This window comes from Jiangella muralis, assembly GCF_001270745.1.
Classification (GTDB): Bacteria; Actinomycetota; Actinomycetes; order Jiangellales; family Jiangellaceae; genus Jiangella; species Jiangella muralis.
The window spans coordinates 281,052-338,722 of the sequence record NZ_LFXL01000010.1 but is presented as its reverse complement, the minus strand read 5'-3'; the positions used below and the strand labels follow the sequence as shown (position 1 = coordinate 338,722).

The following is a 57,671-nucleotide window of genomic DNA, read 5'->3' as shown; positions in this document are numbered from 1 at the left end:
GGCTGTACGAGATCGTCGGGCGGCGCAGCCGGTTCGTGAAGATCGCCGGGCTGCGGGTCGACCTCGACCACGTCGAGGCGGCGCTGACCCGGCCCGGCGTCGCCGTCCGGTGCACCGGTGCGGACGGCGACCTGCTGGTAGCGGCCGACGGCGTGGCGCCGGCGGCCGTCCGGGACGAGATCGCCGGACGGTTCGGGCTGCCCGCACGCGCCGTCACGGCCGCCGCCGTCACCGTCGCCGAGACCCCGCGGCTGGCCAGCGGGAAGGTCGACTACCCGGCGCTGGGGGCGCTGGTCAGGGCCACCGTGGCGGCGCCGCCCGGGCCACGGGACGCTGCCGGGCCGCTGCCGGAGCGGCTGCGCTCGCTCTACGCCGACCTGCTCGGCCGCCCCGACGCGACCCTCGACAGCACGTTCACCGGCCTCGGCGGCGACTCCCTCTCCTACGTGGAGGTGTCGATCCGGCTGGAGGACGAGCTGGGCGCCGTCCCCGCGAACTGGCACGTGACGCCGATCCGCGAGCTGGCCGCCGCGCCCGCCGTCGCCGTTCGCGGGCGGCGGCGGGTCCGCCGGATCGAGACCGGCGTGGCGCTGCGGGCGCTGGCGATCGTCTGTGTCGTCGGTACGCACGCCGGGCTGTTCACGCTGCTCGGCGGGGCGCACGTGCTGGTGGCGGCGGCCGGGTTCGGCTTCGCGCGGTTCCGGCTGACCGCCGTCGACCGGGTGACGCGGCTACGTCAGCAGGCGGTCAGCGTCGCGCGGATCGTCGTTCCCAGCGTGGCCTGGATCGGCGGCGTCGTCCTGCTCACCGATCAGTACGGGCCGCTGAACGTGCTGCTGCTCAACGGGCTGTTCGGACCGCCGTCGTGGACGTCGGACTGGCACTTCTGGTTCGTCGAGGTGCTCGTCTACATCCTCGTCGTGCTGGCCGCGCTGCTCGCCGTCCCGTTCGTCGACCGGCTGGAGCGGCGGTTCCCGTTCGCGTTCGCCGTCGTGCTGCTGGGGTTCGGGCTGCTCGGGCGGTACGAGGTGGTCGACCTCGGGGTTCCGCACACCATGCCGGTGTTCTGGCTGTTCGCGTTCGGGTGGGCAGCCGCGCGGGCGTCGCGGTGGTGGCAGCGGGCCGGGCTGACGGTCGTGCTGGCGGCGACGGTGCCCGGGTTCTTCGGCAACTCCGCGCGTGACCTGGTGATCCTCGGCGGGGTGGCGCTGCTGCTGTGGGCGGCGACGGTGCCGTGCCCGGCGCCGCTGCACCGGGTGGTGGGCGCGCTGGCGGGCGGCTCGCTCTACATCTACCTCACCCACTGGCAGGTCTACCCCCGCCTCGTCGACGTCCGCCCCGCCGTCGCCGTCGTCGCCTCCCTCTCCGCCGGCATCGCCCTCTGGTGGCTCGCCGGGGCGGTCAGCGGGCTGGGTGCCAGGCGGCGAGCTGGTCGAGCGGCCGCGGGAACAACTGCTGATCGCGTCTGACCAGGTCGACCGGCCACGATGCATGATGGTCCGGCACGCGCCTTGGCAAGGCTGGCCGTCGCCCAAGCGCCGGATATGTCCGATTCCGGGCGGCGATCAGCCGTGCCAAGGTCCTCGAGCATCGCGGTGTGACCGGCGCTCACATCGTCAGTCTGCCGGGTAGAGCACCCCGCCGCCGGTGACGGTGACCGAGACGGTCATGCCGGCGTGGTAGCCGGAGCCCTCGTGCGCCGGCACCCGCAGCGGGATCAGCGCCGGCGCCGCCCCCGCGGTCCGCAGCAGCAGCTCCGCGTGCGACCCCCGCGGGCGGACGTCCTCGATGACGGCGTTGTGGGTGCCGTTGGCGGGGCTGAGCCCGAGTTGCGCCGGCCGCAGCAGCACCCGGGCGCCGGCCTCCGAGCCGCCGGTGCGGTCGTGCCGGACGGCGACCCGGCCGAGGGCGCAGTCGACGCCGTCGGAGGTGGGGGAGGCGGGCAGCACGATCGCCGCGCCGAGGAAGGCGGCGATCTCGGTGCTGACGGGGTTGTCGAACACCGCGGCCGGTGCGCCGGACTGCACCAGCCGCCCCGCGGAGATGACCGCGATCTGCCGCCCGAACGAGAGCGCCTCGTCGTGGTCGTGGGTGACGAGGACGGTGGTGACGCCGCTGGCCTCGAGCGCGTCGATGACGGCCTGCCGGGTCTGATCGCGCAGGCCGGTGTCGAGGGCGCTGAACGGCTCGTCGAGGAGGACGACGGCGGGGCGTGGAGCGAGGGCGCGGGCCAGCGCGACCCGCTGCTGCTGCCCGCCGGACAGCTGGTGCGGATACCGCCCGGCCAGCTCGGGGTCCAGCGACGCCAGCTCCATGACCTCCCGGACGCGGACGGGGTCGCGGCGGCGCCGGGGCAGCCCGAACCGGACGTTCTGCTCGACGGTGAGGTGCGGGAACAGCGCGCCGTCCTGGGCGACGTAGCCGATGCCGCGGCGGTGGGCGGCGACGAAGCGGCCGGGCGCCGCCAGCACCGTCCCGCCGAGACCGATCGACCCGGAGTCGGCGCGTTCGAAGCCGGCGATCAGCCGCAGCAGCGTGCTCTTCCCGCTCCCGGACGCGCCGACGACGGCGGTGCGGGTGCCGGCGGGCACCGTCAGCGACACGTCCCGCAGCACCTCGACCCGGCCGAACGACTTGGCGACGCCGGTCAGCGACAGTGTGGTCATCGGGCACCCCACCTCCGGGACTGGACGAACATCAGCGCCACCGCGGGCACCGACAGCAGGATCAGCAGGACGGCGTACGGGGCGGCCGCCGGGTAGTCGATCGCCGACGCCTGCGACCAGAACTGGGTCGCCAGCGTCCGGGTGCCGGTCGGCGCGAGCAGCAGCGTCGCCGTCAGCTCGTTGGCGGCGCCGAGCCCGACCAGCGCCGCACCGGCGGCCAGCGACGGCACCAGCAGCGGCAGCGTGACCCGCAGCCGCGCGACCAGCGGCGGGTTCCCGAGCGAGCGGGCCATCTCCTCCAGCGCGACCGGCGCCTGCGCGATCCCGGACCGCAGCGGCACCAGCGCCCGCGGCAGGAAGATCATGACGTACGCGAGCACGACGGTGAATGCGGTCTGGTAGAGCCCTGGCAGCACCCGAAGCGTCACCGTCACCAGGGCCAGCGCGACGATGATCGCGGGCAGGCTCGCGGCGACGTACGACGTGCCTTCGAACAGCCGGGCCAGCGGACCGGGGTGCCGCGCCGTCAGCCAGGCCAGCGGCAGCGCCACCAGCACGGCCGCCAGCGCGCCGCCGCCGGCCAGCAGCACGGTCTGCGTCAGCGCCGACGGCAGCTCCGGCTGCGCCCAGCCGTCGCCGCGGGCTAGCCACCGCACCACGCTCGCGAGCGGGACGGCGACGGCGGCGACGCCCAGGGCGGCGAGCCCGAGCAGCGCCAGCGGCGTGAAGGCGCCCAGCCGCTGCGGCACCGCCGCCCGTGCCGCGCCCGACCCGACCCGCGCGTACCGGGCCCGGCCGCGCGCGCCCGCCTCCGCGACCAGCAGCGTCAGGCACAGTACCGACAGCACGACGCCCAGGGCGCCGGCCGCCGGACCGGCGAACGTCGACTGGTACTGCACGACGATCGCCGTGGTGAACGTGTCGAACCGGATGAACGCGAACGCCCCGTACTCCGCCAGCAGGTGCAGCGCGACGATCAGCCCGCCGCCCAGGATCGCCAGCCGCAGCTGCGGCAGCACGACCCGCCCGAACACCGCCCACGAGCCCAGCCCGAGCGAGCGCGCCGACTCCTCCAGCGCCGGGTCCAGCCCGCGGATCGCCGCCATCGCCGGCAGGTACACCAGCGGGTAGTACGCCAGCACCGACACCAGCAGCCCGCCGCTGAGCCCGTGGATCGACGGCACCGCGCTGGCCCACCCGTAGCTGCTCACGAACGCCGGGATCGCCAGCGGCGCCACCAGCACGACCGCCCAGAAGCGCCGCGCCGGCAGCGTCGTCCGCTCCACCAGCCACGCCCCGCCGACGCCCAGCAGCACCGTCAGCGGCACCCCGAGCAGCACCAGCGCGACGGTGTTGACCAGCAGCTCGCCCACCCGCGGCCGGAAGATCAGCGGCTCCAGCGCGTCCCAGCCGACGTCGAGGACGACGGACACGACGTAGCCGAGCGGCACCAGCAGGACGGCCGCCAGCGCCGCGGCGACGACGACCAGCGCGGCCGGCGGGCGGGACCCGCGGCCCGCGCGACGCGGTGTCTGGACGGAGGTGACGGTCACGGCGCTCTCCCTAGAGCAGCCCCGCGTCCGTCATCAGATCGGTGACCTCGACGCTGTTGAGCGTCGACGGGTCGACCTGCGGCGCCTGCAGGGTGTCCAGCGGCGGCAGCGCCGGGTTCGCAGGGGCGCCCGTGGCCACCGGGTACTCCATGCTGTAGCCGGTGCCGAGGATGTCCTGGCCGGTACTGCCGGTGAGGAACGCCAGGAAGGTCTGCGCGTCGTCCTGGTTCTCGCTGGAGGCGAGCACGCCGCCGCCGGAGACGCTGACGAACGCGCCCGGGTCCTGGTTACGGAAGTAGTGCAGCTGGGTGTTGCCGCTGTTCTCCTTGGTGCCGTCCTGGTCGCGGTACCAGTAGTAGTGGTAGATGACGCCGCCCGGGATCTCGCCGGCGTTGACGGCCTTCATCGTCGCGATGTTGTTCTGGTAGACGGTGGCGTTGTCCTTCATCCCGTCCAGCCAGGCGGTGGTCGCGTCGGCGCCTTCCAGTTCGAGGATCGCCGAGACGATCGCCTGGAAGTCCGCCCCGCCCGGCGCCGCGCCCCAGCGGCCCTTCCACGCGGGGTCGGCGAGGTCCATGATCGACGCGGGCAGCTCGGCCTCGGTCAGCTCGTCCGGGTCGTAGACGAAGACGGTCGAGCGGGCCGCGATGCCGGTCCACTGCCCCGACGACGGCCGGTACTGCGCGGGCACCTGGTCCAGCGTGGTCTGGTCGACGGGTGCCAGCAGGCCGGCGTTCTCGACCAGCGAGATCGCGGGGGAGTTCTCGGTGAGGAACACGTCCGCCCGCGACTGGTCGCCCTCCTGGACCAGCTGGTTGCCCAGCTCGGCGTCGGACCCGTTGCGCAGGACGACCTCGATGCCGGTCTCCTCGGTGAACGCGTCGGCCCACTCCTGGGTGAGCTGCTCGTGCTGGGCGTTGTAGACGACCAGGGCGTCGTCGGAGGCGCCGGCGACGGCGTCGGGCTCGGCCCCGTCGTCAGAGCAGGCGGTGAGGCCGAGCATGACGGCGACGAGGCCGGCGGTGAGCGCGGTGCGGGAGCGGCGGCGGGTCATGGCGTCCTCGATGGGTGCGGTCCGGCGAAGCGGAGGCGAGAATAGCCTAACCTAACTTACGCAGACCGATACCAATCGGATGGCGTGAGGAACGACGGGCAGGAACGCAGCGCGCGGGGGCGTCGGTGTCGGCGCGTTGGTCAGGCCAGCCAGCCGCCGGCCCGGGCGATGACCAGGCCGCCGAGCGCCACCACGATGAACCCCCTGCTCAGCCGCTGCCCAACGGAAAGGCGCGGCCACGCCAGCACCAGCAGCCACACCAGGAACAGCACCACGAGCCCGAGCAGCGCCGGCCCGACGGGCGACGGCGCCAGCAGACCGCCGAGCAGGACGGCCGCCGTGACGATGCCGAGCAGCCACTTGGGTGCGGCCGTGAGCTTGACCAGGATGGGAAAGCTGACCGCCTCGATGCGGGCCCGCGCGCTCGACTTGGGCGGCGGGCCGGCCGGGGCGGGGCGGCGGCTGCCGCCGGACCGCGGCGCGCGCGACCCGGCGCCCGGCGCGGCGGGCCGGCGGTTCGGGTTGCGGCGTGGCTGGCGGTTCTGCGGCACTGGAGATCCTTCGGGTGTGTCGACCTACTCGGTCGCAGCATCGTACGGTGGTTGGTCGACATACTGCTGCATGGCTCCGACAGAGTCGAGGCTCCGCCTCAGCTGGCCCTGGCCTCGAAAGGATCACGATGCTCGTCGTCACCCGCTACCGGGTCCCACCCGCGGACGCGGTGCCGTTCCGCGACCGCGCCCGGCGCGCGCTCGAGGTGCTCGCGACCCGGCCCGGCTGGCGCGGCGGCCACGTCGGCCGCGCCGCCGACGACCCCGAGCTGTGGGTGGTCAGCAGCGAGTGGGAGAACGTCGGCTCGTACCGCCGCGCGCTGTCGTCGTACGAGGTCAAGCTCGAGGCGGTGCCGCTGCTGTCGCTGGCGATCGACGAGCCCACGGCGTTCGAGATCGTCGCGACGGTGGAGAGCTCCGGCGCCAGCGTGCGGGCGTCCGACGCCGACGAGGTGGGGCTCGGCCAGGCCGCGGCACCCGTCGTCCGCACGGACTTCGACCGCGGTCAGCAAGCGTGAGCGCCGTCCACCTGCACGGTTCCGAGCCCGCGCCGCCGGCCGGGCCGCACGTGCGCCGGCTCGTGCTGGCCGTGCTGATCCCGCTGGTCCTGGCCACCATCGCCGGGCTGATCGTGCTCTGGCCCGACGGCGAGCCGCCCAGCATCCAGGCCGGCGTCCGCACCGACGGCACGATCCTGTCGGTCGAGCCGTGCGAGGACGTCGTCGACACCCCGCCGACGCCGGACGGCGAGGACACCGCCGCCGAGTGCCTGCAGGCGCGGGTCCGGGTCGACGCCGGGCCGGACGAGGGCGCCGAGACGGTGGTGCCGCTGCCGTTCGGCGTCGGCGCGCCGGAGTTCCACGACGGCGACGCGGTCGTGCTCAGCGCGTTGCCCGACGCGCCGCTGGAGACCCGCTACGAGGTGCTCGACTTCCAGCGCGACGTGCCGCTGCTCTGGCTGGCCGGACTGTTCGCCGTCGCCGTCGTGGTGCTGTCCGGCTGGAAGGGGCTGGCGGCGCTCGGCGGGCTGGGCGTCTCGATGGTCGTGCTGCTGGTGTTCGTGCTGCCGGCGCTGCTGACGGGGGAGTCGCCGCTGCCGGTGGCCGTCGTCGGAGCGTCGCTGATCATGATCGTGACGCTGTACCTCGCGCACGGGGTGTCCATCCGCACGTCCGTCGCGCTGATCGGCACGCTGGTCAGCCTCGCGCTCACCGGGGTGCTCGGCTCGCTGTTCACGTCGCTGGCGAGCTTCACCGGGCTGGCCGGCGAGGCGTCGTCGTACCTCGGCACCGTCAACGCCGACATCGACCTGCGCGGCCTGCTGCTGGCGGGGCTGGTCATCGGCGCGCTCGGCGTGCTCGACGACGTCACCGTCACGCAGAGCGCGGCGGTGTGGGAGCTGTCCACCGCCGACCCGTCGTCGTCGCGGCGGTCGCTGCTGGCCGCCGGGCTGCGGATCGGCCGCGAGCACGTGGCCGCCACGGTGAACACGCTGGTCCTGGCCTACGTCGGCGCCGCGCTGCCGCTGCTGATGCTGTTCAGCGTCGCGGGCCAGGGTGTGACCGACGTCATCACGACGGAGGCGGTCGCGCAGGAGATCGTCCGCGCGCTGGTCGGCGGCCTGGGCATCATCGCGGCGGTGCCGGTCACGACGGCGTTGGCGGTCCTGGCGGTCCGGGGAAGATCGGCCCGCCCGGCTGGCCGACGCCGCAAGCCGGTGTCGTCTACCCTCGAAGCTTGACCTGGACGCCGAGACCCCGATTGGAGTGACCACCGTGCCCGCGCCCGTCGACGCCATCGTCTCCCTCGCCAAGCGCCGTGGTTTCGTCTTCCCGACGGGTGAGATCTACGGCGGTACGCGCTCGGCCTGGGACTACGGGCCGCTCGGCGTGGAGCTGAAAGAGAACGTACGCCGCCAGTGGTGGCGTTCCATGGTGCAGCAGCGCGACGACGTCGTCGGCCTCGACTCCGCGGTCATCCTGCCGCGCGAGGTGTGGGTCGCGTCCGGGCACGTCGAGGAGTTCGTCGACCCGCTGGTCGAGTGCCAGTCCTGCCACCGCCGCCACCGCGCCGACCAGTTGGAGGAAGAGCACGCCGCCCGCACCGGCCTGCCGGTCAGCGGCGGGCTGGCCGAGGTGCCGTGCCCCACCTGCGGCGCGAAGGACTCCTGGACCGAGCCGCGCATGTTCAACGGCCTGCTCAAGACCTTCCTCGGCCCCGTCGAGTCCGACGAGGGGCTGCACTACCTGCGGCCCGAGACCGCGCAGGGCATCTTCGCCAACGTCGTCAACGTCATGAACTCCTCGCGCAAGAAGCCGCCGTTCGGCATCGCGCAGGTGGGCAAGTCGTTCCGCAACGAGATCACCCCGGGCAACTTCATCTTCCGCACGCGCGAGTTCGAGCAGATGGAGATGGAGTTCTTCGTCGCGCCGGGCACCGACGAGCAGTGGCACGAGTACTGGCTGCAGGAGCGGTGGGACTGGTATGTCGGGCTGGGGCTGTCCGAGGACAACCTGCGCCGGTACGAGCACCCGAAGGAGAAGCTCTCGCACTACTCGAAGCGGACGGTCGACATCGAGTACCGCTTCGGCTTCGGCGCAACGGAGTTCGCCGAGCTCGAGGGCGTCGCCAACCGCACCGACTTCGACCTCACCACGCACGCGAAGCACTCCGGCCAGGACCTCAGCTTCTTCGACCAGGAGAAGGGCGAGCGCTGGACGCCGTACGTCATCGAGCCGGCCGCCGGGCTGACCCGCTCGGTGCTCGCGTTCCTGCTCGATGCCTACGACGTCGACGAGGCGCCCAACGCCAAGGGCGGCGTCGACACCCGGCACGTGCTGCGCCTCGACCCACGGCTGGCCCCGGTGAAGGTGGCCGTGCTGCCGCTGTCGCGCAACGCCGACCTGTCGCCGAAGGCGCGCGACCTCGCCACCGGGCTGCGCGCGCGGTGGAACGTCGAGTTCGACGACGCCGGCGCCATCGGCCGCCGCTACCGCCGTCAGGACGAGATCGGCACCCCGTTCTGCGTCACCGTCGACTTCGCCACCCTCGACGACGACGAGGTCACCGTCCGCGACCGCGACACCATGCACCAGGAGCGCATCGGCATCGACCGCGTCGAGGCGTATCTCGGGGAACGGCTGCCCACGTGCTGACCACCGTGCCGTCCGTCGCCCCGCTGCGGCTGGGATCGCTGCGGGTCGGCCCGCCGGTCGTGCTCGCGCCGATGGCCGGCGTCACGAACGCCGCGTTCCGCCGGCTCTGCGCCGAGCAGGGCGCCGGGCTGTACGTGTGCGAGATGATCACCTCCCGCGGCGTCGTCGAACGCGACGAGAAGACGCTGAACATGCTGGTCTTCGCCGACGTCGAGGACGTCCGCTCGGTGCAGCTCTACGGCGTCGACCCGTACTACGTCGGCGAGGCCGTGAAGGTGCTGGCCGGCGACTTCGGCGTCGCCCACGTCGACCTCAACTTCGGCTGCCCGGTGCCCAAGGTGACGCGCAAGGGCGGCGGGGCGGCGCTGCCGTACAAGCGCGGGCTGCTCGAGGCGATCCTGCGCTCCGCCGTCGCCGCCGCGGCGCCGTACGGCATCCCCGTCACCATGAAGACGCGCAAGGGCATCGACGACGACCACCTCACCTACCTCGACGCCGGCCGCATCGCCGAGGACGCGGGCGCGGCCGCCATCGCGCTGCACGGGCGCACCGCCGTCCAGCACTACTCCGGGACGGCGGACTGGTCGTCCATCGCTTCGCTCAAGGAGCACGTCGGCATTCCGGTGCTCGGCAACGGCGACATCTGGGAGGCCGCCGACGCCGTCCGCATGCTCGACGCCACCGGCGCCGACGGCGTCGTCGTCGGCCGCGGCTGCCTCGGCCGGCCGTGGCTGTTCCGCGACCTCGCCGCGGCATTGTCGGGTGCGCCGGTGCCCGCCCTGCCGACGCTGGGTGAGGTGACCGCGATGATGCGCCGGCACGCCGAACTGCTGGCCGAGCTCATGGGCGAGGACCGCGGCCTGCGCGACATGCGCAAGCACATGGCCTGGTACCTCAAGGGCTTCGTCGCCGGTCAGCAGGTGCGCGCGTCGTTGGGCATGGTGTCGACGCTGGCCGACCTCGACGCGCTGCTGGCCGAGCTGGACCCGTCCCAGCCGTACCCGGAGGCCGAGCTGGGCCAGCCGCGCGGGCGGCAGGGCAGCCCGCGCAAGGTCGCGCTGCCGGCCGGCTGGCTCGACGACCCCGACGGCGTCACCGGCGATCTCGCCGACGCCGAGCTCGACATCTCCGGCGGTTGACCGCTGCCCCGGTCGCCATGATCATCAACCTTTTGTGCTGCTATCACGCCACGAAACGCGGATGATCATGGACCGCGGCGGCGAACGCGCCGTCAGCCGGCCAACCTCTTGACACCGGACATTTGGTACGGAAATCTCTCTCCGTAACCGGTTACTGATACCGGTTACATTCGGCTGGCGGGCACACGAATTCGACGCTGGGCCGGGCATGGCACGGGGGTAGTGGCACAGGGGGACTCTATGGAGAGGAACCGCTCATGGCTCAGCCCGGACCGCGCCGCCGACGCAGATCGGCCGTGCTCGTCGCCGTCGTCGCCCTGATCGCGGGCCTGCTGGCGGCGGCCGGAGTCCAGACGGCCGCCGCCCACCCGGGCCACGGCGGCTACTCGATCCTGGTCTTCTCCAAGACCGCCGCGTTCCGGCACGACTCCATCCCGGCCGGCATCGCCGCGATCCAGCAGCTGGCCGCCGAGCACGAGTTCACCGTCACGGCCACCGAGGACGCCGCCGCGTTCACCGACGAGAACCTGGCGCAGTACGACGCGGTCGTGTGGCTGTCGACGACCGGCGACGTCCTGAACGACGAGCAGCAGGCGGCGTTCGAGCGGTACATCCAGGCCGGCGGCGGGTACGCGGGCGTGCACGCCGCGTCCGACACCGAGTACGACTGGCCGTGGTACGGCGAGCTGGTCGGCGCCTACTTCCAGGGGCACCCGCGCAACCAGGACGCCACCGTGAAGGTCGCCGACCGCACGCACCCGTCGACCCAGCATCTCCCGGCCGACTGGCAGCGCTTCGACGAGTGGTACAGCTTCCGCACCAACCCGCGCGGCAGCGTGCACGTGCTGGCCAGCCTGGACGAGAGCACGTACGACCCCGAGGCGAACCCGATGGGCCTGGACCACCCGATCGCCTGGTGCCAGACCTACGACGGCGGCCGGTCCTGGTATACCGCCGGCGGCCACACCACGGAGAGCTACTCCGAGCCGGAGTTCCTGCAGCACCTGCTCGGCGGCATCGAGACCGCGGCCGGAGCGACGGCGGCCGACTGCGGCGGCACCGTCTGGGACACGTTCGACAAGGTCCCGCTCGACACCGGCACCGCGAACCCGATGGAGCTGGACGTCGCCGCGGACGGGCGGGTGTTCTACGTCGAGCGGGCCGGCGAGGTCCGCATGATCGACCCCGCCAGCAGCCAGACCACCGTCATCGGCACGCTGGACGTGTACACGCAGCGCGAGGACGGCCTGCTCGGCATCGCGCTCGACCCCGGCTTCGTCGAGAACGGCTGGATCTACCTCTACTACTCGCCGGACGGCACGGAGGCCGAGCAGCGGCTGTCGCGGTTCACACTGACCGGCACCATGCTCGATCTCGCCAGCGAGGTGCAACTGCTGGAGGTCCCGGTCGACCGCGCGGTGTCCGGCCACGCCGGTGGCAGCCTGAGCTTCGACGTCGCCGGGAACCTCTACCTCGCCACCGGCGACGACACCAACCCGTTCGAGTCCGACGGGTACGCGCCGATCGACGAGCGGTCCGGCCGCGCCTCGTTCGACGCCCAGCGCAGCTCCGGGAACACCAACGACCTGCGCGGCAAGGTGCTGCGCATCCACCCTGAGCCCGACGGCACGTTCACCGTCCCCGACGGCAACCTGTTCCCGTCCGGCACGGCGCAGACCCGGCCCGAGATCTACGCGATGGGCTTCCGCAACCCGTTCCGCATCGAGGTCGACGGCGAGACCGGGGCGCTGCTGGTCGGCGACTACGGCCCGGACGCCCCGCAGGCGAACCCGGACCGGGGCACCGAGGGCCAGGTCGAGTGGAACCGCATCACCGCCGCCGGCAACTACGGCTGGCCGTACTGCCACGGCGCCGGCCCGTTCCGCGACTGGGACTTCGCGAGCCAGACCGCCGGCCCGGCGTTCGACTGCGCGAACCCGGTCAACGACTCGCCGAACAACACCGGCCTGACCCAGCTCCCGCCGGTCACGGCGCCCGACGTCTACTACGGCCGCTCCGAGACCGGCACCAACACGCCCGAGATGGGGACCGGCGGCGGCGCGATGGCCGGCCCGGTCTACCGCTACGACGAGGCGCTGGAGTCCGACGTCAAGTGGCCGGCCTACTACGACGGCGCCGCGCTGTTCTACGAGTGGACGAACACCGAGGACGGCTACCTGCGGCCGTTCGACAACGACGTCTGGGAGTTCCGCCTCGACGGCGACGCCGTCCACGACGTGAATCCGCTGCTCACCAGCATGGACTTCCTGCGCCCGATGGACATGACGTTCGGGCCGGACGGCGCGCTGTACCTGATCGAGTGGGGGACGGGGTTCGGCGGCAACAACGCCGACTCCGGCATCTACCGCATCGAGTACACCGGCGAGGGCACCCGGCCGGTCGCGCAGGCGGCCGCCGACCCGACGTCCGGCGCGCTGCCGCTGGCCGTCCAGTTCAGCAGCGACGGCTCCGGCCACCCGAGCGGCCTGCCGGTCACGTACCACTGGGCGTTCGGCGACGGGGCGGAGTCGACCGACCCGAACCCGGCGCACACGTACACCGTCGCCGGGCAGTACTCCGCCCGGCTGACGGTGACGGCGGAGGACGGCGCGACCCGCTCGCAGACCGTCCAGATCACCGCCGGCAACACCGCGCCGGAGGTGACGCTCGACCCGCCGGTCGAGGGCGGCTTCTTCGACTTCGGCGACGACATCGCCTACGGCATCGACGTCACCGACGCCGAGGACGGCGCGACCGGCGACGGCAGCATCGCGTGCGACGGCGTCGACCTGCAGGTGCTCTTCGGGCACGCCGGCCACGCGCACCCCGTCGAGGTGCTGCCCGGCTGCGAGGGCACCGTCGCCACCAGCACCGACTCCGGTCACCCGGCCGGTGAGGACCTGTTCTGGGTGCTCGAGGCCCGCTACACCGACCAGGGCGGCGCCGGCGTGGGCGCGCTGACCGGCCGCGACCTGCACGTCCTGCAGCCGAAGCTGAAGGAGGCCGAGCACTTCCAGACGATGAGCGGCATCCAGCTGGAGGCCACCAGCGACCCGCGCGGCGGCCGGCAGAACATCGGCTTCATCGACGACGGCGACTACATCTCGTACGACCCGATGAACCTCGCCGGCATCGACGCGATCACCTACCGGATCGCGTCCGGCGGCAGCGGCGGACGCATCGAGATCCGCTCCGGCGCGCCCGACGGCCCGCTGGTCGGCGACAGCGGCCACATCCCGCCCACCGGCGGCTGGCAGTCGTGGACCGACGTCACCGTCCCGGTCGAGGATCCCGGCGGCACCCACGAACTGTTCTTCGTGTTCCGCCACGAGCCCGGGTCGACCGGCCTGTTCAACCTCAACTACCTGAAGTTCCGCGGCAAGGGCGTGTCCGTCGACGCGCGGCCGGAGATCTGGTCGGTCGAGGCGACGCCGCCGTCCGGTGAGCTGCCGTACGAGGTGACGCTGAGCGTCGAGGCCGGCGACCCGGAGGGCCAGGACCTCACCTACACCTGGGACCTCGGCGACGGCACGACGGCCACGGGTGCGCAGGTCACGCACACGTACGAACTGTCCGGCGTCTACCGGCCGACGGTGACCGTCACCGACGCCGCGGGATCGGCGGCGCACGACTCCGTCCGCGTCGAGGCCGTGCCGCAGGCGTCGCCGCCGATCGAGTGCGCCGACCCGGGCAGCGACCCGGCGCCGGACGACGAGTTCGACGGCGACCGGCTGGACGGCTGCCGCTGGGACCAGGTGGTCCGGCCGGACCTCAACCGGTTCCGCGTCGAGGGCGGCCAGCTGAAGATCGACACCACCCCGACCAACCTGTTCGACCAGCACAACAACGCGCCGAACCTGATGCTGCAGTCCATGCCCGAGGGCGACTGGGTGGTCGAGACCCGGGTGTCCGGCGACGTCTGCGAACGCTGGCAGCAGGGCGGCCTGCTGGTCTACGAGAGCGACCAGACCTTCCTCAAGCTCGACTACGTCGGCACCTCGCCGGTCGGGCAGCCGTGCGAGCGCAAGATCGAGATGCGGCACGAGATCGGCGACATCTTCCAGCCCGCGTTCCCCGAGGTCACCCTGCCCGACGGCGTGACGACGTGGTGGCTGCGGCTGGAGAAGTCCGGCTCGACGTACACCGGGTACTACAGCGCCGACGGCGTCACCTTCGAGCAGGTCGGCGTCATCGAGAACGACCAGCTGGCCACGGCCGACGTCGGGCTGTACGCGTTCGGCCAGGAACAGACGCAGGCCACCACCGTCGGGTTCGACTACTTCCACGTGCTGGAGTCCGAGCCGCCGGACGCATGCCCCGACTCCGACGAGAGCCCGACGGTCGTCCTCCGCGACGTCGACTCCGGCGTGACCAACTACGAGCGCGCCGACGGGTGCACCGTCGAGGACCTCATCGAGGACGAGAAGGAGTGGCCGAACGAGGGCCGGTTCCTCATGCACGTCCGCAGCGTGACCCAGCACCTCGTGCACGACGGCGTGCTGACCCGTCCCGAGCGCGCCGCCATCGTCGACGCCGCCGCCCGCAGCTGACCCCGTCCGACAACCCCGGAAAGGACCATCCATGCAGGTACGACCGAGGATGAAGGCGGTCGCCGCGACCGCCGCGACGGTGCTGGTGGCCGGCCTGGCGCTGCCCACCCAGGCCGCGCCGCCCGCGCCGGCGGCCGGCGTCGCGGACCGGCCGGACGACGGCCTGTCGCGGGCCGACCGCGCCACCCTGCAGCGCTACGCCGAGGGCACCTGGGCGTCGTTCGTCGCGATGACGGACGAGGCCAGCGGGATGCCCGCGGACAAGCTGAAGGCCGACGGCACGACCAGCGTCCAGACGTCGACGACGAACATCGGCGCCTACATGTGGAGCGCCGTCGTCGCCGAGGAACTGGACATCATCGACCGAGACGAGCTGGTCGACCGGCTGTCCGTCACGCTCGAGACGCTCGCCGGGCTGGAACGGGACCAGGGGAGCGGCCAGTTCTTCAACTGGTACGACCACCACACCGGCGAGGTCATCACCGTCTGGCCGGACGACGGCAGCACGGTCGTCCCGCACTACTCGTCGGTCGACAACGGCTGGCTGGCGACCGGCCTGCAGGTCGTCCGCGAGGCCGTCCCGGAGCTGGCGGAACCGGCCGGCGAGCTGTTCGACAGCATGGACTTCGGGTTCTACTACCGGCCCGAGGTCAACCGCATCCTGTTCCACTACGCGCCCAGCACCGGCGCCGCGCCGTGCTGCTACGACACCCTCGTCAGCGAGAGCCGGATCGCCAGCTACATCGGCATCGCGAAGGGCGAGATCCCGCGCAAGGCCTACTTCGGCACCTGGCGCAGCTTCCCGAACACCTGCGACTGGGACTGGACCGAGCAGCAGTCCGTCGGCGAACACCGCAGCTACCTGGGCCAGGACGTCTGGGAGGGCGCCTACCGGTACCGCGGCATGGAGATCGTCCCGGCCTGGGGCGGCAGCATGTTCGAGGCGCTGATGCCGACGCTGTTCGTGCCCGAGGAGAGCTGGGGTCGGCGCAGCTGGGCGGTGAACCACCCGAACTACGTCCAGGCGCACATCGAGCACGGCCTGGACGAGGCGCAGTACGGCTACTGGGGCTTCTCGCCGTCGAACAACACCAAGGGCGGCTACAACGTCTACGGCGTCGAGGCGATCGGGATGGACCCGAACGGCTACCCGTCCAACAACGACGCCACCCTGGTGGACTACGGCTGGGAGGGCTGCGACAAGCCGGCCCAGCCGCTGCCCGGGCCGGAGGACTACACCAACGGCGTCGTCACGCCGCACGCGTCCTTCCTGGCGCTGCGCTACGCCCCCGAGGAGACGATGGAGAACCTCGCCAACCTGGAGCGCGACTTCGACATCTACTCCGACTGGGGCTTCCGCGACGCCGTCAACGTCGGCAGCGGCACCGTCGACGAGTACTTCCTGTCGCTCGACCAGGGCATGATCATGGGCGCGATCGGCAACGCCCTGGCCGACGACCTGCTGCGCGACGCCTTCGTCACACCGCTGTTCCAGTCGCGGGTGAAGCCGGTCATCGCGATGGAGGAGTTCACCAACTTCCGCTGACCTTCCGGCCCGCCGCCCCTCGCCTCCTCGCGCCGTCCCGCGAATTGGGCGAGGGGCGGCGGGGGAGCGGGTTCGTCCGTATCCTCGAAGGCATGCAGGCAGGGATCCTCGACTGGGCCTCGACGACCGCCGTCGACCTGCAGGCGGTGCTGCGCACGGTCGCCGTCACCGTGGCCATCGTCTTCGTCATCTACCGGGCCGTGCACTCGAAGTTCTCGCTCGGCACGATCATCGTGTCCGCACTCGCGGCCGGCATCTTCGTCTGGCTCGTCTTCAACGTCGACCAGCTCAGCGACACCATCGGCGAAGACCTCCCCGGCGGGTCGTCAGCGCCCGGCTGACCCACCGCCCACTGGTAGGGAGAGGTACGTACCAGTACGTGTGCCGTGCGTCACGCGCCATCCACCATGGCTGTGGGGTCGGACGCGGTCACGGAGGTACGGGTCGCGGGCACACTCGCGTTCCGTTCGATTGGTCCGGAAGTGGTCCAAGCGGCCGCTCGACACGCGTCGTTAGGCTCCGCGCAACTTCGCATGTGGATGCCGTACGCGACACGGAGGGCCGGCCTGTGCAGTACGTTTTCGACTTCACCGAGGGCAGCAGAGACCAACGCGACCTGCTCGGCGGCAAGGGTGCCAACCTCGCCGAGATGACCTCGCTGGGACTACCCGTCCCACCGGGCTTCACCATCAGCACCGAGGCATGCCGCACGTACCTGGCGACCGGACGCGAGCCCGACGGCCTCGCCGACGAGGTCGACCGGTACCTGGCCGGCCTGGAGTCGCGGATGGGCAAGCGGCTCGGCGACGCGACCGACCCGCTGCTGGTGTCGGTGCGTTCCGGGGCCAAGTTCTCGATGCCCGGCATGATGGACACCGTCCTCAACGTCGGCCTCACCGACATCTCGGTGTCCGGGCTGGCGGCGGTCGCCGGCGACGAGCGGTTCGCCTGGGACTCCTACCGCCGCCTCGTCCAGATGTTCGGCAAGACCGTGCTCGGCGTCGACGGCGAGCGCTTCGACCATGCGCTGGAGACGCGCAAGAAGGACCGCGGCGTCGAGTCCGACGTCGACCTCTCCGTCGACGACCTGCGCGGTCTCGTCGCCGAGTTCAAGGAGATCGTGCGCGACGCGGCCGGGACGGAGTTCCCGCAGGACCCGCGCGCCCAGCTGGACCTCGCCGTCCGCGCCGTCTTCGAGTCGTGGAACACCGACCGGGCCAGCATCTACCGCCGTCAGGAGCGCATCCCCGACGACCTCGGCACCGCCGTCAACATCGTCGCGATGGTGTTCGGGAACCTCGGGGCCGGCTCCGGCACCGGCGTCGCGTTCACCCGCGACCCCGCCACCGGCGAGCAGGGCGTCTACGGCGACTACCTGCCCAACGCGCAGGGCGAGGACGTCGTCGCCGGCATCCGCAACACGCTGGCGCTGGCCGAGCTGGAGCGGCTGGACAAGACCTCGTACGACCAGCTGCTCGACATCATGGAGACGCTGGAGAAGCACTACCGCGACCTCTGCGACATCGAGTTCACCATCGAGCGCGGCAAGCTGTGGATGCTGCAGACCCGGGTCGGCAAGCGGACGGCGGCCGCGGCGTTCCGGATCGCCGGCCAGCTGGTCGACGAGGGCCTGATCGACGAGGACGAGGCGCTCTCGCGGGTCACCGGCGCGCAGCTGGCGCAGCTGATGTTCCCGCAGTTCGACCCCGCGGCCGAGCGGACGGCCATCGCGCGTGGCATGGCGGCCAGTCCGGGCGCCGCCGTCGGGAAGGCCGCGTTCGACTCCGCGACGGCGGTCGAGTGGGCCCAGCGCGGCGACGACGTCATCCTCGTCCGGCGTGAGACCAACCCCGACGACCTGCGCGGCATGGTCGCCTCGCGCGGCATCGTCACCTCGCGCGGCGGCAAGACGTCGCACGCGGCCGTCGTCGCCCGCGGCATGGGCCGCACCTGCGTCGTCGGCGTCGACGCGCTGCGGGTCGACCCGCGGGCGCGCGAGTTCACCACGCCCGACGGCGCCCGCGTCGTCGAGGGCGACGTCATCTCCATCGACGGCGGCACCGGCGAGGTGTTCCTCGGCACTGTCCCGGTGGTGCCGTCGGCCGTCGTCGACGCGCTCTACGGCGATGCGGCGCCGTCCACCGGCGGGGACTCCGTCCGCCAGGAGGTCGTCGCCGCCGTCCTGCGGCTCATGCGTCACGCCGACGACCGCCGCCGGATGGAGGTGCGCGCCAACGCCGACACCGGCGAGGACGCCCGCCGGGCCCGCGACCTGGGCGCCGCCGGGATCGGGCTGTGCCGGACGGAGCACATGTTCCTCGGCGCGCGCCGCAAGATCGTCGAGCACGTCATCCTCGCCCGCACGGCCGAGCAGCGCGAGGCCGGGCTGGACGAGCTGCGGCCGCTGCAACGCGCCGACTTCACCGAGATCCTGGAGGCGATGGATGGCTTGCCGGTGACGATCCGGCTGCTGGACCCGCCGCTGCACGAGTTCCTGCCCGACCTCACCGACCTCTCCGTGCGGGTCGCCGTGGCCGAGGCGACCGGTGCGCCCGATGCTGAGGCGGCTGCGCTGCTCGCCGAGGTGCAGCGGCTGCACGAGACGAACCCGATGCTCGGCATGCGCGGCGTGCGGCTCGGGCTGGTCGTGCCGGGGCTGTTCGAGCTGCAGGTGCGGGCCATCGCCGAGGCCGCCGCGTCGCTGCGGGCGCGCGGGCTGGACCCGCGGCCGCAGATCATGGTGCCGCTGGTCGCCGCCGTCCAGGAGCTGGAGGCGATCCGCGACATGGCCGAGGCGACGGTGGCCGAGGTCGCCGCCGAGACCGGGACCGGCCTGCGGTTCCCGATCGGGACGATGATCGAACTGCCGCGCGCGGCGATGACGGCGCACGCCATCGCCGAGGCGGCCGAGTTCTTCTCCTTCGGCACCAACGACCTCACCCAGACCACCTGGGGCTTCTCCCGCGACGACGTCGAGGCCACGTTCTTCCCCGCCTACCTCGAGCGCGGCATCTTCGGCGTGAGCCCGTTCGAGTCGATCGACGCCGACGGCGTGGGCCGCCTGGTGTCGATCGCCGCCTGGGAGGGCAAGGAGACCCGGGAGGACCTGGAGCTCGGCGTGTGCGGCGAACACGGCGGCGACCCCGACTCCATCCACTTCTTCGAGTCGATCAAGCTCGACTACGTGTCCTGCTCCCCGTTCCGGGTGCCCGTGGCGAGGCTCGAAGCGGGTCGTGCCGCCCTGGTCACGGAGGGCAGCGACAGCCGCTGAAGCGGACACGCGGGGCACATTGCGACGAAGTGGTCGGATCAGATACCCTCCGACCGATTGTGTCGAATTAGAGGGTTTTAATACTTGAGGGGCACCATGCGCCGTCTTGCGTACCTTGCTGCCGTTTTGCCTGCCGTAACCGTCGGTGCCGCACTGCTCGGCACCCTTCCCGCCGCCGCCGACCACAACGAGCCCGACCAGATCCTCGACGGAAACGTCAAGTCCTGTGAGGGCATCGTCGACGGCGACGTCATCTGGGAGGAGAGTGCCGATGTGCCGGACATCATCGAGCACGGCTGGTTCACCGTGACCCTGTCCGACGACAACCAGTGGCTCGACGTCGTCCTCACCCCCGAGGGTGAGAACAGCGGCATCGACCTCGCCGTCCTGGTCAAGGGTGGTCCGCAGACCGCGGTCTACCTCGGCCCGGACCTCACCCACCTGCACGCGCCGGAGAACGCGTCAGGCAACCCCGCGCAGATCAGCAACTACACGATCTGCAAGGTCCACTTCAACGAACAGCCGACCGAGACGCCCACGCCGACGCCGTCGGAGACGCCGAGCGAGACCCCGTCGGAGACTCCCTCGGAGACGCCGAGCGAGTCGCCGTCGGAGACCCCCAGTGAGTCGCCGTCGGAGACCCCGAGCGAGTCGCCGTCGGAGACCCCGAGCGAGTCGCCGTCGGAGACCCCGAGCGAGTCGCCGTCCGAGACCCCGGGTGAGGACCTGCCCGACACCGGTGGTTCGCCGGCCCTGCTGCTGGCGCTAGCCGGTGCGCTGGTCGTCGCCGGTCTGCTGGCGATGCGGCAGCGCTTCGTCAAGCAGTAACGATCACTGACGCCGCCGGGCGTGCGACCTCACGGTCGCGCGCCCGGCGTGTCTGTGCGCACCCTGTTGCTCGGGTGGCCTGGCGTCAGATATGTTCCGTCTGCCTCCGCAGCGGCCTGTGTCATGCAGTGAACACTTCATTCGAGGGGCATATCGTGCGTCGCATCACTTTCATCGCCGCAGCCTGCGCGGCGATCGCGGTCGGAGTTGCCGTCCCGGCAGCGGCCGAGCAGCCCGCGGATCACGGCTACTACTTCTCCGGCAACGCCCAGAACTGTGAGGACGACGAGTTCCTCGCCGACATTCAGGGCGTCACCACCGAGGACCTGGGTGAGACGCTCATCCACGCCGACCCGGGCGAGGACGCCGCCAACGAGATCGTCAGCGGCGACGTCCACGGTGACGACAACCAGTACCTGGACGTCACCCTGCTGGACGATTCCTACGTCATCACCGCCGTCGTGGTGAAGGGCGGACCGGCCTACACGCTGTATCTCGAGGAGCCGTGGACCGGGCTGCACTCGCCGCCGCTGGAGCAGAGCGGCAACATCCCGGCCATCAGCCACTGGTTCGTCTGTGGCTACCAGGAGACCTCCACCGGGACCCCCACGCCGACTCCGTCGGAGACCCCCAGTGAGACTCCGTCGGAGACCCCGAGTGAGTCGCCGTCGGAGACCCCGAGTGAGTCGCCGTCGGAGTCGCCCTCGGAGTCGCCCAGCGGGACGCCGTCGGAGTCGCCCAGCGCGTCCCCGTCGGAGTCGCCGACGCTGAGCCCGACCTCGACGCCGTCGGAGACCCCGAACGGTGAGCTGCCCGACACCGGTAGCTCGCCCGCCGTGCTGCTCGCGGTCGCCGGCGTTCTGGTGTTCGCCGGTCTGCTCGCGCTGCGGCACCGGTTCGTGAAGCCGTAACACCCGCTCGTCCGGTCAGGCGCTCGGTCCCCCAGGGGCCGGGCGCCTGACCCGTTCCCGGCCGGGCCCCGCGTCGCCCGTCGCGGTCAGCCGGCCAGCAGCTCGCTCGCCACGTCGTCGGCGATGGCCAGACAGGCAGTCGCGGCCGGCGACGGTGCGTTGCGGATGCACAGCACGTTCCCGCGGCGGCTGGACCGGAAGTCGTCGACCAGCGTGCCGTCGGCGTCCATGGCCTGCGCCCGGATGCCGGACGGCGCGGGCACGAGGTCCGCGGCCGTCAGCGTGGGCAGGTACCGCCGGGCGGCCGCCGCGAACCGGCGCCGGCTCATCGACCCGTACAGCTCGTGCACCGCCGTGCGCCGGTTGGCCCACGCGAACCGCCGGAAGCCGTCCCACCGGGCCAGCCGGATCAGCTCGGCCGGGTCGACGTCGCGCTTGCGGTAGCCCTCGCGGGCGAGCGCGAGGACGGCGTTCGGGCCGACCATCACCTCGCCGTCGACCCGCTTCGTCAGGTGCACGCCGAGGAACGGGTAGCGCGGGTCCGGCACCGGGTAGACCAGGCCGTTGACCAGGTGCCGCCGCTCCGGGCGCAGCAGCGCGAACTCGCCGCGGAACGGGACGATGCGCGGATACGGGTCGTCGCCGGCCATGCGGGCCAGCCGGTCGGACTGCAGCCCGGCGCACACGACGACGCGGTCGAAGGCGAGCGTCTCGCCGGACGCGGCCGTCACCCGCACCTCGTCGTCGGACTGGTGGAAGCGCGTCACCTCGAACCCGGTCCGCACCGTCGCGCCCGCATCGGCGGCGTCGGCCAGCAACGCGGCGGCCACCGCGGCGAAGTCGACGATCGCCGTCGTGGGAGAGTGCAGGCCGGCGACACCGCGCACGTGCGGTTCCAGCTCGGCCAGCCCGCCGGCGTCGAGCATCCGCACGCCGGGGACGCCGTTGGCGACGGCCCGGTCGCGCAGGTCGTCGAGGCGGACCCGCTGCGACTCGTCCAGCGCGACGATCACCTTGCCGCACTCGTCGTAGGTCAGGCCCCGCGCCGCGCAGTAGTCGCGCAGCAGCCCCACGCCGCGGCGGGAGAACCGGGCCTTCGCCGAGCCGGGCGCGTAGTAGATGCCGGCGTGCACGACGCCGCTGTTGCGCCGGGTCTGGTGGCGGGCCGGCTCGGCCTCCTTCTCCAGCACGGTGACGGTGGCGGCGTCGGACGACCGGGCCAGCGCACGGGCGACGGCCGAGCCGACGATGCCGCCGCCGACGACGGCGAAACTGGACGGGACGCTCATGCGGCCACTCCCCCCGGTGACGGTGGCGCCAGGGTACCGAACGCGCCAGGGTCGCGGGCCGCGTAACCTCTGGCAGTGATGAGCGGCTACGACGACGCGGATCGCGAGCGGTGGGCGGCCGAGCCACCGAAGCGGGCGGTCCGCACGGCGTTCGAGCGCGACCGCGCCCGCGTCGTGCACTCGGCGTCGCTGCGGCGGCTGGCGGCCAAGACGCAGGTGGTAGCGCCCGGCAGCGATGACTTCGTCCGCAACCGGCTCACCCACTCGCTCGAGGTGGCGCAGGTCGGCCGCGAGCTCGGCAAGGAGCTGGGCTGCGATCCCGACGTCGTCGACGCCGCCTGCCTCGCGCACGACATCGGGCACCCGCCGTTCGGGCACAACGGTGAGCAGGTGCTGGACGAGATCGCGGCCGGCATCGGCGGGTTCGAGGGCAACGCGCAGACGTTGCGGCTGCTCACCCGCCTGGAAGCGAAGGCCGCTCACCCCGACGGCCGGTCCGCCGGGCTCAACCTCACCCGCGCCAGCCTCGACGCGTCGACGAAGTACCCGTGGCGGCGCGGCGAGCGCGACGGCCGCAAGTTCGGCGTCTACGACGACGACGCCGAGGTGTTCGGCTGGCTGCGCGACGGCGCCGCCGGCGACCGCCGCTGCCTCGAAGCGCAGGTCATGGACTTCTCCGACGACGTCGCCTACTGCGTCCACGACGTCGAGGACGCCATTGTCGGTGGCTGGCTGCAGCCCGGGTCGTGGCTGGACGACGGGTCGGAGCGCGCGCGGGTCGCCGCGCTGACCCGGGAGTGGTACCTCCCCGACGCGGCGGCCGACGAGATCGCCGAGGCGCTGGACCGGCTGCGCGCGCTGCCCTACTGGGTCGGTTCCTACGACGGGCGGCTCCGCTCGCAGGCCGCGTTGAAGGACATGACCAGCCAGCTCATCGGCCGTTTCTGCGACGATGCCGAGCGGGCCACGCACGCGGTCTACGGCGGCGGGCGGCTCACTCGGTACGCCGCCGACCTCGTGGTACCGCGGCACACGCGCGCCGAGGTGGCCGTGCTCAAGGGCCTGGCCGCCGTCTACGTGATGACGGCGTCGGACCGCGCGCCGATCTACGCCCGCCAGCGCGAGCTGATCGAGGAGCTGGTGTCGGCGCTGCGGCTGCGGGCGCCGGAGTCGCTGGAGCCGGCCTTCCAGGAGTCCTGGGCCGCCGCCCCCGACGACGCGGCCCGGCTGCGCGTGATCCTCGACCAGGTCGCCTCGCTCACGGACGGCTCCGCTGTCGCCCTGCACGCCCGCCTCACTCGCTGACCGTCCCGCCGGCCTGGGCTGCCCGGCCCGCCCGCCTCACCTGCTGGCCGTCCCGCCTGCCTGGGGGGAAGCGGCGGACCGGCGGCGGTCGTAGACTCAGGCGCGTGGCAGGTCGCATCCGGGACGAGGACATCGCAGCCATTCGCGAGCGCGCCAGGATCGACGTCATCGTCGGCGAGTACGTCGCGCTGCGCAACGCGGGCGGCGGATCGCTCAAGGGACTGTGCCCGTTCCACGACGAGAAGTCGCCGTCGTTCCACGTCACGCCAGCCCGCGGGTTCTTCCACTGCTTCGGCTGCGCCGAGGGCGGCGACGTCATCAGCTTCGTCCAGAAGATCGACCAGCTGTCGTTCACCGAGGCGATCGAGCGGCTGGCCGACAAGGTCGGGCTGCAGTTGCGCTACGACGAGACCGGGTCCGGTGGGTCGGCGCCGCGGCAGAACCGCGAGCAGCGCACCCGGCTGGTCGAGGCGCACCGGGTGGCGGCGGAGTTCTACGCCGAGGCACTGGCCGGGTCGCCGGAGGCCGTCGCCGGACGGCAGTTCCTCGACGAGCGCGGGTTCGACCACGCGGCCGCCGAGCGGTTCGGCGTCGGTTACGCCCCGCAGGGCGGCGAGGTGCTGCGCAAGCACCTGCGGCAGAAGGGCTTCAGCGACCACGAGATCATCACCGCCGGGCTGGTCGCGCAGGGCCGCAACGCGCCATACGACCGGTTCCGCGGCCGGCTGGTATGGCCGATCCACGACCTCATGGGCGACGTCGTCGGCTTCGGCGCCCGCCGCCTCTACGATGACGACCGCATCGAGGCCAAGTACCTCAACACCCCCGAGACGTCCATCTACAAGAAGAGCCACGTCCTCTACGGCGTCGACCTCGCCAAGAAGGACATCGCGCGCACCTCGCAGGCCGTCGTCGTCGAGGGCTACACCGACGTCATGGCCTGTCACCTCGCCGGCGTCACCACCGCCGTCGCCACCTGCGGGACGGCGTTCGGTGAGGACCACGCGCGGATCCTGCGCCGGCTGCTGCGCGACCAGGACGAGTACCGCGGCCAGGTGATCTTCACCTTCGACGGCGACGCCGCGGGCCAGAAGGCGGCGCTGCGGGCGTTCGAGGGCGACCAGCGCTTCGTCGGGCAGACCTACGTCGCCATCGACCCCGACGGCCTCGACCCGTGCGAGCGGCGGCAGAACTCCGGCGACCCGGGCGTGCGCGAGCTGATCGCACGGCACCGGCCGTTGTTCGAGTTCGCGATCCGGTCCATGATCGACGAGTACGACCTCGACAACGCCGAGGGCCGGGCGCACGCCCTGGACAAGGCGATCCCGTTCATCGCCCGCATCCGCGACCGCTCCGTCCGTGACCAGTACGCCGTCCGGCTCTCCGGGTGGGTCGGCCCGCCGCTGGGCCACTCGGAGAACTGGGAACGAGACGTCGTGTCCCGGGTCCGCGCCGCCGCGGGCGTGCCCGACCGTCGTGCCGCCGGCGGGCGGGGCCGGTCCGCCGCGCCGCCACCGGCCGGGCAGCAGGCGCTCGGTGTGCCGGTGCACGGCAACGTCGACCCGCAGACACTCGAGCTGGAGCGGGCCGCCCTGCGCGTCGCCGTTCAGCGGCCCGCCCTGGCCGGACCCACCTTCGACGACCTCGGGCCCGAGGCGTTCCTTTCGCCCGCCTACCGCTCCGTCCGCGAGACCGTCGCCAAGGCCGGCGGCTGCGCCACGCAGGCAGGTGGGCACGACTGGGTCGAGGCACTCCTGGCCGTCGCCCCCGACGACGCCGCCCGGCACGTCGCCACCCAGCTCGCCGTCGAGGCCATGCCCGTCGACGAGAACGCCGTCCAGCGCTACGCCGACTCCGTGGTCCTGCGACTGCACGAGGTCTGGGTGTCGCGGCAGCTGGTCGCGCTGAAGGCCAAGCTGCAACGCACCGACCCGTCAGCGCAGGTGGAGATCTACAACCGGCTGTTCGGCGAGCTCATGGCGCTGGAGAAGCACCGTCGCGACCTGCGCGAGCGAGGCATCGGCGCCGCCGGCTGACGCTGGTCGGCTGCGGGGTTGGCCGGGTTCAGCCGTCCTCGCGACGGACCTCCGGACGCGGTATTTCGTCGTCGGTTCTGGTGTCAGGCGTCTCCCGGTGGTCGGAGCGGCCGAACATGCGCTCGCCGAACTCGTCGAGCCTCTAGTTGATCCGTAGGAACACGACGAAGGCGTAGACCGACAGGGCGATGAAACCGATGAGGAGCGTCCAGATCTGTGCGTCGTTCAGGTCAGCCGTCCTCTCGGTGGAACACGCGCCGCGTCAGCGCGACGACGTCGCCGTCGAGGTGCTCGATGCGCCGGTTGACCTCGTCGAACCGGGTGTTCATCTCGGCGCGCATGGAATCGAACTTCGCGTCCATGGCGCCGAACTTCGCGTCCATGGCGCCGAACCTGGCGTCCATGGACTGGAAGCGCGCGTCGAACTTCTCGTCCATCGCCGCGAATCGGTGATCGATGGTGGTGAATCGGTGGTCGATGGTGTCGAACCGGCTCTCCAGCCCGCCGACCTTGGCGTCGATCAAGCGCAGCAGCATCGTGAACATGATGCTGATGACGGCCGTGAAGCCGCCGATCAGTGTCCAGGTCTGCGCGTCGTTCATCTCCTGCTCCTTCGTGGATCGTCATGGTACGACCCTGCCGGGGAGCGGCGCAGCTCGCTGGGGACGAATCGGACATTGTGGATAACCACGGGAAGCGGGGCGGCCTGTGGATACCGAGTCCGCATCACGCTCCGGGCAGGCGGGCACCGAACCGCACCGTGGCGGTGCCGTCACTGCCGGCGACCGGCACTGGCTTCGGCGCGCCAGTCGTCGTCCCATCGCGCGAACGCGGCCCTGACGGTGTCGGGTGTCGACGCAGCGGGCCACCAGCCGAACCTCCGGGCGCTCTCCTCGTCCTCGCCGCCCATGTGCGCCCGGCATCGTGCCGGTATGCCGATCCAGCACGAGGACGCCATCGGTCAGCTGGACCCATGCTCCGCGGTCCGTCGGATCGTGAGCAACCGGAGTCCCACGGGAATGCCACCGAACCCGTTGACGCTTCAACCATCATGAGCGAACCCCGAGACGACACGACCGCGCCCGCGGACCCCGCCGAGAGCGCCCCGTCCGGGCTGATCGTGCTCGGGAGCACCGGCGGAGCTGCCGACGGCACCGACCCGGCCGACGCCGGAGCGGGGGACTGCGGCGACGGGTTCTGCGCCCTCTGATCGCGCCCCGAACACCACCAACGAACGCAAGGAGAACGTGACAGTGCTGGTCGAGGTGTGGTCGGACTTCGTCTGCCCGTGGTGCTACATCGGCAAGCGGCGGCTCGAGACGGCGTTGGGCCGGTTCGAGCATGCTGATGACGTCGAGATCGTCTGGCGCAGCTTCCAGCTGGACCCGGCGACGCCGCAGGGCGCGGACGGCCCGGTGTCGGAGAGCCTGCGGACGAAGTACGGGGTCAGCGCCGAGCAGGTGGTGGAGATGAACCAGCGCGTCACCACGCTCGCCGCCGCCGAAGGGCTGGAGTACCACCTGGACACCGCGCGCGTCGCCAACACGTTCGACGCGCACCGGGTGGCGCACCTGGCCCGCGAGCACGGGGCCGGGCCGCAGCTGCACGAGCGGCTGATGCGGGCACACCTGATCGAGTCGGTGCACCTGGGGACGCCGGAGAACGTGGTCCGGCTGGCCGCCGAGGTGGGCGTGCCCGCCGACGAGGCGCGCCGGGTGCTCGACGGCGACGACTATGCCGACGACGTGCGGGCGGAGATCGACCTCGCCCGCCAGTTCGGCGCCAGCGGCGTGCCGTTCTTCGTGATGGGCCGCACGCACGGCGTCGCCGGTGCGCAGCCGGTCGAGGTGTTCGACGGCGCACTGGTGGAGGCGTACCAGCGGACGGCGGCGCCGACCGGCTGACGGCGGACGGACCCCGCGCGGCCCACCGTGCGGTCGGCGGCCGCAGCGGCCTGCCCTGGATGAGTGAGTCCGATTGGTCGTGTGGACGTTTCGCCGGTGACGCCGGCTGGCGCGGGTGCGCTGGGCGCGTCGGTGGGGGTAGGGCTGGCCGCGTGGTTCGGTATGGGCTGCCACGGGCGCCTTGGGGTGCGGCGGTTGGCCGGGGTCTGCCGCGTTGGCCGTTTTGCGGCCGTGGGCCGTCCCCCTGCTGCCCATCTTCTTAGAACTCGTTTCAGAATGCTGGTGGGAGTTTGCGGCAGCAGATGATGGCGCAGGCGAGTTGCATGAGGCCGAGGTGGAGGTCGGCGCGGGTCTCGTAGCGGGTGCGGAGTCGTTTGAAGTGGTGGAGCCAGGCGAAGGCGCGTTCCACGACCCATCGTTTCGTGCCGAGTCCGGAGCCGTGCGCGACGCCGCGGCGGGCGATCTTCGGGACGATGCCGCGCTCGCGTAGTTCGCGGCGGTACTTGTCGTAGTCGTAGCCGCGGTCGGCGTAGAGGATCTTGGGCTTGTGCCGGGGCCGGCCGACGACACCCTTGATCCTGGGCAGCGAGTCGACCAGTGGGAGTAGTTGGGTGACGTCGTGCCGGTTCCCACCGGTCAGTGTGATCTGTAGTGGGACGCCGTTGCCGTCGACGATCAGGTGGTGCTTGGAGCCAGCGCGGCCGCGGTCGACCGGGGATGGGCCGGTCTGGTCCCCCCTTTGAGCGCGCGCACGTGCGACCCGTCCACGCTCATGTCGTCCAGGTTCAGCAGCCCGTTCCGGCGCAGTTCGGCCAGCAGGATCTGGTGCAGTTTCGGCCAGACGCCGGCCTCGGTCCACTCCCGCAGCCGGCGCCAGCACGTCACCCCGGACACCCCGAGAGCATGCTTCGGGACCTGTGCCCAGCCGACGCCGTACTTGAGCACGAACACGATCCCCGCCAGCGCCGCGCGGTCGTCGAGCCGCCGCCGCCCGTGGTGCAGCCGAGGCCGAGGCTTCGGGACCGGCAGCAGCGGCACGACCCGCTCCCACAACGCATCCGGAACAAGATCATCAATCATGAGGTCAGCATGCCGAACCCCGCCGGTCAGTCCGCCCCGAGACACGCCGAGATCATTCTGAAACGGGCAGTTATCAGGGGGACGGGGGAAGTGCGGGCACAGGCCCGCCCGGGTGCACCGTTCGCCTGGCTGGCTGCCGTTCGCTGTTCGCGCCGGTGCACCGTTTGGTCGTCATCGACTCCCGGAGCCGTCTTCGATGGCGGGAGTCGTGTTCGAGGGGCCTTCCGGACGGTTCTGGCTATCGAAGACGTCCCAGATCGTCGACGTCACTCGCGTGGGGAGCACGTCACCCGCCGTAGCACCGGATGAGCGTCGTCGCCGGCGGTCATACGGTCCTGGGGCGAGTGAGGTGCACCCGCCGCGCGTGAAGCCGTGCCGCTACCCCACGACCCGAGTTGATCATGGCCAAATCGGGGTTCCGGCGCACGGGGAACCCCGATTTCGCCATGACCAACTCGGCGGTGGCGGCCACAGCTGGCCGGGACCAAGGCAGCGGACGGCGAGGTGTGCCCAGACTGCCCCCGTCCCCCTGATAGGTGCCCGTTCTTGGCCGCGGGGCCGCGGGTCAAGCGGTCACCCAACGCGCGAAGCGCCGATCGGGTCCGCTTGAGGCGCGGTTTCGCGGCTGAGAGAATGGGCGCCAGGGGGACGGCCAACGTGCGGACCACGGCGACGTGGCAGACCCGGGCGCACGGCCGGCCAGTCAACGCGAAGCCCGGCCAACCGAGTGGACCGGCCCGACCGAGTGGACCAGGCCCACCGGCGCGAGGACCGGCCGACCGGCCTGAGGGCTAGTCGTCATCGGCTGCGGCCCCCGGAGACCCACCCATCCTCGGACCCTAACCGGCGCCGGCCCCTCCCGGCCCCTCCCGCGGCAGCACCGGCCGCGGTTGAGCGCGCACCCTTGATGGGTGAGATCGCTTGCCGCCCGGCGACAGTGGCCTCACCCGGTCACCGGCCACCACCTTGGCTAGGCTGACCGCCGCCCGGACGTCCGGTTCATCCCGATATCCAGCATGGCCAGCAGTGCCAAGGCACCCGCGGCGATCAGCCCACCCCAGCTGCGTAGATCACGAGGACCCGTTCAGCTAGCGGTCGGCAGCTGCGGCGGGCCTGTCTTGGTGGTCGACGATCCGGGCGGGCCTTCGGTGTCGGTCGGGGGCTCGGCGGGGCCTGCCCCTGACGACGGCGTGCCAGACCCGGCGCCCGGCCGGTCGATGACCGGCGCCAGGCGTCGCGGACGGGCCGTCGCGGCGGGCATGATGCGGGCATGACCCTCGTCGCCGGCATCGATTCGTCCACTCAGTCCTGCAAGGTCGTGCTCGTAGACGCCGACTCGGGTGCCGTCGTCGAGACCGGCCGGGCCGACCATCCCGACGGTACCGAGGTCGACCCCCGTGCCTGGTGGGAGGCCCTGCACCAGGCCGGCGACGGGCTGCTCGGGCGGGCCGCCGCGGTCGCCGTCGGGGGACAGCAGCACGGCATGGTCGTCCTCGACGCGGCCGGCGAGGTGGTGCGCCCGGCGCTGCTGTGGAACGACACCCGCTCGGCCGGCGCCGCTCGCGACCTGACGGCGGAACTCGGCGGCCCCGCGGCGTGGGCCGAGGCCGTCGGGCTGGTGCCGGTGGCCAGTTTCACCGTCACCAAGCTGCGCTGGCTGGCCCGGCACGAACCGGACCACGCCGCCCGCGTCAAGCAGGTGATGCTCCCGCACGACTACCTCAGCTGGCGCCTGGCCGGCCGGCCCGAGCAGGCGGTCACCGATCGCGGCGACGCCTCCGGCACCGGCTACTGGTCGGCCGCGACCAACGAGTACCGCCCGGACCTGCTGGAGCTCGGCTTCGGCCGCGCCCTCGGCGTCCCGCGGGTCGCCGCCCCGAACGAGATCACCGGCACGACGGCGGCAGCTGCGGCCATCGCCCCCGGCACCGGCGACAACATGGGTGCCGCGCTGGGCCTGGCGCTCGAGCCGGGTGACGTGGTCGTCTCGCTCGGGACCAGCGGGACGGCGTTCGCGGTGGCCGAGCGGCCGGTCGCCGATCCCACCGGCACCGTCGCCGGATTCGCCGACGCGACCGGCAGACACCTGCCGCTGGTCGCGACGCTCAACGCGGCGCGGGTGCTGACGGCCGCCGCGGCCCTGCTGGGGACCGACCTCGCCGGGCTGGACCGGCTCGCGCTGGAGGCGGAGTCCGGCGCCGGCGGCCTGGTGCTGCTGCCGTACCTCGACGGCGAGCGGACGCCGGACCTGCCGGACGCGACCGGCTCGCTGGTCAACCTCACCCGCGCCGCGATGACGCCGCGGAACCTGGCCCGGGCCGCCGTCGAGGGCATGCTCTGCGGTCTGGCCGACGGCGTGGACGCGCTGGCCGCGCAGGGGGTGGCGGTCCGGCGGGTGCTGCTGATCGGGGGCGCGGCGAAGTCGGCCGCGGTCCGGGCCGTCGCGGCGGAGGTGTTCGGGACGCCGGTGGTCGTGCCGGCCCCGGGCGAGTACGTCGCGCTGGGCGCCGCCCGGCAGGCGGCGTGGGCGCTCTCGGGCGCCGCGACTCCGCCGCCGTGGCCGCTCGACTTGGAGACGACGGTCGAGGCGGCGGCGGGCGCCGGGGTGCGGGAGGCGTACGCGGCGGCGCGGGAACGGCTGCACGGCTGACGGTGGCCGCGAGTGGCCGCGCGAGGGCGTGCAGCCGCACGCTCTGGCGGGTCCGGGTGGCTGCACGAGCGACTCCGGGCGTGACACTCTGGAATACGGGCACACGCCGGCCGGTTGTGGCGGTTAGATTTGGTTGACACGTCAACAGTCGGCGAGAGGGAGTGACGCGAGATGCAGTTCGGGATCTTCACGGTGGGGGACGTGACCACCGATCCCACCACGGGGCGGACGCCTACCGAGAACGAGCGGATCAAGGCGACGGTGGCGATCGCGAGGAAGGCCGAGGAAGTCGGCCTGGACGTGTTCGCGACCGGCGAGCACCACAATCCGCCGTTCATCGCGTCGGCGCCGACGACGACGCTGGCCTACATCGGCGCGCAGACCGAGCGGCTCATCCTCTCGACGGCGACGACGCTGATCACGACGACCGACCCGGTGCTGATCGCGGAGAACTACGCCAAGCTGCAGCACCTGACCGACGGCCGGGTGGACCTGATGATGGGCCGTGGCAACACCGGCCCGGTGTACCCGTGGTTCGGCAAGGACATCCGCGACGGCATCGCGCTGGCTGTGGAGAACTACGCGCTGCTGCACCGCCTGTGGAGGGAGGACGTCGTCGACTGGCAGGGGCGCTTCCGCACCCCGCTGCAGGGCTTCACGTCGACGCCGCGGCCGCTGGACGGCGTGCCGCCGTTCGTGTGGCACGGCTCGATCCGCAGCCCGGAGATCGCCGAGCAGGCGGCCTATTACGGCGACGGGTTCTTCCACAACAACATCTTCTGGCCGATGTCGCACACGAAGCAGATGGTGGGCCTGTACCGCCGCCGCTTCGAGCACTACGGCCACGGCCCGGCCGACACCGCGATCGTGGGGCTCGGCGGGCAGGTGTTCATGCGGCCCAGCTCGCAGGACGCGATCCGCGAGTTCCGGCCCTACTTCGACGTCGCCCCGGTGTACGGCCACGGGCCCTCGCTGGAGGAGTTCATGGACCAGACGCCGCTGACGGTGGGCAGCCCGCAGCAGGTCATCGACCGGTACGCGGCCATGCGCGACGACGTCGGGCACTATCAGCGCCAGCTGTTCCTGATGGACCACGCGGGCCTGCCGCTGGACATCGTCCTGGAGCAGATCGAGATTCTCGGGACCGAGGTCGTGCCGGTGCTGCGCCGCGAGATGGCCGTCGGCCGGCCGGAGCACATCCCCGACGCGCCGACGCACGCGTCGCTGGTCGCGGCGGCCGGCGGGGCGCGCGACGCGACGGTGCACGCCGAGGACGACGTCACCGGCCGGGCGGCGGAGAACGTGGAGGCCGCCCGATGACGACGTCGCGGCGCATCGCGGTGGTGTCGGCGGGGCTGCGCCAGCCGTCGTCGACCCGGCTGCTGGCCGACCGGCTCGCCGACACGGCCGGCCGCCAGTTCGCCGCCCGCGACGTCGACGTCGACCTGCGCGTCGTCGAGCTGCGCGAGCACGCGCACGACCTGACGAACCACCTGCTCAGCGGCTTCCCGAGCGCGTCGCTGGAGCAGGCGATCGGGGCGGTGACGACGGCCGACGGGCTGATCGCGGTGTCGCCGATCTTCACCGCCTCCTACAGCGGCCTGTTCAAGACCTTCTTCGACGTGGTCGAGGCCGACGCGCTCGACGGGATGCCGGTGCTGCTCGGCGCCACCGGCGGCACGGAGCGGCATTCGCTGGCGCTGGAGCACGCGATGCGGCCGCTGTTCACCTACCTGCACGCGATCGTCGTGCCGACGGCGGTGTACGCGGCGACCTCCGACTGGGGCGCGGAGAACGCGGGTGACGGCGACGGCGGCGACGGCGCGGTCCCGACCGGCCTGACCCGGCGCATCGAGCGCGGTGTCCGCGAGTTCACTGAGCTGGTCAGCGACCGTGAGCCGCGCCAGGCGGCCGACCCGTTCGCCGTGCCGACCCCGTTCGAGCAGCTCCTCGCGGAGAACTGACACAAGGCGAGCGACGGGCGCGGCACCCGGCGGAAACGATCAGGTGACGAAACGGCGGCCGTTCGCCGCGGTTGGTCACCTGATCATGGTGTGTCCACCTGGAGATGATCAGGTGACGTAGCGGCCGGGCGGGAGCCGACGTGCCGGCAGGGCGTCAGCTCAGGGCGGCGGCCATCAGCAGGTCGACCTGGGCCGGTGCAAGGGCGTGGTCGATGACCATGACGGCGGCGCCGATGATGCCGGCGCGGTCGCCGGTGCTGGACTGCACGATGCGCAGGTCCTGCGTGGCCAGCGGCAGCGAGCGCCGGTAGACGATCTCGCGGACGCCGGCGATGAGGTGCTCGCCGGCCTGGGAGAGCGACCCGCCGATGACGATGACGGACGGGTTGAACAGGCTCACCGCGGCGGCCAGCACCTCGCCGATGTCGCGGCCGGCCTGCCGGAGCAGTTGCAGCGCCTCGATGTTCCCGCCGCGGGCCAGCCCGACGACGTCGAAGCTGGTGGAGGCCTGGGCGCCGTTGGCGGCCAGCTTGGCGGCGATGGCGGCGCCGCTGGCGACGGCCTCGAGGCAGCCGGTGTTGCCGCAGCGGCAGACGACGTCGGTGCCGTGCGGCAGTTGCAGGTGCCCCATGTCGCCGGCGGCGCCCTGGGCGCCGCGGTGCAGCCGGCCGTCGCTGATCAGGCCGCTGCCGATGCCGGTGGCGACCTTGACGAACATCATGTGCGGCGCGTCGCTCCACGCCACGTGGTGCTCGCCCAGCGCCATGATGTTGACGTCGTTGTCGACCAGCGAGACCGCGCCGAACCGGTCCTGCAGGTAGCCCTGCACGTCGAAGCCGTCCCAGCCGGGCATGATCGGCGGGCTGACGGGGCGGCCGGTGGAGTGCTCGACCGGGCCGGGCAGGCCGAGCCCGACGCCGAGGAGGTCGGCGGGGTCGCGGCCGGCGTCCCGGATCAGCTCGTGGCCGACGCGGTCGACCCAGTCGAGGACGGTCTCGGGACCGGCGGCGACCAGCAGGTCGTCGGCGGACTGGGCCAGCACCTGGGCAGCGAGGTCGGTGAGCGCGAGCCGGGCGTGCGTGGCGCCGATGTCGGCGGCCAGCACGTACCTGGCGTTGGGGTTGAACGCGAACCGGGTGGGCGGCCGTCCTCCGGTGGAGGCGGCCTTGTCGGCCGGGCCGATCAGGTTGCTCGCCAGCAGGGCGTCGACGCGCTGGGTGACGGTCGAACGGGCCAGGCCGGTCTCGGCCGCCAGTTCGGCGCGCGTGCGGGGGCGGCCGTCGCGCAGCAATTGGAACAGCGACCCCGCCGAGTACATGGAAGCGCCGTCTGGCTGGACGTTTGCCGGCCGTGACGTCGTGACGCCTACGCCTTCGAGCATGTCACTAGTGAAACACACCCGACTTCTTTCCGTACAACATCCGCACATGCGGTAACGACCGCGCAACTTTTGCTTGACGTGCATGCAAAAGTGCCTCTAAGTTCCTCTGCCATGGCAGTGACTCCGATCACAGACCGCGCGGCCGGTGCGGATTCCTTCCCCGAGCCGGGGTACCGGGCAGCGATCGTCGGGACCGGCTTCATGGGCCGGGTGCACGCGCGGGCGGTCCAGGTGGCCGGCGGCCGGGTGGTCGGAGCCGTCGGCTCCACCCCGGAGCGCGCGGCCGCGGCGCTGGGCGAGCTGCAGGCCGACGCGGTCTACTCGACCCTCGACGACCTGCTGGACCGCGCCGACGTCGACGTCGTCCACGTGTGCACCCCCAACCACCTGCACGAGCCGGTCGTGCTCGCAGCGCTGGCCGCCGGCAAGCACGTCGTGTGCGAGAAGCCGCTCGCGACCTCCACCGAGGCCGCCGACGCGATGACCGCCGCCGCCCGCGAAGCCGGCCGGATCGCCGCCGTCCCGTTCGTCTACCGCTTCCACCCGATGGTCCGTGAGGCCCGCGAGCGGGTCCGCGCCGGCGAGGTGGGCAGCATCTTCCTCGCCCACGGCAGCTACCTGCAGGACTGGCTGCTGCACCCGACCGACGACAACTGGCGGGTCGACCCACGCCTCGGCGGCCCGACCCGTGCGTTCGGCGACATCGGCTCGCACTGGTGCGACCTGCTGGAGTTCGTGACGGGGGAGCGCATCGCCCGGCTCTCGGCGCAGTCGTCGACGGTGAACAAGCTGCGCGGCGTCGAGACGCTGCGCGACGTCACCACCGAGGACGTCGTGATCGTCCAGTTCGCCACCCGGACCGGCGCGATCGGCTCGGTCGTCGTCAGCCAGGTGTCGGCCGGGCGCAAGAATCGGCTGCTGCTGGAGGTGTCCGGCTCGCGCGGCTCGCTCGCGTTCGACCAGGAGAACCCCGAGCAGCTGTGGTGGGGCGGACGCGAGCGCAGCAGCCAGCTGGTCCGCGACCCGGAGACGCTCAGCTCGCCAGCCGCCCGGTACGCCCGGGTCCCGGCCGGCCACTCGCAGGGCTACCAGGACTGCTTCGACGCGTTCGTCGCCGACACCCAGGCGGCCATCGGCGGCGACATCCCGGACGGCCTGCCCACGTTCGACGACGGCCTGCGCGCCGCCCGGCTGGCCGAGGCCGTCGTGACGTCGGCCCGCGAGAACGAGTGGGTGGAGGTTCCCGAATGAGCGGTGTGGCCAGCCCTGCCACGACCCTGCTGCGGATGAGCGGCATCGAGAAGTCGTTCCTCGGCGTCCAGGTGCTGCACGGCGTCGACCTCGACCTGCGCGCGGGCGAGGTGCACGCGCTGATCGGCGAGAACGGTGCCGGCAAGTCGACGCTGATGAAGATCCTCGCCGGCGTCTACCAGGCGGACGGCGGCACGGTGCAGCTCGACGGCGAGACCGTCGCCTTCGAGCACCCGCTGCTGGCCCAGCAGGCCGGCGTGTCGACCGTGTTCCAGGAGTTCAACCTGCTGCCGGAGCGGACCGTCGCCGAGAACGTGTTCCTCGGCCGCGAGCCGCGCCGCAACCGGCTGGTGGACGCCGGCCGGATGAACGCCGACACAGCGGCGCTGCTGGACGACCTCGGGCTGACCTGGCTGCGGCCGGAGACCCGGGTCAGCTCGCTGTCGGTGGCCGGCCAGCAGATCGTCGAGATCGTCAAGGCGCTGTCCTACGACGCGCGGATCATCTCGATGGACGAGCCGACCGCGGCGCTGGCCGACGAGGAGGTGGAGCTGCTCTACCGCCTCATCGCGAAGTTGAAGGAGCGCGGCGTCGCCATCCTCTACGTCTCGCACCGGCTCAAGGAGATCTTCGACCTGTCCGACCGGGTGACGATCCTCAAGGACGGCGCGCTGGTCGACACCGTCGCCACGTCCGACATCACCTCGGACGAGCTGGTCCGCAAGATGGTCGGCCGGCCGATCGCCAGCTTCTTCCCGGACAAGCTGCCCGGCACCGAGGCCGGCGACGTCCGCCTCGAGATCCGCCAGGGCGGCAACGAGCAGCTCGACGGCATCGACCTGGACGTCCGCGGCGGCGAGATCGTCGCGCTGGCCGGGCTGCAGGGCAGCGGGCGCACCGAGATCGCGCACGCCCTGTTCGGCGTCGACCGGTTCACCCGCGGCACGGTGCGCCTCGACGGCCGCCCGCTCACCGCGCGCACGCCGCGTCAGGCGGTGCGGGCCGGGCTGGCGCTGGTGACCGAGGACCGCAAGGGCGAGGGCCTGGTGCTCAACCAGTCCATCGCCGCGAACGCCCGGCTGGTGCTGGACGCCGTCCTGCCGCGCCGCGCGTCGCAGGGGGCCCGGCGGATCCCCGGCATCCTGTCGTCGCTGGAGCTGGTCTCGCGCGGCAGCAGCCAGGAGGTGCGGTTCCTGTCCGGCGGCAACCAGCAGAAGGTCGTGCTGGCCAAGTGGCTGGCCACCGAACCGAAGGTGATCGTGCTCGACGAGCCCACCCGCGGCATCGACGTCGGCGCGAAGGAACGGGTCTACACGCTGATGCGCGAGCTGTCGGCGCAGGGCGTGGCGATCCTGATGATCTCGTCCGAGTTGCCCGAGGTCATCGGCATGGCCGACCGCATCGTCGTCCTGCGCGATGGCCGTGTCGCCGGGGAACTGCCCGCCGGCGCCGATGAGGAGACGGTGATGGCACTGGCCACGGGCCACGAGACCGAAGGGACGAAGCGATGAGCCGCGCGGTCGCGGTCGCCGGGACCGGGAAGGCCGCCCGCCGCCGGCTGGGCGCCACCGAGCTGGTGTGGCTGGCGCTGGCCGGGGTGCTCGTCATCGGCGCGATCCTGGTGGCGCTGGACGACCAGAACCTGTTCAGCATCGCCAACACCCGCGACATCCTGAGCCGGTCCAGCCTGCTCGGGTTCGTCGCCATCGGCCAGACGCTGGTCATCCTGTGCCGGTCGCTGGACCTGTCCGTCGGCTACGTGATGGCGCTGAGCAGCCTGATCGCGGCGACGACGATGAACGGCGACCCCGCGCGGGTGCCGCTGGCGATCGTCGCCGTGCTGCTGGTGGCCGGCGGGATCGGCCTGTGCAACGGCCTGATCGTGTCGGTGCTGAAGGTCAACCCGTTCATCGCGACGCTCGGCGTCGGCCTCATCATCAAGGGCTACCTGGACACCGAGTACCAGGGCCCGGCCGGCGCCGTGCCCAGCTCGTTCCAGCAGTTCGGCTTCAGCCGCATCGGCCCGGTGCCGCTGTCGACGCTGGTCATGCTGGCCGTCGCGGTGGCCGGCATCCTGTTCCTGCGCAAGACCCGCACCGGCTACCACATGTTCGCCGTCGGCGGCAGCGCGGACGTCGCGCGGCTGTCCGGCATCCGCACCGGCCGGGTGCTGGTGACGGCGCACGTGCTCTGCTCGATCGCGGCGGGCATCGCCGGCCTGCTGATCGCGGCCCGGTTCGGCACCGGCAGCGCGCTGGTCTACAACTCCGGCTACGACCTGGAGTCGATCGCGGCGGTGGTGCTCGGTGGGACGCTGCTGCTGGGCGGCCGCGGCGGCATCGCCGGGACGATCGCCGGCGTGCTGATCCTGGCCGTGCTCGACACCGTCTTCAACATCCTCGCGGTCGACCCGTTCTTCAAGGACGTGCTGCGCGGCACCATCATCGTCGCCGCCGTCGCGATCTACGCCCGCCGGCAGATCGACCGGAAGGCCAGCCGCGTCAGGTTCGGCGGTGACGGCGGCAGCGGCGGCACCGCGCCACCCGAACCGAGGCCGGACCAGCCGACGCCAGAGCTCGCGGGAGGCTCCCGATGACCGTCACCACGCGGCAGCCGGCTCAGGGGCCCGCCCCGCAGCGCAGCGCCGGCTCGCGCGCCGGCGAGTTGCTCGCGCGCGTCTTCGGCGGCGGCAGCGGCACGGTCTTCGCCCTGCTCATCGTCGTGTTCGCGGCGATCTTCATCGTCAACCCGGGCTTCGCCGAGCCGCCGTCGCTGATGGCGTTCCTCAAGCAGGCCGCGCCGCTGATGATCCTGGCCATCGGCCAGTACTTCGTCATCGTGTCCGGCGAGTTCGACCTGTCGGTCGGGTCGCTGGTCGGCGCGCAGGTGGTCATCGCCGCCGCGCTGATCGACGGCGAGGAGGGCCGCACGGTCCCCGTCATCCTGCTGATGCTCGGCTTCGGCATCCTCGTCGGCCTGGTCAACGGGCTGATCACCACGCTGCTCAAGGTGCAGTCGTTCATCACGACGCTCGGCATGATGCTGGTGCTCTACGGCGCGATCCGGTTGTGGACCGGTGGCGCGCCGACCGGCGCCCTGTCCGAGGCGTTCCGCCAGCCCGGACGCGGCGGCATCGACATGTCGGTCGTACGGCAACTGCCATGGGCGCTGATGATCCTGATCGGGATCGTCATCATCGCCGTGGCGGTCATGCGCAGCTCGTACGGCCGCACGTTGATCGCCACCGGCGACAACGATCGCGCCGCGGGGTTCTCCGGCGTCCGGGTCTGGCGGGTGCGCACGCTGGCGTTCGTCATGTCCAGCGTGGCGGCCACGGTGGCCGCGATCCTCATCGGCGGCTACGCCGGTGTCACGGCGCAGGTGGGGCAGGGGCTGGAGTTCACCGCGATCACGGCGGTGGTGCTCGGCGGCGCCGCGCTCGGCGGCGGCCGCGGCTGGGTCGTGGCGGCGATGGCCGGCGCGCTCACCCTCGAGGCCCTGTTCGTCCTGTTCAACCAGTTGAGCATGCCGTCGACCATCCGGCCGGCGGTTCAAGGCGTGATCATCATCGCGGCCGTCGCCTATGCGGCCCGTGAGAGGGCGCGTCCCCGGCACCACCAGGAAGTTCCGTCCCAACAGCAATCGAACGAAGCCTGATTGTGATCGTCACCCAAGGAGGGGGAACGATGCGCACTACGCGCGCTCTACTGGCGGCAGCGGCTGCCGCGGCCCTGATGCTCGCGGCCTGCACCACCGACGAGCCGTCCGACACCGCGGCGCCCGACGAGACCGCGGCCGCCAGCGAGGACCCGGGCGCCGGGGGCGAGGACGAGGAGACGACCGACGGCGAGTTCTTCGTCCGCGCCGACTACGACCGTCAGCTGGCCCAGCGTGACATCGCGCCCGAGGGCGACCCGGCCACCCCGTGGCTGCAGGCGATCGAGCCGGAGTACGTCGACACCGCGCAGTACGCGCAGGACGGCAACACGCTCTGCTTCTCGAACGCCTCGGTGAGCAACCCGTGGCGGGTCACCGGCTGGATCACGATGCAGCAGCAGGTCGAGGTACTGCAGCAGCAGGGCCTGATCGGCGAGTTCCGGGTCTCCGACGCCGCGGACGACGACAACAAGCAGATCTCCGACATCCAGGCGTTCATCGACGCCGGGGACTGCAACGCGATCATCATCTCGCCGTCGACGACGGCCACCCTGACCCCGGCGGTCGAGGCGGCCTGCGCGAGCGGCGTGCCGGTCATCGTGTTCGACCGCGGTGTCAACAGCGACTGCATGGTGACGTTCATCCACCCGATCGGCGGCTACGCCTACGGCGCCGACGGCGCGGAGTTCCTGGTCGAGAACCTGGAGCCGGGCTCGACCGTCCTGCCGCTGCGCATCCTGCCGGGTGTCGACGTGCTGGAGAACCGCTGGGCGGCGGCGCAGGAGATCTTCGCCGACAGCGAGCTGGAGATCCTCGGCGACGAGTTCACCGGCGGCGACGGCGCGGAGATCAAGAACCTGGTCACGCAGGCGCTGCAGCGCGGTGAGGTCGACGGCATTTGGATGGACGCCGGTGACGGCGCCGTCGCGGCGGTCGAGGCGTTCGAGGACACCGGCAACGACTACCCGGTCATGGTCGGCGAGGACGAGCTGAGCTTCCTGCGCAAGTGGCAGGAGACCGGCATGACCGCCGTCGCACCTGTGTACTCGAACTTCCAGTGGCGCACCCCGATCCTCGCCGCGACGATGATCTGGGCCGGCGAGCAGGTGCCGGTGGAGTGGGTGCTCCCGCAGGACGAGATCACCGAGGACGACCGCGACGAGTTCCTCGACCGCAACGCCGATATGCCCAGCCTGCACTACGCCAAGTTCGGCGGCGAGGACCTGCCGGGCTTCCCGGCGGCCTGGCAGGACCGCTGAGGTACACCGTTCACCCCGCCGATCACCGGTACGCCGCAGCGTGCCGGTGATCGGCGGGGCCCCGGGGAGAGGAGTCCCGACCGATGACCCGACGCTTCGGGGTCAACACGTGGGTGTGGACGTCGCCGCTCACGGACGCCGCGCTGGCCGAGCTGGCGCCGCGGATCAGTGGCTGGGGGTTCGACGTCGTCGAGCTGCCGGTCGAGAACCCGGGCGACTGGGACCCCGCGCACGCCGCGAAGGTGCTCGGCGATCACGGCCTGACGGCGGCGGTCGCGCTGGTCATGGGCGACGGCCGCGAGCTGGTCGCGACCGGCCCGGATACCGTCGCCCGCACCCGTGACTATCTGCGGCACGTCGTCGACGTCGCCGCGACGGTGGGCGCGCCGGCCATCGCCGGACCCGCGTACGCGTCGGTCGGGCGGACCTGGCGGATGACGCCGTCCGAGCGGGCGGACCGGTACGCCGAGCTGCGTGACGGCCTCGGCCCCGTGGTCGAGCACGCCCGCGCCGCCGGCGTCACCGTCGCCGTCGAGCCGCTGAATCGGTACGAGACCAGCTTGATCAACACCGTCGACCAGGCGCTCGAGGCGATCGAGGGGCTCCCGGCCGACGGCATCGGGCTGGCGCTCGACGTCTACCACATGAACATCGAGGAGCAGTCCGTCACCGGGGCGATCGCACGGGCCGCCGGCCGCATCGCACACGTGCAGGTGTGCGCCAACGACCGCGGCGCGCCGGGCGCGGACCACCTCGACTGGCCCGGCATCGTCGCCGCCCTGGACGCGGCGGGCTACACCGGCCCGCTCGTCATCGAGTCCTTCACCGCCGACAACGCGACCATCGCCACCGCGGCGTCCATCTGGCGGCCGCTGGCCGCGAGCCAGGACGCGATCGCCGTCGACGGCCTGGCCTTCCTGAGGGGAGTGGTACCGCAGCAGCACGCCTGAGCAGCACCGTCCGACCGTCGGCGCCGGCACGCCGCGGGGTTTCGAGTAGCAGCGTCGCACTTCCCCTGGAGGAACCCCTCATGTTCGTGTCTCTACGCCAGCGATGGGCCCGGCTCCTGGCCGTAGCCCTCGCCGCCGTGTTGGCGATACCACTCCTGACAGCGATGCCGTCGACGGCTCACGAAGGTGAGCACGGCGAGGCGGCGCACGTCCTGATCTTCACCAAGACCACCCAGTTCCGGCACACCGAGGCGATCACGCAGGGTGTGCCCGCGCTGCAGGCGGCGTTCGAGGCCGCCGGCATCACCTCGGAGCACACCGAGGACTCGTCGATCTTCAACGACGAGGACCTGTCCCACTTCGACGCGCTGGTGATGTTCCAGGCGTCCGGCGACCCGTGGACGGCCGAGGAGAAGGCCGCCATGGAGCGCTACCAGCAGGCCGGCGGCGGCATCGTCGCCATCCACAACGCCGCGGACATGCGCGGCAACTACGCCTGGTGGGACAACCTGATCGGCGCGCTGATGCCGGGCCACGCGGCCACCGGCTCCAGTCCGGGCCTGCCCGGCACCGTCCGCGTCGAGGACGGCACCCACCCGTCGACGGCCCAGCTGCCGCAGCGCTGGGAGCGCGCCGACGAGTGGTACAACTTCTCGGCCAACGTCCGCGGCACGGCGCACGTGCTGGCGACGATGGACGAGACCACCTACGACCCGGGCGGCAACGCCCAGGGCTACGACCACCCGATCTCCTGGTGCAAGCCGTACGACGGCGGACGCGCCTGGGTGACGGCGATGGGTCACTTCGGCGCGCATTACACACAGGAGCCGGACTTCGTCCAGCACATCGTCGGCGGCGTTCAGTGGGCCGCGGGCGTGGCCGAGGGCGACTGCGGCGGCACCGTGTGGGAGCAGTTCGAGCGGGTGCCGCTGGACCAGAACACCAGCGCGCCGTTCGCGATGGACGTCGCGCCGGACGGCCGGGTGTTCTACACCGAGCTGGTCCGCGGGCAGATCCGCGTGTACGACCCGGCCACCCAGGTCACGGGGACGGCCATCACCATCCCGGTGTACTCCGGCGGTGAGGACGGCCTGATGGGCATCGCGCTGGATCCGAACTTCGCCGAGAACGGGCACCTGTTCGTGTACCACTCGAAGGCCAGTACCAACGACTCCGATCCGGCGAACTTCATCAGCACGCTGTCGCGCTTCACCGTCGGCGCGGGCTCGCAGATCGACCCCGCGTCGGAGGTCGTCGTGCTCGAGGTGCCCGCCCGCCGGCTCCCGGACGAGCCCGGCCACACCGGCGGCGGCCTGGAGTTCGGCCCGGACGGCAGCCTCTACCTGTCCGTCGGCGACGACGTGAACCCGCACTCGGAGCCGTCGGGCGGCTACGCCCCGCTGTCCGAGCGCGACGGCACCTTCCACGACGCCCGTGAGACGTCGGCCAACACCAACGACCTGCGCGGCAAGATCCTGCGGATCACCCCGCAGCCGGACGGCGGCTACACGATCCCCGAGGGCAACCTGTTCGCGCCCGGGACCGAGGGTACCCGCCCGGAGATCTTCGCGATGGGCTTCCGCAACCCGTTCCGGTTCTCCGTCGACCCGAAGACGGGCTGGCTGGGCGTCGCCGACTACGGCCCGGACAACGGCAGCAACAACCCGAGCCGGGGCCCGGCCGGCATGGTCGAGTGGAACCTGATCAAGGAGCCCGGCTTCTACGGCTGGCCGCTGTGCATCGGCCCGAACACGCCGTACCTGGACGTCGACTACCGCACCAACCCGGTGACCGTCGGCGAGCCGTTCGACTGCGCCAACCCGGTCAACGACTCCGTCCGCAACACCGGCCTGACCGAGCTGCCGCCGGCCCAGGAGCCGGAGCTGTGGTACGGCTACCAGACCTCGTCCGTCCCGTCGGTGATCCCGGCCGGCGGCGGGCTGGCGCCGATGGGTGGCCCGTTCTACGACTACGACCCGGACCTGGTGTCGGACACCAAGTTCCCGGAGTACTACGACGGCAAGCCGTTCTTCTACGAGTGGGCGAAGAACAAGATGTACTCGCTGGACCTCAACGAGGAGACCAGCGCGCTGGAGAAGATCAACCCGTTCCTGCCAGGTGAGCAGTGGATGGCGCCGATCGACTCGTCGTTCGGGCCCGAGGGCTCGATGTACGTGCTCGACTGGGGTGGTGGCTTCGGCCGCGACAACCCGAACTCGGGCCTGTACCGCGTCGACTACGTGTCCGGCTCGCGCTCGCCGGTGGCGCACGCGACGGCCACGCCCGACTCCGGCCAGGCGCCGCTGGCCGTCCAGCTGGACGGCACCGGCAGCACCGACCCGGAGAACGAGACGCTCACCTATGAGTGGGACTTCACCGGCGACGGCACCGTCGACTCCACCGACGCGCAGGCGTCGTTCACCTACACCGAGAACGGCGTCTACAACGCCCGCCTCACGGTGACCGACCCCGCGGGCAAGACCGGTACCACCACGGTGCCGATCACCGTCGGCAACACCCGGCCCGAGGTCGACTTCGACGTGCCTCCGGACGGCTCGTTCTTCGACTTCGGCGACACGGTCGCGTGGGACCTCAGCGTCAGCGACGCGGAGGACGAGACCATCGACGACGCCGACGTCATCATCCAGCCGGCCCTCGGCCACGACGAGCACGCCCACCCGGCCGACCCGCTCAGCGGGCGCACCGGTCAGGTGACGACGGCGCTCGGCGGCGGCCACGGCGAGGACATGAACGTGTTCTACGTCCTCGACGGCCGGTACACCGACGGCGGCGGCGTGGACGGTGTCCCGGCGCTGACCGGCTCGGACCTCACCCGGTTGTTCCCGCGGCAGCGGGAGGGCGAGTTCTACACCGCCGCGCAGGGCGTCACCACCGGCTCGTCGCGCGACGTCGAGGGGCACGGCACCGCGGTCGCCGGCCAGGACGGCGCGTGGGCGTCGTACGACCCGGTCAACCTGTACAACGTCGACGCGCTCGTGCTGCGGGCGGCGTCGGTGACGGGCGGCCCGATCGAGCTGCGTCGCGACGCGCCCGACGGCCCGCTGCTCGGCACCGGCGAGGTCCCGGCGACGGGGCCGGGCACGTACGCCGACGTTCGTGTCGAGGTCGACGACCCGGGCGAGAGCTTCGTGCTCTACGCCGTGTTCCCGGGCGTCGGCGAGCGGCGGCTGAACTTCATCGAGGCCGACGGCAAGGGCGCGGCCACGACGACGAAGCCGAAGGTCGCCATCACGTCGCCGACGCCGTCCGACGAGCTGGAGCTGGGCGACGTCCAGGTCACGGCCGAGGCCGGCGACGCGGAGAACACGGTCACGCAGGTCGAGTTCTTCGTCGGCGACGAGTCCATCGGGGTCGACACCGAGGCGCCGTACGAGGCGACGTGGACGGTGACCGAGGAGCAGCGCTACCAGCTGACCGCGGTCGCCACCAACGACAACGGCGCCACGACGACGTCGCGGATCGTGCAGGTGGAGATCGGCGACCTGTACGGCGACTGGCTGACGTTCTCGCACGCCAGCGCGAACGGCACCTTCGACCGTCCGGACAACAACACCTGGGTGGTCGAGTCCGGCGGCGGCAACATGTGGCAGGGGACGGACGAGTACAGCGCCGTGTACCTGCCCGGCGCGGCCGGGGCCACCGGCGACCAGTGGACGGCGACGGCCAAGGTGGTCAGCCAGACCAACTCGAACAACTCCGCCAAGGCCGGCCTGATCATCCGCAACGACGTCACACAGCCGGGCGTCTCGCCGGGCTACGCGGCGATGACGATGCGCGCGGGCAGCAGCTTCGAGTGGCTGCGCGACAGTGACGGGAACGGCCAGCTCGACGCCAGCACCGGCGCCGGCCAGCACGGCTACCCGGCGTGGGTGCGGATCGTCCGCGACGGCGACCTCTACACGTCGTACTGGAGCCGCGACGGCGAGACGTTCACGCAGGTGGGCGAGCCGGTGGCGCTGGCGGGGGCGACCGACGTCCAGGACATCGGCCTGGCCGTCACCGCGCACAGCGGCACCGCCCGCACCACGGCGACGTTCACCGACTTCACGCTGGTGGACGGGCTGCCCGGGCCGGACCCGGAGCCGGAGGACCCGCCGGTGTGCCTGCTGACGGGGTCGGACCAGTTCGACGGGTCCGAGCTCAACGCCCGCCGGTGGACGACGGTGCGCAGCGCCGACGGCCTCCCGGTGAGCGTCGCCGACGGCGGCCTGGTGCTGCCGGTCACCAACGGCGACATCAACGAGGGAGTCGACGGCCCGATCAGCTACGCCGGCCAGCCCACCCGCGACGGTGAGTGGACCGTCGAGACCGCGGTCTCGGTGGAGCACACCCGCGAGTGGCAGCACGCCGGCCTGCTGATGCACGGCACCGACGACGACTACGTCAAACTGGCCTTCACCCGCACCAGCTCGGGCGGCCGGATCCTCGAGTTCCAGACCGAGGCCGGCGGCACCCGCACCTGGCACGCCAACGTCACGCTGCCGGCGGACTTCCCGTCGACGGCGCACCTGCGGCTGGCCAGCGACGGTGAGCAGGTGACGGCGGCCTATTCGGCCGACGGCTCGTCGTGGACGGCGCTCGCCGGCGCGGCGCAGGTGATCGACGACTCGACGATCGGCCCGATGGCGGCCGGCGACACGGCGGCGCACTCGGTGGACGCGGTCTTCGACCACTTCACCATCACGCCCGACGTCGCCGACGACGACGGCTCGCGCGAGCCGTCCGACGAGTTCGACGGCAGCGCGGTCGACGGCTGCCGGTGGAACTCGGTGGTGCGCTACGACTCGTCCGCGGTGACGGTGGCCGACGGCAACCTGAGCATCGAGACGCAGCCGGGCGACATCAACGGGCCGGCCAACGAGGACCCGAGCAACTTCATCCTGCAGCGGGTTCCCGACGGGGACTGGACCATCGAGACGCGGCTGACGCCGACGATGCTGCACCAGTGGCAGCTGGCCGGTCTCATGGTCTACGGCGATGACGACAACTACGTGAAGTTCGACGTCATCGCCCAGAACTCCGCGGGCGCGGCGACGAACCTGCACGCCGAGCTCGTCTCGGAGAAGGGTGGCCAGTTCGGCAACGGCGGCAACCGCAACATCGACATCCCGGACACCAGCGAGAGCGGCTGGTTCTACCTCCGGATGACGAAGAGCGGCGACACCTACACCGCGGAGATCAGCGACGGCGGGGTCAACTGGACCTCGCTGGGCGACCCGGTCACCAACGACGCCGAGCTCACCTCGTTCGGCCTGATGGCGATCGGCCCGCAGCAGACCCAGCCGGTCACGGTGGCGTTCGACTACTTCCGTGTCAGCACGGACCAGCCGGACACCACCCCGCCGGTGATCACGGTCGAGGGTGTCGCCGACGGCGGCGGCTACGACCTGGCCACCGGGCTGGAGCTGAGCGCCACGGCGACCGACGACGTGTCCGGCGAGGTGGCGGCGTCGCTCACGCTGGACGGCGCCGCCGTCGAGAACCCGTCGACGGTCACGCCGGAGCTGGGGGCGCACACGCTGGTCGCCACGGCCGTCGACGAGGCGGGCAACGCCGCGGAGACGACCGTCGCGTTCGAGGTCGTCGCCACGTACGACGGCGCGAAGGCGCTGGTGCAGCGGTACCGCGCGGACGGCACGGTGCAGCGTTCCGTGGCCACCCAGATGTCCACGCACCTGGCCAACGCCGAGCGGCTGGCCGGGACGTCGGGCGCGGTGACCTCGCTGGACCGCTACCAGGCGCTGGCCGAGGGGGTGACGGACGAGACCGCGCGCGGCTGGCTGCTGGCATACGCCGACGCGCTGCGGGCTCAGCTGTAGCACCTCAGCAGTGAACGTGCCGGGCGGCGGTGGTCATCGTCACCGCCGCCCGGCACCCGGCACCACACTCGCGGCCGAGGCGGGTGGAGCAAGGGGGAGCAAGGGGCGCGCACGCACCGCACGAGGAGGACCATTGCCACGCCAATCGAGACGACCCCTGCTCAGGTCCGCGGCGATCGCCGCGGCCGGAGCGCTGCTCCTGCCACTCGCCGCGACGACGGCGCCCGCGGCCGCCGCGCCCGTCGCCGCCCAGGACGTCGAGACCATGCACGAGGGCACCCATGTCCTCGTGTTCAGCAAGACCGCCGGGTTCCGGCACGACTCCATCCCGACCGGCATCGCCACCATCCAGGAGCTGGGCGCCGAGCGCGGCTGGGAGGTGACGGCGACGGAGGACGCGGCCGCCTTCACGCCGGAGAACCTCGCGCAGTACGACGTCGTGGTCTGGCTGTCCACCACCGGTGACGTGCTGAACGACGAGCAGCAGGCCGCGTTCGAGGGCTACGTCGCCGCCGGTGGCGGCTACGCCGGCGTGCACGCGGCCGCCGACACCGAGTACGACTGGGAGTGGTACGGCGGCCTCGTCGGCGCGTACTTCCAGTCGCACCCGCAGATCCAGCCGGCCACCGTCGTCGTCGAGGACCGCGTCCATCCGTCCACCGCGCACCTGCCGGAGCGGTGGGAGCGCACCGACGAGTGGTACGACTACCGCGCCAGCCCGCGCGGCGACGTGCACGTGCTGGCGTCGCTGGACGCGGACAGTTACGACGGCGACGTCATGGGCGCGGACCATCCGATCGCCTGGTGTCAGGAGTACGAGGGCGGCCGGTCCTGGTACACCGGCGGCGGGCACACCCAGGAGTCCTACGCCGAGGCGGAGTTCCGCGAGCACCTCGCCGGCGGCATCGAGACCGCCGCGGGCGCCGCCGACGCCGACTGCGGCGCCACCGTCACGGAGAACTTCGACCAGGTCACGCTGGCCCGCGGGCCGCAGGAGATGGGCGAGCCGATGGGCGTCGCCGTGCTCCCCGACGGCAGCGCGCTGCACACGTCGCGCGACGGCCGCGTCTTCTACACCGCGGCGGCCGGCCAGACGACGCTGGCGGCGGACATCCCGGTGTACGACTTCCGCGAGGACGGCATGCAGGGCATCGCCCTCGACCCGGACTTCGCCACCAACGGCTGGGTGTACCTCTACTACTCGCCGCCGCTCTCGACCCCGCCGGGGGAGGTCGCGCACTCCAGCCTGGACCCGTCCATCTGGGAGGCCTACGAGGGCCACAACAACCTGTCCCGCTTCCAGTTCGCGAACGGCGTGCTGGACCCGGCGTCGGAGCAGGTGGTCCTCCAGGTGCCGCAGGACCGCGGCAACTGCTGCCACCACGGCGGCGACATCGACTTCGACGCCGACGGCAACCTCTACCTGTCCACCGGCGACGACACCGACCCGTTCGAGTCCAACGGGTACGCGCCGATCGACGACCGGGCGACGCGGGCGCCGCAGTTCGACGCGCGCCGCACCTCCGGCAACACCAACGACCTGCGCGGCAAGATCCTGCGGATCACCGTCCAGGAGGACGGGTCGTACACCGTCCCGTCCGGGAACCTGTTCGCGCCGGGCACCGAGCTGACCCGGCCGGAGATCTACGCGATGGGCTTCCGCAACCCGTTCCGCATCAGCGTCGACCAGGAGACCGGCGACGTGTGGGTCGGCGACTACGGCCCCGACTCCGGCGGCCCGAACCAGTACGGCCCCGGCGGGCAGGTCGAGTTCGACCGGGTCACCGAGGCGGGCAACTTCGGCTGGCCCTACTGCACCGGCCGCAACACCGCGGCCGAGACGTACGCGGACCGCGACTTCACCTCGTACTACGGCATCGACCCGAACACCGGCCAGCCGGACCCGAACGACGGCACCCAGGACCCCGTCGGCGCGAAGTTCGACTGCGCGGGCGGCGCGGCGAACGACTCCGCGCTGAACACCGGCCTGCAGACGGTGCCGCCGGCGGTCGCCGCGTGGCTGCCGTACGACGGCGCTTCGGTGCCGGAGCTGGGCAGCGGCAGCGAGTCGCCGATGGGCGGCCCGGTGTACCGCTACGACCCGGCCCTGGAGTCGGAGACGAAGTTCCCCGCGTACTACGACGGGCAGTTCTTCGGCTACGAGTTCGGCCGCCGCTGGATCAAGAACATGACGGTCGGCGACGACGGGCCGGCGCGCATCGGCGCGTTCTCCAGCTTCCTGCAGAACACCCAGCTGATGGACCTGGAGTTCGGCCCGGAGGGCTCGCTGTACGTGCTCGACTACGGCACCGGGTTCTTCAACGGCGACGCGAACTCCGCGCTCTACCGCGTCGACTACGTCGCCGGCACCCGCTCGCCGTCCGCCGTCGCCACCGCGACCCCGACGTCCGGGCTGGCGCCGCTGACCGTCGAGTTCTCGTCCGAGGGCTCCGCCGACCCCGACCCCGGTGACGTCCTCACCTACGCGTGGGACTTCACCAGCGACGGGACCGTCGACTCCACCGAGCCGTCGGCGTCGCACACGTACACCGTCAACGGCGAGTACACGGCGACGCTCACCGCCACCGACTCCGACGGCAACACCGGCGTGGCCACCGCGCACGTCGTCGTCGGCAACACCGCGCCGGTGGTGGAGTTCGTGTCGCCGCCCAACGGTGGCCTGTTCACCTTCGGGCAGGACGTCGCGTTCGAGGTCAGCGTCACCGACCCGGACGGGCAGCCGGTCGACTGCGCCGACGTCGAGGTGACCTTCGCGCTCGGGCACGACCAGCACACGCACGGCGGCGAGTCGGTCACCGGCTGCTCCGGCACCATCCCGACCGGCACCGACGGTTCGCACGGTACCGACGACAACATCTTCGGGCTGCTGCTGGCCGAGTACACCGACACGCCGCCGTCGCCGGACACCGTCCCGGTCACGGGGACGGCCGAGCTGGTGCTGCAGCCGCGGCACCGTCAGGCCGAGCACTTCTCCGCGCAGAACGGCGTGCAGGTGGTCAGCCACGGCGCGGCCGAGGGCGGCGCCCGGGTCGGCTACATCGACCCCGGCGACTGGATCTCGTTCGAGCCGTACGACCTGGCCGGCGCGAAGTCCGTCCAGCTGCGGGTGTCGGCCGGCGGTCCCGGCGGCACCGTCGAGCTGCGCACCGGCGCACCCGACGGCCCGCTCGCGGCCACCGTCGCGGTGCCGCACACCGGCAGCCCGGACAACTACGTCGACCTCGAACCCGTCCCGGTCACCGACCCGGGCACCGGGACCGGGCCGCTCTACCTGGTGTTCCAGGGCAGCGGCGGCGGGCTGATGGACATCGACGCGTTCACCTTCAGCAGCGACCCGGCCGCCTGCGCGGACCCGGGCGCCGAGGTGGACCCGAACGACGAGTTCGAGGGCACCGCGCTGGACCGCTGCCGGTGGACGTCCATCCTGCGGCCCAACCCCGTGGGTCTGGGCGTAGCCGACGGCAAGCTGCGCATCGACGCCGCCGAGGGGGACATGTTCGGCGGAAACACCACCGCCGCCAACGTCGTCCTGCAGCCGATCGCCGACCCGGCGGCCGGCTTCGAGGCGTCCACCCAGCTGGCCCTCCCGGCCGGCGGCGACTACGAGCAGGCCGGGCTGATCGTCCACGCGGGCGACCAGAACTTCGCCAAGGCGGTGCTCATCAACATCCCCGGCGTCGGCTGGCGGTTCGAGTTCGGCCTCAACCAGGACGGGCAGGCGGTGTTCGACGCCGCGCTGGACCGCTCCGGGCCGCTGCCGGCGGGCATCAACGAGAACGCGCACGTGAAGATCGTCAGCAACGGCGCGACGCTGACCGCGTACTGGTCCGCGGACGGTGAGGAATGGACGGCGTTCGGCCGGCCGCGTCCGACGTCCGGGCTGCCGAACGCGCGGATCGGCCTGGCCGCGTTCAACGGCGTCGGCCAGCCGGCGACGTTCGAGCGGTTCACGTTCGGCGAGGCACCGGTCGTCCAGTGCGACCCCACCGACCCGGGGGCGGGCTACCAGAGCCTGTTCGACGGGACGGCGGACAGCCTGGCGGCGTGGCGGATGGCCGGTCCGGGCGGATTCCTGCACGCCGACTGCGAGCTGGTCTCGTACGGCGGGCTGGGGCTCTACTGGTACGACCAGCCGCTCACCGACTACTCGCTGAAGCTGGACTGGATGATGCCGGGCGACGACAACTCCGGCATCTTCGTCGGGTTCCCGGACCCGGGGACCGACCCGTGGCTGGCGGTGAACCAGGGCCACGAGATCCAGATCGACGCCACCGACGCGCCCGACCGCACCACCGGTGCGATCTACGCGTTCCAGGGCGCCGACCAGGCCGCTCGGGACGAGGCGCTGAACCCGGCGGGCGAGTGGAACGAGTACGAGATCGTGGTGCAGGGCGACCGGATCCAGGTCTACCTCAACGGCACGCTGATCAACGACTACACCGACACCGACCCGAACCGGATGAACCAGCCGAGCTACGTCGGCATCCAGAACCACGGCAACGGCGACGACGTGTACTTCCGCAACGTCCGGGTCCAGGAGTTCACGTTCGAGTCCGGCGCCAGCCTCGTCGCCGACCACTACGCGGCCGGCGCGCTGAACCGGCAGCAGGAACGGCAGCTCACCCAGCACCTGTCCATGGCCGCACGGCTGGCCGGCGACGGCCAGGCCGAGCCGGCCGCGGGCTCGCTGGACCGCTACGACGCCGTGGCGTCGACGGTCCAGGACGAGGCGGTCCGCGTCGAGTTGCTCCGCATGAGCGACGCGCTGCGGGCGCGGCTGTAACCACCAGAGGAAGGGAGACGTCACCGTGCAAGCTCAACGTCCTGCGAACGTGGCGAACCGACGCGACGAATCACGGAGACCGAGCGCGCGCGGCGGACGGGGGACCGGTGCCGGCCGGTCCTCGTCCCCGGCGCCGGGGCAGCAGTCCCCGCCCCGGCGCCGGGGCTTCTGGATCGTCGTGGCGGTGGCCCTCGCCGCCGTCAACATCGTCCTGGCCACGCTGGTGCTCGGCGGCGGCCGCGACGACGACGACCCGGTGGCCGATCGTGTCGCCGAACTGGAGGCGCAGGAGGAGGTGCGCCAGGTCGAGCTGGTCGGCGAGCTGACGCAGCAGACCACCGCGGCGCACGCCGGCCTGCTCAACGTGATCGACGGCCTGCACATGGTGGTGCCGTCCGGCGGGCAGGCGGTCGTCTCGCCCACCGTCAGCCCCGCCGCCTGGCACTCGGCCGTCGGCGCCGCCATCGGCACCTTCGGCGACCCGCCGTCCGGGTCGACGGAGTTCAACACCGCCCGCAACGGGCTGCTGCTGGCGATCGACCTGCTCGGCTCCGCGGCGACGGCGTACGAGTCGGCCGTCGCCGCCCCGGCCGGTCCGGAGCAGGAACGGCTGCTGGAGCTGGCCGGGCGGCTGCGGGACCAGGCGGTGGCCGCGTGGTCGGTGGCCGCGACCCAGCTCGACGTCCTCAACATCGACGCCGGCAACGGCCACCTCCACATCACGCTGCCGTCGCGGCCCGGCGAGGAGGTCGACCCGCACGGCGGCGTCGGCTTCGAGCCGTCCGCGGAGGACCACGCGAACCACACCGGAGGGTAGGTGAGGGTAGGTTCTGGTCTGGTGTTGCGTCCTGGTCTCTCGTTGCGTTTCTGGGCTGGTTCCGGGCGTCTGTCGCAACAGGGGACCAGGACGTGACGCAGGACCACGACTGAGGGCTGAGACGCCGTTCTCACGATGGGAGATCACTTTCGCGGTGCAGCGGCGAAAGTGTGGCACGATTATCCCATGGCGCACACGCTCGCCGGCCGGCCGGAGACGGCGACCCAGGCGAAAGTCCTGAAGCTGCTGCGCGACGAGGGGCCGCTCTCCCGGGTGGAACTCGCCGACCGGCTCGGAGTCTCACGTACCACCATGGCCAGTGAGGTCAGCCGCCTGACCGAGCTGGGCCTCGCCGAGGGCGCCGGCCCGGCCGCGTCGCGTGGCGGGCGCCGCTCGACCCTGGTCGACCTCTCGTCCGACGTCCGCTTCGTCGGCGTGGCGATCGGCGCGACCACCGTGTCCGTCGCGCTCACCGACGGCCGGCTGACGGTGCTCGGGCAGCGCTCCATCGACATGGACGTCCGCCTCGGCCCGGAGCCGGTGCTGGCTAGCGCGCTCGAGCTGACCCACAAGGTGCTCGCCGAGCACGGCGTCGCCCGTCCCGCCGGTGTCGGCGTGGGCGTCCCCGGCCCGGTCGACTTCCACGGCGGCATGCCGGTCTCGCCGCCGATCATGCCCGGCTGGGACGGCTACCCCGTCCGCGACGCGCTCGCGCGCGAGCTGGGCTGCCCGGTGCTGCTCGACAACGACGTCAACGTCATGGCGCTGGGGGAGCAGCACTCCGGTGTCGCCAAGAACGCCCGCGACTTCCTCTTCGTGAAGATCGGGACGGGCATCGGCTGCGGCATCGTCGTCGACGGCCAGCTCTACCGCGGCGTCGACGGCTGCGCGGGCGACATCGGGCACATCCGGGTCGAGGAGTTCGGGCCCACCTGCGCGTGCGGCAACACCGGCTGCCTCGAAGCCTTCTTCGGCGGCTCCGCGCTGGCCCGCGACGCCCTGGCCGCCGCGCGCGGCGGACGGTCGCCGGCGCTGGCGTCGCTGCTCGCCGAGAAGGGCGAGCTGACCGGCGCCGACGTCGCCGCCGCGGTCACCATGGGCGACCCCTACACCGTCCAGATGATCCGCGACGGCGGCCACCGGGTCGGCTGGGTACTGGCCAGCCTGGTGTCGTTCTTCAACCCCGGCCTCATCGTCATCGGCGGCCGGGTGGCGCGGCTCGGGCACCCGCTGCTGGCCGAGATCCGCGGCGTGGTCTACCGCCGCTCGCTGCCGCTGGCCACCGGCAACCTCCCCGTCGTCCTCAGCGAGATGGGCGACGACGCCGGGGTCGTGGGTGCGGCGGCGCTGATCAGCGACGCGATCTTCGCCGCCCCCTGACGGCGGGCCCGGCGGTTTGGCTGCTGCCCATGGCGCTGTAGTTGTTGCTCTGACGACACAAACAGCGCCATGACCATGGTTCTCGCCAGCACGACCAGCCACCTGGGGCCGCACTATCCCCGGTGAACGGCATTACTTACCACGTGAAGTTGCGAAAGTGCGCCGCAAACTGTTGACCGGAGTTTCCCGGTACGTCTAGTTTGCGTGATCAACGGCCGTTTCAGGCCGGTTCTTCGCGCGTTCGCACGGGCACCGGGGGCGAAGGGAGGGGGGCATCGCTCGGCGTGCGCTTGGCATCCCGTCACAGATCCCGCGCAGCGGTCGATCGACTCAACGAGGAGAACGAGATGGCACGTTCCGAGATCAACCGACGGCGGTTCCTGGGCGCCGTCGCCGGCACCACCATGGCGGTGACGGCCGCGGGGCTGGCCGCCCCGTCCGCCGCGAACGCCGCGAATGCGGCCAAGGGCATGCTGGTGCCGCCCGGCAAGATCGGCATCCAGCTGTTCACCATCCGCAACCTGGTCTCGTCGCTCGGCTTCCGGGTCGTCTTCGAGGAGCTGGCCCGGCTGGGGTACCAGAACGTCGAGTTCGCCGGCTACAGCTCGCCGGCCGAGCCGGGCATCACGGTGCAGCAGATCAGGCAGCTGCTCGACGACAACGGGCTGACGGGCATCGGCAGCCACGTCGGCCTGAACGCGTTCCGCAGCAACATCGAGCTGGAGCTGGACCGCGCCGAGATCCTCGGCCTGCCGTTCATCGGGACGGCGAACGAGCCGGTAACGGCGGCCAACCGGACGGTGGCCGGGTACCGGGCGGCGGCCGCCGAGTTCAACGCCTTCGGCGCGGCCGCGCAGGCCCGCGGGCTGCGCTGGTACCACCACAACCATCAGAACGAGTTCCGGCTGGCGGCCGACGATCCCGGCGTGCGGCTGTACGACCTGCTGCTGTCCGAGACCGACCCGAAGTTGGTCTTCCTCGAGATGGACATCTACTGGGCGTACGTGGGCCAGCACATCGCGCCGGGCTTCGACCCGATCGACTACGTCGTCGCGAACCGGCTGCGGTACCCGCTGTTCCACGCCAAGGACGGCCGGCGCTCGGCGGCGGCGAACGGGTACGACATCGTCGAGTTCGGCGCCGGGGACATCGACTTCCAGCGGTTCTACACCAGCATCGGCTCCCGCGGCCGGCACTACTCGCTGTACGAGCAGGACAACGCGCCGAACACGTCGCCGGACGCCGGTGGCGCGCTGGGCGCGGCCGAACGCAGCTTCGACGCCATCTACGGCCTGCGCGGCTGACGAGAGGACCCTCCATGCGCCGCATCCGCAGCATCCTGACCACCTTCCTGGCCGTACTCCTCCCCGTGGCCGCCCTGACGGCGACGGCTCCGGCAGCGGCCCACGAGGGCCACGACCCCGCCGCCGACGACCCCGCCCTGGACTGGGACAACTACGAGAAGATCCTGCTCAGCAAGGACACCGGCGAGCCGATCGACCTCGCCGTCCTGCCGGACAGCCGGATCCTGCACACCGCCCGCAACGGCGACGTCCGGCTGACCGACCCGTCGACCGGCATCACCCGGGTGATCAACCGCATCGACGTCTACGCCAACTCCGAGGACGGCCTGCAGACCGTCGCGGTCGACCCGGACTTCGCGACGAACCAGTGGGTCTACCTGCTGTACGCGCCGCGGGTGATGCAGGCGCCGTACCCGCAGACGACGCCGACGGGCAACGCGCCGAACTCGCTGCCGGCCGGCGAGACCGAGTCGTACTGGGACCGCTGGAAGGGCTACAACGTCCTGTCGCGGTTCAAGTGGGACGAGGCGACCGACTCGCTCGACCTGTCGACGGAGCAGCAGATCATCAAGGTCGAGACGCAGCGCGGCCAGTGCTGCCACGTCGCCGGTGACATGGCGTGGGACGCCGACGGCAACCTGTACCTGTCGACGGGCGACAACACGCCGGCCAGCACGCCGGGCGCCGGCGGCATGGCGCCGAACAACGACGCGCCGGGGATGAACCCGGGCTTCGACGCTCGCCGCGGCGCCGGCAACACCAACGACCTGCGCGGCAAGATCCTGCGCATCCACGTCGAGGACGACGGGTCGTACACCGTCCCGGACGGCAACCTGTTCGCGCCGGGCACGGCGCAGACCCGCCCGGAGATCTACGTCATGGGCGTGCGCAACCCGTTCCGCATCGACTACGACGTGCAGACCGGCGCGCTGGTCTGGGGCGACTATGGGCCCGACGCCGGTGCGCCGAATCCGAACCGCGGCCCGATGGGCTACGTCGAGTGGCAGTCGACGCTGCAGCCGATCAACGGCGGCTGGCCGTACTGCCACGGCCCGAACGCCAACTACAACGAGTGGGACTACGCGACGGCGACACCCGGGGCGTGGTTCGACTGCGACGCCGGCGCGCAGAACAACTCGCGCTGGAACACCGGCCTCGACGTCGTCCCGCCGGCCACCGCGCCGCACCTGTACTACGGCGACAACGCCAGCCACCAGCCGTGGCCGGAGCTGACCGACCTCGGCGGCGGCGGCCAGGGCCCGATGGGCGGCCCGGTGTACCGCTACGACGCGGGCAACCCGTCGCCGGCGAAGTTCCCCGCGTTCTGGGACGGCCACCCGTTCTTCGCCGAGTTCTCCCAGGACTACGTCGCGGCGTTCACGCTCGACCTCGCCACCAACGGCCCGGTCACGGCCATCACCGACTTCCTGCCGAACGCGCACCTCAGCGACGTCGCCCAGCCGATCTGGGACAACGTCATGGACATGGAGTTCGGCCCGGACGGCTCGCTGTACGTGCTCGAGTACGGTGACGGCTTCTTCCGGCAGAACCCCGACGCCGGCCTGTACCGGGTCGA

At 72.0% G+C, this 57,671-nt stretch carries 37 protein-coding genes and 1 pseudogene (2 of these 38 cut by a window edge); 30 read left to right on the top strand and 8 right to left on the bottom strand.

What is annotated here, in order from left to right:
* A protein-coding gene (locus ACW62_RS19540; protein WP_053205770.1) for an AMP-binding protein crosses the window boundary here: on the top strand, nucleotides 1–1,469 show its 3' portion. Its footprint begins 1,090 nt before the window's first position; the window shows 1,469 of its 2,559 coding nt (coding positions 1,091–2,559); the start codon falls outside the window, past its left edge; its stop codon occupies nucleotides 1,467–1,469.
* Nucleotides 1,470–1,616: 147 nt separating this feature from the next.
* Here ACW62_RS19540 and ACW62_RS19535 read toward each other — a convergent pair whose 3' ends face one another.
* The 4 genes from ACW62_RS19535 to ACW62_RS19520 form a co-directional block, all read right to left on the bottom strand.
* Nucleotides 1,617–2,666: an ABC transporter ATP-binding protein gene (locus ACW62_RS19535; RefSeq protein ID WP_053205769.1), complete on the bottom strand. Its 1,050-nt coding sequence runs from the start codon at nucleotides 2,664–2,666 to the stop codon at nucleotides 1,617–1,619.
* A complete protein-coding gene (locus ACW62_RS19530; protein ID WP_053205768.1) occupies nucleotides 2,663–4,219 on the bottom strand; it encodes an ABC transporter permease in 1,557 nt (518 codons plus the stop codon). The genes ACW62_RS19535 and ACW62_RS19530 overlap by 4 nt, the downstream gene beginning before the upstream one ends.
* A gap of 10 nt (nucleotides 4,220–4,229) precedes the next feature.
* Nucleotides 4,230–5,273 (bottom strand): iron ABC transporter substrate-binding protein, encoded by a 1,044-nt coding sequence (locus ACW62_RS19525; RefSeq protein WP_053205767.1) that lies wholly within the window; start codon nucleotides 5,271–5,273, stop codon nucleotides 4,230–4,232.
* A 140-nt stretch (nucleotides 5,274–5,413) separates the two neighbouring features.
* Complete coding sequence (locus ACW62_RS19520; protein ID WP_053205766.1) at nucleotides 5,414–5,824, bottom strand: DUF6703 family protein; 411 nt, start codon at nucleotides 5,822–5,824, stop codon at nucleotides 5,414–5,416.
* A gap of 128 nt (nucleotides 5,825–5,952) precedes the next feature.
* Between ACW62_RS19520 and ACW62_RS19515 the strand changes: the two are divergent.
* The 10 genes and pseudogenes from ACW62_RS19515 to ACW62_RS19470 all read left to right on the top strand — a co-directional run.
* Nucleotides 5,953–6,225: pseudogene (locus ACW62_RS19515) on the top strand (antibiotic biosynthesis monooxygenase family protein); the annotation flags it as partial.
* A 113-nt stretch (nucleotides 6,226–6,338) separates the two neighbouring features.
* On the top strand, nucleotides 6,339–7,565 hold the full coding sequence (locus ACW62_RS19510) for a YibE/F family protein (RefSeq protein ID WP_053205765.1): 1,227 nt from the start codon (nucleotides 6,339–6,341) through the stop codon (nucleotides 7,563–7,565).
* A 34-nt stretch (nucleotides 7,566–7,599) separates the two neighbouring features.
* On the top strand, nucleotides 7,600–8,979 hold the full coding sequence (locus ACW62_RS19505) for a glycine--tRNA ligase (RefSeq protein WP_053205920.1): 1,380 nt from the start codon (nucleotides 7,600–7,602) through the stop codon (nucleotides 8,977–8,979).
* The gene (dusB, locus tag ACW62_RS19500; protein ID WP_205629472.1) at nucleotides 8,973–10,118 is read left to right on the top strand and encodes a tRNA dihydrouridine synthase DusB; all 1,146 of its coding nucleotides are present in this window, start codon (nucleotides 8,973–8,975) and stop codon (nucleotides 10,116–10,118) included. The genes ACW62_RS19505 and dusB overlap by 7 nt, the downstream gene beginning before the upstream one ends.
* A gap of 257 nt (nucleotides 10,119–10,375) precedes the next feature.
* Nucleotides 10,376–14,668 (top strand): ThuA domain-containing protein, encoded by a 4,293-nt coding sequence (locus ACW62_RS19495; RefSeq protein WP_083459941.1) that lies wholly within the window; start codon nucleotides 10,376–10,378, stop codon nucleotides 14,666–14,668.
* A 31-nt stretch (nucleotides 14,669–14,699) separates the two neighbouring features.
* Nucleotides 14,700–16,214 carry a glucoamylase family protein gene (locus tag ACW62_RS19490; RefSeq protein ID WP_053205763.1) on the top strand — a complete coding sequence of 505 codons (1,515 nt, stop codon included), beginning with the start codon at nucleotides 14,700–14,702 and terminating at the stop codon, nucleotides 16,212–16,214.
* Nucleotides 16,215–16,306: 92 nt separating this feature from the next.
* Nucleotides 16,307–16,555 carry a hypothetical protein gene (locus ACW62_RS19485; protein WP_053205762.1) on the top strand — a complete coding sequence of 83 codons (249 nt, stop codon included), beginning with the start codon at nucleotides 16,307–16,309 and terminating at the stop codon, nucleotides 16,553–16,555.
* Nucleotides 16,556–16,782: 227 nt separating this feature from the next.
* Nucleotides 16,783–19,485 carry a pyruvate, phosphate dikinase gene (gene ppdK / locus ACW62_RS19480; protein ID WP_053205761.1) on the top strand — a complete coding sequence of 901 codons (2,703 nt, stop codon included), beginning with the start codon at nucleotides 16,783–16,785 and terminating at the stop codon, nucleotides 19,483–19,485.
* 126 nt (nucleotides 19,486–19,611) lie between these two features.
* A complete protein-coding gene (locus ACW62_RS35340; RefSeq protein WP_053205760.1) occupies nucleotides 19,612–20,313 on the top strand; it encodes an LPXTG cell wall anchor domain-containing protein in 702 nt (233 codons plus the stop codon).
* Between the two features lie 155 nt (nucleotides 20,314–20,468).
* A complete protein-coding gene (locus ACW62_RS19470; protein WP_053205759.1) occupies nucleotides 20,469–21,224 on the top strand; it encodes an LPXTG cell wall anchor domain-containing protein in 756 nt (251 codons plus the stop codon).
* 86 nt (nucleotides 21,225–21,310) lie between these two features.
* Here ACW62_RS19470 and lhgO read toward each other — a convergent pair whose 3' ends face one another.
* Nucleotides 21,311–22,513 (bottom strand): L-2-hydroxyglutarate oxidase, encoded by a 1,203-nt coding sequence (gene lhgO, locus ACW62_RS19465; protein ID WP_053205758.1) that lies wholly within the window; start codon nucleotides 22,511–22,513, stop codon nucleotides 21,311–21,313.
* 78 nt (nucleotides 22,514–22,591) lie between these two features.
* Between lhgO and ACW62_RS19460 the strand changes: the two genes are divergently transcribed.
* Nucleotides 22,592–23,818 carry a deoxyguanosinetriphosphate triphosphohydrolase gene (locus ACW62_RS19460; protein ID WP_053205918.1) on the top strand — a complete coding sequence of 409 codons (1,227 nt, stop codon included), beginning with the start codon at nucleotides 22,592–22,594 and terminating at the stop codon, nucleotides 23,816–23,818.
* Between the two features lie 104 nt (nucleotides 23,819–23,922).
* Nucleotides 23,923–25,854: a DNA primase gene (dnaG, locus tag ACW62_RS19455; RefSeq protein ID WP_053205757.1), complete on the top strand. Its 1,932-nt coding sequence runs from the start codon at nucleotides 23,923–23,925 to the stop codon at nucleotides 25,852–25,854.
* Nucleotides 25,855–26,084: 230 nt separating this feature from the next.
* Here the strand turns inward: dnaG and ACW62_RS19450 are convergent, their stop codons facing one another.
* Nucleotides 26,085–26,456: a hypothetical protein gene (locus tag ACW62_RS19450; RefSeq protein ID WP_053205756.1), complete on the bottom strand. Its 372-nt coding sequence runs from the start codon at nucleotides 26,454–26,456 to the stop codon at nucleotides 26,085–26,087.
* Nucleotides 26,457–26,905: 449 nt separating this feature from the next.
* Between ACW62_RS19450 and ACW62_RS34165 the strand changes: the two genes are divergently transcribed.
* Nucleotides 26,906–27,064 carry a hypothetical protein gene (locus ACW62_RS34165; protein ID WP_157574853.1) on the top strand — a complete coding sequence of 53 codons (159 nt, stop codon included), beginning with the start codon at nucleotides 26,906–26,908 and terminating at the stop codon, nucleotides 27,062–27,064.
* Nucleotides 27,065–27,101: 37 nt separating this feature from the next.
* On the top strand, nucleotides 27,102–27,758 hold the full coding sequence (locus ACW62_RS19445) for a DsbA family oxidoreductase (RefSeq protein ID WP_240477344.1): 657 nt from the start codon (nucleotides 27,102–27,104) through the stop codon (nucleotides 27,756–27,758).
* Nucleotides 27,759–28,029: 271 nt separating this feature from the next.
* Here ACW62_RS19445 and ACW62_RS33310 read toward each other — a convergent pair.
* A protein-coding gene (locus ACW62_RS33310; protein WP_157574852.1) for an IS5 family transposase occupies nucleotides 28,030–28,838 on the bottom strand; the annotation gives its coding sequence in 2 pieces (ribosomal slippage) (nucleotides 28,030–28,499 and nucleotides 28,499–28,838; 810 coding nt in all).
* 1,270 nt (nucleotides 28,839–30,108) lie between these two features.
* Between ACW62_RS33310 and xylB the strand changes: the two genes are divergently transcribed.
* From xylB to ACW62_RS19425, 3 genes are all read left to right on the top strand, one after another.
* Nucleotides 30,109–31,488, top strand: a complete 1,380-nt coding sequence (gene xylB, locus ACW62_RS19435) for a xylulokinase (RefSeq protein ID WP_053205753.1) — start codon at nucleotides 30,109–30,111, stop codon at nucleotides 31,486–31,488.
* A gap of 171 nt (nucleotides 31,489–31,659) precedes the next feature.
* The gene (locus ACW62_RS19430) at nucleotides 31,660–32,808 is read left to right on the top strand and encodes an LLM class flavin-dependent oxidoreductase (RefSeq protein ID WP_053205752.1); all 1,149 of its coding nucleotides are present in this window, start codon (nucleotides 31,660–31,662) and stop codon (nucleotides 32,806–32,808) included.
* A complete protein-coding gene (locus tag ACW62_RS19425; protein WP_053205751.1) occupies nucleotides 32,805–33,452 on the top strand; it encodes an FMN reductase in 648 nt (215 codons plus the stop codon). Before ACW62_RS19430 ends, ACW62_RS19425 begins: the two co-directional genes overlap by 4 nt.
* A gap of 154 nt (nucleotides 33,453–33,606) precedes the next feature.
* Here the strand turns inward: ACW62_RS19425 and ACW62_RS19420 are convergent, their stop codons facing one another.
* Nucleotides 33,607–34,833, bottom strand: coding sequence for an ROK family transcriptional regulator (locus ACW62_RS19420; RefSeq protein ID WP_205629471.1), 1,227 nt, complete (start codon nucleotides 34,831–34,833; stop codon nucleotides 33,607–33,609).
* A 111-nt stretch (nucleotides 34,834–34,944) separates the two neighbouring features.
* Between ACW62_RS19420 and ACW62_RS19415 the strand changes: the two genes are divergently transcribed.
* From ACW62_RS19415 to ACW62_RS19360, 12 genes are all read left to right on the top strand, one after another.
* Nucleotides 34,945–36,084 (top strand): Gfo/Idh/MocA family protein, encoded by a 1,140-nt coding sequence (locus ACW62_RS19415; protein ID WP_083459939.1) that lies wholly within the window; start codon nucleotides 34,945–34,947, stop codon nucleotides 36,082–36,084.
* Nucleotides 36,081–37,595: a sugar ABC transporter ATP-binding protein gene (locus ACW62_RS19410; RefSeq protein ID WP_053205748.1), complete on the top strand. Its 1,515-nt coding sequence runs from the start codon at nucleotides 36,081–36,083 to the stop codon at nucleotides 37,593–37,595. Before ACW62_RS19415 ends, ACW62_RS19410 begins: the two co-directional genes overlap by 4 nt.
* The gene (locus tag ACW62_RS19405; RefSeq protein WP_053205747.1) at nucleotides 37,592–38,680 is read left to right on the top strand and encodes an ABC transporter permease; all 1,089 of its coding nucleotides are present in this window, start codon (nucleotides 37,592–37,594) and stop codon (nucleotides 38,678–38,680) included. Before ACW62_RS19410 ends, ACW62_RS19405 begins: the two co-directional genes overlap by 4 nt.
* Complete coding sequence (locus tag ACW62_RS19400) at nucleotides 38,677–39,741, top strand: ABC transporter permease (RefSeq protein WP_053205746.1); 1,065 nt, start codon at nucleotides 38,677–38,679, stop codon at nucleotides 39,739–39,741. Before ACW62_RS19405 ends, ACW62_RS19400 begins: the two co-directional genes overlap by 4 nt.
* A gap of 29 nt (nucleotides 39,742–39,770) precedes the next feature.
* Nucleotides 39,771–41,000, top strand: coding sequence for a substrate-binding domain-containing protein (locus tag ACW62_RS19395; RefSeq protein WP_053205745.1), 1,230 nt, complete (start codon nucleotides 39,771–39,773; stop codon nucleotides 40,998–41,000).
* Between the two features lie 83 nt (nucleotides 41,001–41,083).
* Nucleotides 41,084–41,950: a sugar phosphate isomerase/epimerase family protein gene (locus ACW62_RS19390; RefSeq protein WP_053205744.1), complete on the top strand. Its 867-nt coding sequence runs from the start codon at nucleotides 41,084–41,086 to the stop codon at nucleotides 41,948–41,950.
* A gap of 164 nt (nucleotides 41,951–42,114) precedes the next feature.
* The gene (locus ACW62_RS19385; RefSeq protein WP_053205743.1) at nucleotides 42,115–47,790 is read left to right on the top strand and encodes a ThuA domain-containing protein; all 5,676 of its coding nucleotides are present in this window, start codon (nucleotides 42,115–42,117) and stop codon (nucleotides 47,788–47,790) included.
* Between the two features lie 265 nt (nucleotides 47,791–48,055).
* Nucleotides 48,056–52,594 (top strand): ThuA domain-containing protein, encoded by a 4,539-nt coding sequence (locus ACW62_RS19380; protein WP_420843607.1) that lies wholly within the window; start codon nucleotides 48,056–48,058, stop codon nucleotides 52,592–52,594.
* A gap of 184 nt (nucleotides 52,595–52,778) precedes the next feature.
* Nucleotides 52,779–53,411, top strand: coding sequence for a hypothetical protein (locus ACW62_RS19375; protein ID WP_157574851.1), 633 nt, complete (start codon nucleotides 52,779–52,781; stop codon nucleotides 53,409–53,411).
* A 186-nt stretch (nucleotides 53,412–53,597) separates the two neighbouring features.
* Complete coding sequence (locus ACW62_RS19370; protein ID WP_053205741.1) at nucleotides 53,598–54,791, top strand: ROK family transcriptional regulator; 1,194 nt, start codon at nucleotides 53,598–53,600, stop codon at nucleotides 54,789–54,791.
* 347 nt (nucleotides 54,792–55,138) lie between these two features.
* Complete coding sequence (locus ACW62_RS19365) at nucleotides 55,139–56,095, top strand: sugar phosphate isomerase/epimerase family protein (RefSeq protein WP_053205740.1); 957 nt, start codon at nucleotides 55,139–55,141, stop codon at nucleotides 56,093–56,095.
* Nucleotides 56,096–56,109: 14 nt separating this feature from the next.
* On the top strand, nucleotides 56,110–57,671 hold the beginning of the coding sequence (locus ACW62_RS19360; protein WP_083459936.1) for a PQQ-dependent sugar dehydrogenase. 1,768 nt of this gene lie beyond the right edge of the window; only the first 1,562 of its 3,330 coding nucleotides appear in the window; the start codon lies at nucleotides 56,110–56,112; its stop codon lies off the right edge, out of view.

Bases quoted from the DNA above. Each gene is read 5' to 3' on its own strand.
- ACW62_RS19370 (WP_053205741.1), top strand. From the start codon at position 53,598: ATGGCGCACACGCTCGCCGGCCGGCCGGAGACGGCGACCCAGGCGAAA.
- lhgO (WP_053205758.1), bottom strand. From the start codon at position 22,513: ATGAGCGTCCCGTCCAGTTTCGCCGTCGTCGGCGGCGGCATCGTCGGC.
- ACW62_RS19490 (WP_053205763.1), top strand. From the start codon at position 14,700: ATGCAGGTACGACCGAGGATGAAGGCGGTCGCCGCGACCGCCGCGACG.
- ACW62_RS19395 (WP_053205745.1), top strand. From the start codon at position 39,771: ATGCGCACTACGCGCGCTCTACTGGCGGCAGCGGCTGCCGCGGCCCTG.
- ACW62_RS19460 (WP_053205918.1), top strand. From the start codon at position 22,592: ATGAGCGGCTACGACGACGCGGATCGCGAGCGGTGGGCGGCCGAGCCA.
- ACW62_RS19430 (WP_053205752.1), top strand. From the start codon at position 31,660: ATGCAGTTCGGGATCTTCACGGTGGGGGACGTGACCACCGATCCCACC.
- xylB (WP_053205753.1), top strand. From the start codon at position 30,109: ATGACCCTCGTCGCCGGCATCGATTCGTCCACTCAGTCCTGCAAGGTC.
- ACW62_RS19400 (WP_053205746.1), top strand. From the start codon at position 38,677: ATGACCGTCACCACGCGGCAGCCGGCTCAGGGGCCCGCCCCGCAGCGC.
- ACW62_RS19535 (WP_053205769.1), bottom strand. From the start codon at position 2,666: ATGACCACACTGTCGCTGACCGGCGTCGCCAAGTCGTTCGGCCGGGTC.
- ACW62_RS19420 (WP_205629471.1), bottom strand. From the start codon at position 34,833: ATGCTCGAAGGCGTAGGCGTCACGACGTCACGGCCGGCAAACGTCCAG.
- ACW62_RS19405 (WP_053205747.1), top strand. From the start codon at position 37,592: ATGAGCCGCGCGGTCGCGGTCGCCGGGACCGGGAAGGCCGCCCGCCGC.
- ACW62_RS19380 (WP_420843607.1), top strand. From the start codon at position 48,056: ATGCACGAGGGCACCCATGTCCTCGTGTTCAGCAAGACCGCCGGGTTC.
- ACW62_RS19385 (WP_053205743.1), top strand. From the start codon at position 42,115: ATGCCGTCGACGGCTCACGAAGGTGAGCACGGCGAGGCGGCGCACGTC.
- ACW62_RS19390 (WP_053205744.1), top strand. From the start codon at position 41,084: ATGACCCGACGCTTCGGGGTCAACACGTGGGTGTGGACGTCGCCGCTC.
- ACW62_RS19425 (WP_053205751.1), top strand. From the start codon at position 32,805: ATGACGACGTCGCGGCGCATCGCGGTGGTGTCGGCGGGGCTGCGCCAG.
- ACW62_RS34165 (WP_157574853.1), top strand. From the start codon at position 26,906: ATGAGCGAACCCCGAGACGACACGACCGCGCCCGCGGACCCCGCCGAG.
- ACW62_RS19365 (WP_053205740.1), top strand. From the start codon at position 55,139: ATGGCACGTTCCGAGATCAACCGACGGCGGTTCCTGGGCGCCGTCGCC.
- ACW62_RS19450 (WP_053205756.1), bottom strand. From the start codon at position 26,456: ATGAACGACGCGCAGACCTGGACACTGATCGGCGGCTTCACGGCCGTC.
- ACW62_RS19415 (WP_083459939.1), top strand. From the start codon at position 34,945: ATGGCAGTGACTCCGATCACAGACCGCGCGGCCGGTGCGGATTCCTTC.
- ACW62_RS19525 (WP_053205767.1), bottom strand. From the start codon at position 5,273: ATGACCCGCCGCCGCTCCCGCACCGCGCTCACCGCCGGCCTCGTCGCC.
- ACW62_RS19410 (WP_053205748.1), top strand. From the start codon at position 36,081: ATGAGCGGTGTGGCCAGCCCTGCCACGACCCTGCTGCGGATGAGCGGC.
- ACW62_RS19495 (WP_083459941.1), top strand. From the start codon at position 10,376: ATGGCTCAGCCCGGACCGCGCCGCCGACGCAGATCGGCCGTGCTCGTC.
- ACW62_RS19485 (WP_053205762.1), top strand. From the start codon at position 16,307: ATGCAGGCAGGGATCCTCGACTGGGCCTCGACGACCGCCGTCGACCTG.